At 36.3% G+C, this 57671-nt stretch carries 48 protein-coding genes and 1 other RNA gene (2 of these 49 running past the window's edge); 26 read left to right on the top strand and 23 right to left on the bottom strand.

Going from position 1 to position 57671, the window contains the following annotated elements:
• The 17 genes from QUH73_RS10710 to QUH73_RS10630 all read right to left on the bottom strand — a co-directional run.
• Positions 1-683: the 5' portion of a glycosyltransferase family 4 protein gene (locus tag QUH73_RS10710; RefSeq protein WP_289530434.1), read on the bottom strand. Its footprint begins 427 nt before the window's first position; only the first 683 of its 1110 coding nucleotides appear in the window; the start codon lies at positions 681-683; its stop codon lies beyond the left edge, outside the window.
• A 5-nt stretch (positions 684-688) separates the two neighbouring features.
• Complete coding sequence (gene wecB / locus QUH73_RS10705; protein WP_289530433.1) at positions 689-1837, bottom strand: non-hydrolyzing UDP-N-acetylglucosamine 2-epimerase; 1149 nt, start codon at positions 1835-1837, stop codon at positions 689-691.
• A 132-nt stretch (positions 1838-1969) separates the two neighbouring features.
• Positions 1970-3241 (bottom strand): hypothetical protein, encoded by a 1272-nt coding sequence (locus QUH73_RS10700; RefSeq protein ID WP_289530432.1) that lies wholly within the window; start codon positions 3239-3241, stop codon positions 1970-1972.
• A gap of 139 nt (positions 3242-3380) precedes the next feature.
• Positions 3381-4736, bottom strand: coding sequence for an oligosaccharide flippase family protein (locus QUH73_RS10695; protein ID WP_289530431.1), 1356 nt, complete (start codon positions 4734-4736; stop codon positions 3381-3383).
• Positions 4737-4889: 153 nt separating this feature from the next.
• Positions 4890-5762: a glucose-1-phosphate thymidylyltransferase RfbA gene (gene rfbA / locus QUH73_RS10690; RefSeq protein WP_289530430.1), complete on the bottom strand. Its 873-nt coding sequence runs from the start codon at positions 5760-5762 to the stop codon at positions 4890-4892.
• Between the two features lies 1 nt (position 5763).
• Positions 5764-6822: a dTDP-glucose 4,6-dehydratase gene (rfbB, locus tag QUH73_RS10685; RefSeq protein ID WP_289530429.1), complete on the bottom strand. Its 1059-nt coding sequence runs from the start codon at positions 6820-6822 to the stop codon at positions 5764-5766.
• A gap of 53 nt (positions 6823-6875) precedes the next feature.
• On the bottom strand, positions 6876-8012 hold the full coding sequence (locus QUH73_RS10680; protein ID WP_289530428.1) for a Wzz/FepE/Etk N-terminal domain-containing protein: 1137 nt from the start codon (positions 8010-8012) through the stop codon (positions 6876-6878).
• 268 nt (positions 8013-8280) lie between these two features.
• A complete protein-coding gene (locus QUH73_RS10675; RefSeq protein WP_289530427.1) occupies positions 8281-8553 on the bottom strand; it encodes a nucleotidyltransferase family protein in 273 nt (90 codons plus the stop codon).
• A gap of 145 nt (positions 8554-8698) precedes the next feature.
• Positions 8699-9100, bottom strand: coding sequence for a nucleotidyltransferase substrate binding protein (locus QUH73_RS10670; RefSeq protein WP_289530426.1), 402 nt, complete (start codon positions 9098-9100; stop codon positions 8699-8701).
• A gap of 178 nt (positions 9101-9278) precedes the next feature.
• The gene (locus QUH73_RS10665; protein WP_124994356.1) at positions 9279-9575 is read right to left on the bottom strand and encodes a GIY-YIG nuclease family protein; all 297 of its coding nucleotides are present in this window, start codon (positions 9573-9575) and stop codon (positions 9279-9281) included.
• Positions 9576-9916: 341 nt separating this feature from the next.
• Entirely contained in the window at positions 9917-12337 is a 2421-nt protein-coding gene (locus QUH73_RS10660; RefSeq protein WP_289530425.1) for an SLBB domain-containing protein, read from the bottom strand.
• Positions 12338-12653: 316 nt separating this feature from the next.
• Positions 12654-14606, bottom strand: a complete 1953-nt coding sequence (locus tag QUH73_RS10655; RefSeq protein WP_289530424.1) for a polysaccharide biosynthesis protein — start codon at positions 14604-14606, stop codon at positions 12654-12656.
• Positions 14607-15423: 817 nt separating this feature from the next.
• An RNA gene (gene rnpB, locus QUH73_RS10650) (RNase P RNA component class A) lies at positions 15424-15773 on the bottom strand.
• A 154-nt stretch (positions 15774-15927) separates the two neighbouring features.
• Positions 15928-16299: a four helix bundle protein gene (locus tag QUH73_RS10645; RefSeq protein ID WP_289530423.1), complete on the bottom strand. Its 372-nt coding sequence runs from the start codon at positions 16297-16299 to the stop codon at positions 15928-15930.
• Between the two features lie 107 nt (positions 16300-16406).
• Positions 16407-17561, bottom strand: coding sequence for an SPOR domain-containing protein (locus tag QUH73_RS10640; protein WP_289530422.1), 1155 nt, complete (start codon positions 17559-17561; stop codon positions 16407-16409).
• Positions 17562-18146: 585 nt separating this feature from the next.
• Positions 18147-20036, bottom strand: a complete 1890-nt coding sequence (locus QUH73_RS10635; RefSeq protein ID WP_289530421.1) for an OmpA family protein — start codon at positions 20034-20036, stop codon at positions 18147-18149.
• Positions 20037-20346: 310 nt separating this feature from the next.
• The gene (locus QUH73_RS10630) at positions 20347-21582 is read right to left on the bottom strand and encodes an S-adenosylmethionine:tRNA ribosyltransferase-isomerase (protein WP_289530420.1); all 1236 of its coding nucleotides are present in this window, start codon (positions 21580-21582) and stop codon (positions 20347-20349) included.
• A gap of 162 nt (positions 21583-21744) precedes the next feature.
• On the opposite strand from QUH73_RS10630, the gene QUH73_RS10625 reads away from it, so the two are divergent.
• The gene (locus QUH73_RS10625) at positions 21745-22773 is read left to right on the top strand and encodes a Smr/MutS family protein (RefSeq protein ID WP_289530419.1); all 1029 of its coding nucleotides are present in this window, start codon (positions 21745-21747) and stop codon (positions 22771-22773) included.
• Positions 22774-23018: 245 nt separating this feature from the next.
• Here the strand turns inward: QUH73_RS10625 and QUH73_RS10620 are convergent, their stop codons facing one another.
• The 3 genes from QUH73_RS10620 to QUH73_RS10610 form a co-directional block, all read right to left on the bottom strand.
• Positions 23019-23669 (bottom strand): LysE family translocator, encoded by a 651-nt coding sequence (locus QUH73_RS10620; RefSeq protein ID WP_197092799.1) that lies wholly within the window; start codon positions 23667-23669, stop codon positions 23019-23021.
• Positions 23670-23723: 54 nt separating this feature from the next.
• Entirely contained in the window at positions 23724-25529 is a 1806-nt protein-coding gene (locus QUH73_RS10615; RefSeq protein ID WP_289530418.1) for a lysophospholipid acyltransferase family protein, read from the bottom strand.
• Between the two features lie 267 nt (positions 25530-25796).
• Positions 25797-26636, bottom strand: a complete 840-nt coding sequence (locus tag QUH73_RS10610; RefSeq protein ID WP_289530417.1) for a histidinol-phosphatase — start codon at positions 26634-26636, stop codon at positions 25797-25799.
• 201 nt (positions 26637-26837) lie between these two features.
• Here QUH73_RS10610 and QUH73_RS10605 point away from each other — a divergent pair, with 201 nt between their 5' ends.
• The gene (locus QUH73_RS10605) at positions 26838-28673 is read left to right on the top strand and encodes a YgiQ family radical SAM protein (protein ID WP_289530416.1); all 1836 of its coding nucleotides are present in this window, start codon (positions 26838-26840) and stop codon (positions 28671-28673) included.
• Positions 28674-28774: 101 nt separating this feature from the next.
• Entirely contained in the window at positions 28775-29503 is a 729-nt protein-coding gene (locus QUH73_RS10600; RefSeq protein WP_289530415.1) for a tetratricopeptide repeat protein, read from the top strand.
• On the opposite strand, the gene QUH73_RS10595 is transcribed toward QUH73_RS10600, so the two are convergent.
• On the bottom strand, positions 29504-30457 hold the full coding sequence (locus QUH73_RS10595; protein WP_289530414.1) for a TIGR01212 family radical SAM protein: 954 nt from the start codon (positions 30455-30457) through the stop codon (positions 29504-29506).
• A gap of 309 nt (positions 30458-30766) precedes the next feature.
• Here QUH73_RS10595 and QUH73_RS10590 point away from each other — a divergent pair, with 309 nt between their 5' ends.
• From QUH73_RS10590 to QUH73_RS10540, 11 genes are all read left to right on the top strand, one after another.
• Complete coding sequence (locus QUH73_RS10590) at positions 30767-32323, top strand: DUF4301 family protein (protein ID WP_289530413.1); 1557 nt, start codon at positions 30767-30769, stop codon at positions 32321-32323.
• A 149-nt stretch (positions 32324-32472) separates the two neighbouring features.
• Positions 32473-33876 carry a tetratricopeptide repeat protein gene (locus QUH73_RS10585; protein ID WP_289530412.1) on the top strand — a complete coding sequence of 468 codons (1404 nt, stop codon included), beginning with the start codon at positions 32473-32475 and terminating at the stop codon, positions 33874-33876.
• Positions 33877-33918: 42 nt separating this feature from the next.
• Entirely contained in the window at positions 33919-34857 is a 939-nt protein-coding gene (locus QUH73_RS10580; protein WP_289530411.1) for a DUF368 domain-containing protein, read from the top strand.
• 1 nt (position 34858) lies between these two features.
• Complete coding sequence (locus QUH73_RS10575) at positions 34859-35599, top strand: shikimate dehydrogenase family protein (protein ID WP_289530410.1); 741 nt, start codon at positions 34859-34861, stop codon at positions 35597-35599.
• 251 nt (positions 35600-35850) lie between these two features.
• The gene (locus QUH73_RS10570) at positions 35851-38208 is read left to right on the top strand and encodes a DUF2339 domain-containing protein (protein WP_289530409.1); all 2358 of its coding nucleotides are present in this window, start codon (positions 35851-35853) and stop codon (positions 38206-38208) included.
• Between the two features lie 60 nt (positions 38209-38268).
• Positions 38269-39510: a DUF3999 family protein gene (locus tag QUH73_RS10565; RefSeq protein WP_289530408.1), complete on the top strand. Its 1242-nt coding sequence runs from the start codon at positions 38269-38271 to the stop codon at positions 39508-39510.
• 88 nt (positions 39511-39598) lie between these two features.
• Complete coding sequence (locus QUH73_RS10560) at positions 39599-40174, top strand: helix-turn-helix domain-containing protein (protein WP_289530407.1); 576 nt, start codon at positions 39599-39601, stop codon at positions 40172-40174.
• 87 nt (positions 40175-40261) lie between these two features.
• The gene (locus tag QUH73_RS10555) at positions 40262-41749 is read left to right on the top strand and encodes a class A beta-lactamase-related serine hydrolase (RefSeq protein ID WP_289530406.1); all 1488 of its coding nucleotides are present in this window, start codon (positions 40262-40264) and stop codon (positions 41747-41749) included.
• Between the two features lie 23 nt (positions 41750-41772).
• Complete coding sequence (locus QUH73_RS10550; RefSeq protein ID WP_289530405.1) at positions 41773-42273, top strand: nuclear transport factor 2 family protein; 501 nt, start codon at positions 41773-41775, stop codon at positions 42271-42273.
• 479 nt (positions 42274-42752) lie between these two features.
• Entirely contained in the window at positions 42753-43568 is an 816-nt protein-coding gene (locus QUH73_RS10545) for a helix-turn-helix domain-containing protein (RefSeq protein WP_289530404.1), read from the top strand.
• A 90-nt stretch (positions 43569-43658) separates the two neighbouring features.
• The gene (locus QUH73_RS10540; protein ID WP_289530403.1) at positions 43659-44555 is read left to right on the top strand and encodes an alpha/beta hydrolase; all 897 of its coding nucleotides are present in this window, start codon (positions 43659-43661) and stop codon (positions 44553-44555) included.
• Between the two features lie 225 nt (positions 44556-44780).
• Here the strand turns inward: QUH73_RS10540 and QUH73_RS10535 are convergent, their stop codons facing one another.
• Together QUH73_RS10535 and truA are read right to left on the bottom strand one after the other, a co-directional pair.
• Complete coding sequence (locus tag QUH73_RS10535) at positions 44781-45257, bottom strand: ribonuclease HI (protein ID WP_289530402.1); 477 nt, start codon at positions 45255-45257, stop codon at positions 44781-44783.
• Positions 45250-46053: a tRNA pseudouridine(38-40) synthase TruA gene (gene truA, locus QUH73_RS10530; protein WP_289530401.1), complete on the bottom strand. Its 804-nt coding sequence runs from the start codon at positions 46051-46053 to the stop codon at positions 45250-45252. Before truA ends, QUH73_RS10535 begins: the two co-directional genes overlap by 8 nt.
• Before the next feature lie 265 nt (positions 46054-46318).
• Here truA and QUH73_RS10525 point away from each other — a divergent pair, with 265 nt between their 5' ends.
• The 12 genes from QUH73_RS10525 to QUH73_RS10470 form a co-directional block, all read left to right on the top strand.
• Positions 46319-47314 (top strand): AAA family ATPase, encoded by a 996-nt coding sequence (locus QUH73_RS10525; protein WP_289530400.1) that lies wholly within the window; start codon positions 46319-46321, stop codon positions 47312-47314.
• A gap of 98 nt (positions 47315-47412) precedes the next feature.
• Positions 47413-48282: a DUF58 domain-containing protein gene (locus tag QUH73_RS10520; protein WP_289530399.1), complete on the top strand. Its 870-nt coding sequence runs from the start codon at positions 47413-47415 to the stop codon at positions 48280-48282.
• A gap of 19 nt (positions 48283-48301) precedes the next feature.
• Complete coding sequence (locus QUH73_RS10515) at positions 48302-49333, top strand: hypothetical protein (protein ID WP_289530398.1); 1032 nt, start codon at positions 48302-48304, stop codon at positions 49331-49333.
• A gap of 18 nt (positions 49334-49351) precedes the next feature.
• Positions 49352-50344, top strand: coding sequence for a vWA domain-containing protein (locus QUH73_RS10510; RefSeq protein WP_289530397.1), 993 nt, complete (start codon positions 49352-49354; stop codon positions 50342-50344).
• A 34-nt stretch (positions 50345-50378) separates the two neighbouring features.
• Complete coding sequence (locus QUH73_RS10505) at positions 50379-51416, top strand: vWA domain-containing protein (protein ID WP_289530396.1); 1038 nt, start codon at positions 50379-50381, stop codon at positions 51414-51416.
• 18 nt (positions 51417-51434) lie between these two features.
• A complete protein-coding gene (locus QUH73_RS10500) occupies positions 51435-52208 on the top strand; it encodes a tetratricopeptide repeat protein (RefSeq protein ID WP_289530395.1) in 774 nt (257 codons plus the stop codon).
• A 108-nt stretch (positions 52209-52316) separates the two neighbouring features.
• Positions 52317-54128: a BatD family protein gene (locus QUH73_RS10495; protein WP_289530394.1), complete on the top strand. Its 1812-nt coding sequence runs from the start codon at positions 52317-52319 to the stop codon at positions 54126-54128.
• A gap of 129 nt (positions 54129-54257) precedes the next feature.
• The gene (locus QUH73_RS10490) at positions 54258-55007 is read left to right on the top strand and encodes a tetratricopeptide repeat protein (RefSeq protein WP_289530393.1); all 750 of its coding nucleotides are present in this window, start codon (positions 54258-54260) and stop codon (positions 55005-55007) included.
• Positions 55008-55085: 78 nt separating this feature from the next.
• The gene (locus QUH73_RS10485; RefSeq protein WP_289530392.1) at positions 55086-55655 is read left to right on the top strand and encodes an aldose epimerase family protein; all 570 of its coding nucleotides are present in this window, start codon (positions 55086-55088) and stop codon (positions 55653-55655) included.
• On the top strand, positions 55603-55962 hold the full coding sequence (locus QUH73_RS10480; protein WP_289530391.1) for a hypothetical protein: 360 nt from the start codon (positions 55603-55605) through the stop codon (positions 55960-55962). The genes QUH73_RS10485 and QUH73_RS10480 overlap by 53 nt, the downstream gene beginning before the upstream one ends.
• Before the next feature lie 200 nt (positions 55963-56162).
• Positions 56163-57308, top strand: coding sequence for a trans-sulfuration enzyme family protein (locus QUH73_RS10475; RefSeq protein ID WP_289530390.1), 1146 nt, complete (start codon positions 56163-56165; stop codon positions 57306-57308).
• Positions 57309-57324: 16 nt separating this feature from the next.
• Positions 57325-57671: the 5' portion of a PLP-dependent transferase gene (locus QUH73_RS10470; protein ID WP_289530389.1), read on the top strand. Its footprint extends 1159 nt past the window's final position; only the first 347 of its 1506 coding nucleotides appear in the window; the start codon lies at positions 57325-57327; the stop codon falls past the right edge of the window.

Here is a 57671-nt window from a genome sequence, read left to right as displayed (position 1 = left end):
TCAATATAGGATTTATCGCCATGCCCAGCCAAATTAAATCGTACATCACCCAATTCAGCTAAGGATTGAACAATATTTTCAATTTTCCACATCCTTGAAAATAATCCTGCATAACATATTGAGGGTTGTCTATTTTCCTCAAACTTCGTGATATTTTCTGCTAAAATAGGAAAATTAAATACCAGTTCATTTTTTTTACACGCTTTTTCAAGTCGTTCCTGAGTCCAATGGTAACATGAAATTATTCCATCGAATTTCTTGCATTTATAGTATTCAAATGCAGAATAAATCTTTGATAGTAAATATAATATTGGATAAGGGATTGATTTTTTTTCAAAAAGTAATGAAGGATGATCTTCAAAACTATCAAAAATCACTTTTTTACCTTTACGCTTTAATTTTGTGCCATAATGTAAACATGCCGGATCATTAAAATGATAAACATCCGCATTAATGCTTACCGCCTTCTTATAAAGAAGCTTGGGTAAGCTAAAAATTCTATGGAATAACCCTTCCTTATCAAAGGGAAAACCAACTATATGAACTCCATTTCTTATTTCTTCTTTTGCATTGGGAGAAACTAAATAGACTTCATAACCAGCTTTCACCAAAGAAGTGCACTCTTTTTCAAATACACGTACATCTGTAGATGTCTTTGATGTAAAATAACATATTTTTATCATTAAAATTACATTAAAAAATTAATTATTCGACTACAAGCCAACCCATCACCATACGGATTAACGGCCTCACTCATAGAATCATAATACAACTTATCATCTAATAATTTTGAAACTTCTGTCTTAATTTTATCATAATCGGTTCCTACAAGTTTGACCGTTCCTGCTTCAAGTGCTTCAGGTCTTTCTGTCGTATCACGCATTACCAATACAGGTTTCCCTAATCCTGGCGCTTCTTCTTGAATACCCCCACTATCTGTTAAAATAATGTTAGACATTCCCATAAAAAAAACAAAATTTAAATAGTCCAACGGCTCAATAAAAAACATATTTGGGATTGCATTCTCTTTTCCAAATACCTCTGCGATCGGTTTCCTTACATTAGGATTTAAATGCATCGGATATACAAAGTCTACATCGGGATAATTTAAAGCTAAATCCTTTAATGCTTTACATATGTTTACAAATCCATCTCCAAAATTCTCTCTTCTGTGCCCAGTAATAAGAACAAGTTTTCTACAAGTATTAAGCCTATTAACATCGTAGCCCGAATCCAGAATGTTTATTTTTAGTTCTTTTTTTAAACTTTCACTATTTTTAATTTTGTCAAGAACCAAATAAAGACCATCTATAACAGTATTTCCCGTTACAATTATCTGATCATTTTTAATATTTTCTAACAGTAAATTTTTCTTACTTAAATCAGTGGGAGCGAAATGATATGTTGCCATCCTACCTGTTAACTGACGATTCATCTCTTCCGGCCAAGGACTGTATATATTATGCGTTCTTAATCCTGCCTCTATATGAGCAACTGGAATTTGTTGATAAAAAGATGCCAGCGCTGTAGCTGTTGATGTTGACGTATCTCCATGAACAAATACCAAATCAGGCATAGTTTCTTTCAAAACATCCCTCATCCCTAAAAGAACTCTTGCTGTCACATCATACAAATCTTGTCCATGTTGCATAATATTCAAATCATAATCTGGAGTTATCTCAAATATTTTCAGAACCTGATCCAGCATCTCTCTATGTTGGCCAGTCACGCATACTATAGTCTTGAAATCATTTGGGTATTTCAGAAATTCTTTAACAAGAGGTGCCATCTTTATTGCTTCTGGACGTGTTCCGAAAACAAGCATTACTTTTTTCATAAGTATTTTTTTTACAAATTCAATTGAACTAGGTTCTTAGATTTAAACTACATTAATCGGTAGGTTAAATAACTGTTAACAATACCTGTTTTTTTCACATAACGGAGTGGCTTTTTAAACCGCACTAATTAGTCACAACTTCTTTACTGATCGTATGATTAAAGCTAATATACAATGAGTTAGTAGTATAAAGAACACATTATACACTGCATTATATATAGCTCCCCTCGCAATAAGAGTGTATGTATAAGAATATGCAACGAACAAACTAATAAATATAATATTTTTTGATGTTGATATCGTCAATCGATCACCTACAAACACAAAAAATGCCCAAAAAATACCTAATAAAACCCCAAACCAACCAAGATTAGCATAACAGTCTCCATATAATGTAGGATGCATACTATTAACCCCCGCTGTAGAATTGATAGGATCATAAGCCATAGCCATATCCATTGCAAAATCTTGGGGTTTAATCCCAAGAGACATGAAAGATGGAATAGGCAACAGAAATAATCTTATATAACCTAAGCCTAAACCGAAATTTGCAAATTGATTATCATTTTCTAAATAAAAATAAAAAGCATTTCGCAGTCCTAATTCTCCATATTTGGAAAATAAAATACTATATAACATCTCTGAGAATTCATTTAGGGTGATTGAATTATAGAAATCACTTAACGATGCGAAAGCTTTTAATACACCAAGTCCGACTATTAAAATAATCGTAGTGAAAGAAATAATCAAAGTTTTAAATAAATTAAAAATATTTATTTTGAATTTATCACTCAGCAAGTAACTAACAACAAAAGGGATAGTTAACGGAATTAAAAAAGTCCTAATTCTGAACAAAAATATTATTATCAATAATATTATTAGTGTGCTGAAAAATACAAACTTCTTTTTATAAATGTGGGCTACAAAAGGCAATGGCGAACACATTGCAAACAGATAAGAAAACATATTATATGAGAACCCTCCTCTCTTGTCAAACATATCTATCCATGAAAAATTAAAAAACCCTCCAAATGTTGTAATTACAAAATACAGAAGGAATGTAAATGAAATTAATAGAAGTATAAAAAGAGTACTTATGTAGGAATTATTAAAGTTCTTTGACTTTGTTACATTTAAACTAAGTAAACATACATTCTTTGAATTCGTTAAAAATAAACGAGTTCCTAAATAGAAGATGTTAAATATAAACGCAAATAGAGAAGCCTTATTATAAGTTTCTATAGTGTACTGCGGTGGTCCAAGAAAAATGTCTACTGCATGAGGAAGTAAGAAAAAAACAGACAATCCACCCCATAATACTAGCGAAACTGATTTTAGTTTATACTCAATGGTCAAAATAAGCAAAAATGACACAGTTAATAATAATAAAAATAAATAAGTCATCACCAGTGGGTACTAAATTATAAACTAATTTCTTTGAAATTTTTCACACATCTTTGAAGCATTCTTTCGACAATAAATATTCCTACTATATTGTAACTAATCAAAAATACTACCAAATTTATGTGTGGAAATAATATTTTCATACGTTCTTAAGGTTTGGTTTAATCAAATATATTTTTGCATAAGTTAATTGTACTAAAGTATGCATCGTATAGGCTATTAGAAAACTATAAGCCAATCCCTTTGCACCATATCCCAAATTTAAATATATATATGCGCATATTAATAATATTATGCCCCAAATTAAATTAAATAAAAATCCTATCCACATTTTTCCTTTACTGGCAATAGCCTGACCAATAACATTATTAACTGATATAAAAATAGCAGAAATTGCAAGGATAATAAGAACAAACTTTCCTTCTTCAAAACCTTTTCCATAGCTTTTCATAATGAATGACGAAAGAAATGAAATTACAATTGTTATTAATGATGAAATAACAATATTAATAACTATATTAATTTTCATGATTCGGTCGAATTGATTATGGTTTTCAGAATCTGATAACAGCGGTAAGATTATCTGAGATAGAGCTACAGGTATAAATAGAATAGCACCCCTCCATTGATTTGCGACATCAAATATTGCCATTTCTCCGTAGCCATTAGGTTGATTAACCAATAATGCATTACATGCCCAAACAACCGGGCTTACCATTAAGCCAGAAAGAAGCGCAGGTAAGCTGAATTTATAAAGAATTGGCCATTCATTCAATGAATTTTTAAATTGAATATTTATGTCATATTTAGCAGTAACTTTCCGAACAGTTATAAAATTAAATGTCCATAATATTAAAAAATTTAACCCAAAGCCAATTACAGAACCTGGCAAACCTAATAGAAGAGTTAATCCAATTTGTAATGGAAAAGCTATGAGACCAGCAACAAGATTAATTTTTGCTATGGATTTGAAAGCTTGAAATCCGGCAAGTATACCAGTCATTGCGCCGTTTAATGCGCTAAAGAACAGTATCACTGCTCCCAAACGTATTTCGTTTACCAAATGAGGAGCATTAATCGTCTTTTCTGCTAAAACTGGCGCTGTAATAAGTATAGCAATAGCAATAATTAAACCTATTACTCCTGCAAAAATAGTTGTCAGGCCAATTATTTTTCCTGTTTTGTCAGGATCTTTAATCCGAAATTCAGCGATATATTTAGTCGCTGTTATTCCTAAACCAAAACCAGCAAAAACCACAAACATATTAACTGTAGAGCGAATCATTCCCAATTCACCATATTCCAATTTTCCTAAAATTCGCGCCACCACAATTGAAGCGAGTATCATCAAACCTTGCGACACCACAGATCCTGTTAAAGACCAAAAAGCGCCATTTGCAAAGCGACTACCAATATCTGAGTTCTCAACCTTGTTCCAAAATTGCTGTATAACTGTAGGAAGAATTAAATAAAGTTTATTAATTATATTTTTCAAAGTAGTATCAAGTAAAGTTCCAAATCAAATATTCTTTCTATATTCTATAATGAATGTCATGGATTCGCTTAGTTTTGTTAAATTTTACAATATGGATTCTATGAGGGTGTAATTTTATTATTTATTTAAATTTCAGCAAAATATCTGATGAGACTACTCTATAATATCCAAAAGGTACTGTCCGTACTCATTTTTCTTCATTGGTTCTGCTATTTCTCTTAATCGACCAGAAGATATCCATCCTTTTTCAAAGGCAATCTCCTCCAAACAAGCAACTTGTAAGCCTTGGCGTTTTTCTATAGTCTCGATAAAACTAGATGCTTGAGCCAAAGATTCGTGAGTACCTGTGTCTAACCATGCAAAACCACGACCTAATAATTTTACGTTTAAAGATCCTTCCTTAAGAAACATTTGATTAACTGTCGTGATTTCTAACTCTCCTCTATCTGACGGCTTTATATTCTTTGCAATTTCAGCAACCGTGTTAGGATAAAAATAGAGTCCGACTACAGCGTAATTAGACTTCGGCTCCTTTGGCTTTTCTTCAATACTTAAAACTTTACCATTTTCATCAAACTCAGCAACACCAAAACTTTCAGGATTATTCACCCGATATCCAAAAACAGTTGCTTTATTATCTTGCTCAGCCAATCGCACAGACTCTTTAAGTAGAGGCGTAAATCCCTGTCCGTAAAATATATTATCTCCTAAAACCATACATACAGCATCATCACCAATGAATTCTTCTCCAATAATAAAAGCCTGTGCCAATCCATCAGGAGATGCTTGTTCGGCATACGACAAATTAACTCCATAATCTGAACCATCACCTAAAAGACGTTTAAATCCTGGTAAATCTTGAGGTGTGGATATAATTAAAATCTCTCGAATACCAGCTAACATCAGGACTGATAAAGGATAATAAATCATTGGTTTATCGTAAATTGGCAATAACTGCTTCGATACTCCTTTTGTAATTGGATACAATCTGGTACCACTCCCTCCTGCTAATACAATTCCCTTCATCTTATTTAGCTTTATACATTTCCCTATAATAATCCTGATAATCTCCAGAAGTGATATCATCCAACCATTCTTGATTTTCAAGATACCATTTTACTGTTTTTTCAATTCCCTCTTCAAACTGTAGGGAAGGTTCCCAATCTAATTCTTCTTTCAATTTGGTAGAGTCAATCGCATAACGCAAATCGTGCCCGGCACGATCCGTCACATAGGTAATCAGTTTTTCGGAAGCTCCTTCTTCTCTATCCAAAAGTTTATCAACGGTTTTAATCATCACTTTTATCAAGTCGATGTTTTTCCATTCGTTAAAACCGCCAATGTTATAGGTATCTCCTATCTTTCCTTTATGAAAAATCACATCAATTGCATGAGCGTGATCCTCAACATACAACCAATCGCGAACATTCTCACCCTTGCCATAAACTGGTAGTGGCTTGTTATTACAAATATTGTTAATGAAAAGTGGTATTAATTTTTCTGGAAACTGATACGAACCATAGTTGTTCGAACAGTTAGAAATCACAGTTGGTAAGCCAAAAGTATCCTGAAAAGCACGTACAAAATGATCCGAAGATGCTTTTGATGCTGAATAAGGAGAATGTGGATTGTAAGCTGTCGTTTCTAAAAAGAAACCTTCTTCTCCTAAAGATCCATAAACTTCATCAGTAGAAACATGATAAAATAATTTATTTTCAAATTTCCCCTCCCAAGCGAACTTCGCAGCCTGTAACAAACTTAAAGTTCCCATCACATTGGTCTGTGCAAAGGAGAAAGGATCCTTAATGGATCGATCCACATGTGACTCTGCAGCAAAATGAATTACGCCATCAATGTGATCCTCCAGAAACACCTTCTGCACCTTTTCAAAATCACAAATATCACACTTTACAAATTTGTAATTAGGCTTATCCTCAATATCTTTTAGATTTGCCAAATTACCCGCATAGGTCAATACATCCATATTTACAATGCGATAGTTCGGGTATTTATTGACTAACAAACGAACCAAGTGTGATCCAATAAATCCTGCACCTCCAGTAACTAATATATTTTTATCAATCATTTATTTCTAATTTCATAACATACAACACTTGAACTATCTCGGTAGTAAAATTCTTACTTGGCACTCACATTCCATTGTTTCTTCATCGAAGTGAGAAATCCCTTCCCAAACACTATTCCCACTCCAACAATACCTCCTAAAAAAGTCCAGATCACGAGTATCATGGGGCGTTGGGGCTTCGATTTCTCCAAGGGAATGGTCACTGGCTGAATAATAGTGAAGACCGGAGTATCCTCCTTCACCTGTATTTTTTGGGTTTCCAACTGCTTGGCCAGTTCGGTGTACACCGATGAAGCCATGGAGAAGTCCGATTGCAGGCGTTCCAATTGGGTTTGAGCCACAGCGGTGCTCACATTCCTGTTCTGATCGCGAAAGTGAGCCAATTTATTCTGCACCTCATTAAACACGGCTTCCTTTTCGGCATAGCGTTCCTCAACAAAAACCAACTGGTCTTTTGCTTTTTGTATTTTAAAAGCCGTGATGGCTTGCTGCAAAAGCTCCTGAGCCTTTTTTGCCAGTTGAGCAGCAGCTTTGGCTTCGGGCATGCGGGCAGAAAGGGAAACGTAGCCGTCTTTGTCGTTTACTTCCAATGATAGTTGAGCAGAAAGGATTCTGATGAGCTTCTTTTCATCTTCAGTGATGGAGATCAAGTTACAAGTATCAAGACCCAAGTTCAAAGTAGAGGCTTCGCCTCTGATTGCCTTTATCATCAATCCTGGTAATCCGACTGTGTATTTTTTGATGGTTCCCAACAAACCAGGCTTTTTGATTTCCAGATAGTAGTCTGCAAATGTAATTTGTTTCTCCTGTCCTTCAATAGAAAGGAGAGTTTGCATCAATTCTTTTTGGAAGGGAATGCTGTTGATGATTTTAGGATACAATGTTGGTGGAATCGATGATCCTCCGCCCATGCTTCCCAAATTGATACCTGCCATGGCGGCCAGTCCGCCCAGGCTGCCCCCCAGTTTTGATCCGCCTTCGGAAGATTGAGGTACCATGGTGGTGGTAGCCGTGTATTCTTTTGCTGAAAAAATAGCGATGAACAAACCCAGTACCATAAAAATAAGAGTGGTACGGATGACGGTTCGGCGGCCTTCCCACAGGGTTTTGGCGAGAGCGATTAAGTCTATTTCGTCTTCGTGTTCAGCACGAGTCGTTTCTGTTTGATTGGGTTCCTGTATTGTGTTCATTATCTGTTTTTTCTTTTTTACTTCTTCTATTTTTAGATCCTTCGACCTATGTTCTATTTTGTTGAGATCCTTCGTCCCTCAGGATGACATGCAAAATAAAGCTGTCATTCTGAACGCAGTGAAGAATCTGTTCACTTACAGTTGAGATCCCTCGACAAGCTCGGGATGACAACTCTCAAAACTGTCATCCTGAACAGAGTGAAGGATCTCCTCCCTATCTCGTTGAGATCCCCCGGCATCCCGATAGCTATCGGGATCGGGATGACACTCAAAATAATCTCTTTCCCTCCTCATCAATATGCTTCCTTAATTCTTCATTTGTGATTTGCTCATAATGAACTACATCAAAAAAATAGGGCAATGAATACTCTTCCTCCAGCAATTCCCGCAAAGATAAAACGATTTGACTATTTATCTTCTCCCCTTTTATGCACAGATCCACATCAGAAGCTGTTTTATAATTTCCCATTGCACGGGAACCAAACAAAATTGTTTCTTGAATTTCGGGCAATTTCTTTATTGCTTCTTGAATCCATATCATATCCTGTTGTGTTAGTCCGTACATACAATTTATTTGCCAATTACATTTCACTTTAAATATCCTCTTCCGAACTTTCGGAAGGACAATCCGTTTTGTTGAGATCCCTCTCCCGATTCTCGGGATCGGGATGACATCTTCCAGTGAACTACAGCCACTCTTTCATTTTTACATACAAGCATTTAATGACCGGATAATAGTTGTTTTTTATTTTTAGTCCCATCTCCTTTGCAAAAGCCTCATCGTAAGTATGCACAGTTAAATTTCTATCTTTTAAAGCATCCATCCAAACATGACCATCCTCAACAAGCTTTACCTGAAAAGCATGTTTTATTGTTTCGCGGGGAGTCTTTGGGTCAAAACCTTCCGACTCCAAATAATCTTTCATCACCTTCCATGCCAATTCAAAACTCAATTCGAACGCCTGAATAACAGCCATAATTTCAATTTCAGAAGGAGAAATAATCTTCATGGTTTTATCCAGCACCGTATACGCTTTTTCAAAATTCTGAAAACGCTGCCTCCATCGTATGTCTTTTTCCTGATTCATGGTCAATTCTAATAAACTGTTACAACTATTTTTAACAACTCACTTTATTTTCATTTAAAGCTGTCATTCTGAACGAAGTGAAGAATCTGTTCACTTTTGTCCGGCTTCTTTTGAATGAGATCCCTCGACATCCCGATAGCTATCTGGATCGGGATGACGTTCAACTGTAAGGATCTGTTCAAACAAAGAACTCATCCTCTAAAAACTTCCATTCCGGATTGAATTCCGAAATTAAGATATTCTTTTTCTCTCGTCGCCATCCTTTTAGTTTCTTTTCTCTCCCGATCGCCAAATTCACATCATCGTGTTCTTCAAAATAGATCAAATGATGACAATTATATCGTTTTGTAAAAGCATTTATGTGGTCTGCATGACTCACATGCTCACTCAATCTTCTTTGTAAATTATTTGTAACACCCACATATAAAACAGTTTTGTTTTTATTTGTCAATATGTAAACGTAATATATTTTCACATTCTCTTTTTAATGTTTAGATCCCTCGACAAGCTCGGGATGACATGCAAAATAAAGCTGTCATTCTGAACGGAGTGAAGAATCTGTTCACTTATATAATTAGATCCTTCGACAAGCTCAGGATGACTACCCACACTCGGGATGACAATCCTCAAACTGTCATCCTGAACGAAGGAACGTAGTGAAGGATCTGTTCCTCTACGGTTGAGATCCCTCGACAAGCTCAGGATGACACTCCTTCTTTTAGTCATCCTGAACGGAGGAACGCAGTGAAGGATCTGTTCACTTATATAATTAGATCCTTCGCCAAGCTCAGGATGACATCCGTATAATCCCTCTTCCTAACGCGTAGCCACCGCAATGGCGGTAATTAATGTTGCAAAAGTAGATGCAATGGCCAACCATTTGCTTGCCTGTCCGGCTTTGTCAACCTCTGGTTTTTCAGGCACAATGATTTCACAACCCGGTTCTACCTTCGGAAAACGACGGCCAAACAATCCTCCTTTTGTTGCCTGAGTGGTTCCATTGGCATACAGAACATATACCTTTCCTTTTTTGGCCCGTTCGGCAAAACCACCGCTGCTGTACACGTAATCTTTTAATTTTTTCTTTTTTGTAAAAGTATGAGCCACAGGACTCAATACAGAACCAGATACCATTACTGTCTCTAATTTAGAAGGAACCAAAATCTGATCTCCTGCTTTTACCTGCAAATCTTCCATGCCACCAGGGTGACCTAAAATGGTTTGCAGATCAATTCCAACAATCTGATAGGCTACCTTTTCAATATCCGCTTCGGTCATGGTGGTATCCTGAGCCGCAATGGCCACTTTGGCCTGATATTCAGCCTCACTCAATTCTATTCTTCTTCTCAAGGAAGCCCCTCTCACATATGCCTCTGAAGTGATCCCCCCTGCTCTTCGGATGATATCTGATATTTTTTCGTTCTTATGAGTAATCCCATAATCCCCGGAATATTTAACTTCTCCCTGGATGTTGGCTGCTCCCTGAGGACGAAAACCCGGAGCGCGTCTTACATACACCTTATCGAAAGGTTTCAATAAAAAGGCTTCATCTTCCAAATTCAATTTTAAATTTCGGTCCAATGAAAACTGAAAGGTATGCAGCAACGATTTTGTCAATTCACTTGTCTCCTTATAATCCAACACGCGACTCACTTCCAATCCTGCCACTTCAGCATCCTCTTTGAAACCTCCTGCCTGAAAAATCAGATCTCCAATGCGTAAATTTTCTGCCCAGGCATAAGTTCCTTCAAACTGAACTTCTCCAACAATTTCAACCGTTCTGGCTTCGCGCATATCAAATATCGATGAAATCTGAATCCGGTCTTCTTTCTGAAGCTCAAAATCTATTTTTCCATTCACCACATCCCGAACCGAGAAGGAAATGGCTTTCAAACTCATATCATCCAACTTTCTTGTAATGACTGCCCGCTCCATAAATGCCTCTTCTTTGAGTCCTTCCGCTTTTTTAATCAATTGGGACAACTGCAGGCCTTCCGTCAATTCGTAATTGCCCGGACGGTACACCGCGCCATCTATGCTTACCCTGTTTTCGAAACGTTCGGTGAGCATTCCTGCCACCAATGAGTCCCCGTTCATCAATTGAACCTGATTGTACTGATCAGCAGAAACCCCTTTAAAACTTAAGGTTCTGGTATTGTTGCGGTACAGTTCCAATCGGTGAGTATAGGCCTTATCCGTAAAACCACCGGCAAAGCGCAGTAAATCAGCCACTGTTTCATCGGCCTGGGCCTCAAACAAACCAGTCCGTTTAAATTCACCCGCTACTTTCACTCTTTTTGCATAAGGACGAACCAAGACCACATCCTGATCTCTTAACTGTATGTTGTTTTGCGTATTTCCATCGATTAAATAAGCGTACACATCAATACTGCACACCAATTTCCCGTCACGCAAAATATCAATGCTTCGAAACGATCCGTTTTCATTGGGGCCTCCTGCCAAATACAAGGCATTAAATGCCGAAGCCGTTGCCGGCAAAGAATAGGTGCCCGGCAAATTCACTTCTCCAATCACATTCACCTTCACTCCTTTTAAGCTTCCCATACTTACATCAGCAAAGGTATTTGGCCGGTCGCCACCCATGCCGTTGTAAATGGAAAGCAATCTGCTTTTAATTTTTGCCTGTGCTTTGGTAAACGAAATGCCGTACACGTGAACCGGCCCTAAATCAGGAATGGTTATGGCTCCGCTTTTTTGAACCGTTAACTGATAATTTTGCTGAGAAGCTCCGTAAACAGATATATTTACTTCATCGCCTATTCCTAAAGAGTAAGATTCTGACACAGGTACATCCATTGCCGGCTCGAAACTCAAGTTTTTTGAATTGAAAAACTGAAAACCAAAAACCTGTTTGTTTTTTTCAGTGGCTTTAAACTCTGCTTTTTCCGAAAGCTTCACCTCCGGCACCATAGTCTCCTGAGAATCATTAGCCGGAGCTTTCACATTTCGCTTACCGCTTTTGTACTCGTTGATTTTTTTCACCATTTGATCGATCTGCAACTGAGAAGCTCCTCTGGCCCGTGCCAAGGCCATTGCCTCTTCCAGACTCATGCCGTTTTTTTCCATTTCGGAAATCAGCTTTTCAATCTGAGCATCACTCAATGCTTCCACATTTACACTCGCTGGATTGATATTTGTATTTTGAGCGTTTGCTGTCCCGATGAATAAAACCCCAAACAAACAAAGCAAAAACATTTTTTTTACCGACCAAATCATAATTTCAATAACATTTATAATAGTATGTACCTTTATTCCTATCCTCTATATCCGTTTTGTTGTGACAAAACCCTATTTCAATAAGACGAAAGATTTTTTTTTCGCAGCACAAAAATAAGGAACGAATACACAATTCCCTAATTTTTGAGCATTTTATCTTCCCTTATTTTATGAACATATTGCATACAGAACAGCAATTCCATGCAATAATACAATTTCTCAATCATTTATTTGCCTGTCAAACCTGCCAAATAAAAAAAACCGTGTCAATAAATTCGATACGGTTTTTATAATATCATTTTTAAACTCTTCCCAACTATCTTAACATTTCTTTGATTTCGGCCAAATCAATCAATCCAATCTGCTCTTTCCTGCGGATAATTTTTGCATCCAACTGTTCATAGATCGAATTCATTGATTTAAATTCAGGCACAATAGCCTTCATATGCGCAACAATCTTGAAATTATCATTTTCATCAAGCAATTCACAAAAATGGTTGATCAATAGTTCAACCTCTTCCCGCTCATAAGCCCGGACTTTTGCAATCATAATTCTGGGATGTTTGGTAGGTACTGTATTTTCTTTCACATTCAACAATTCCTCATACAATTTTTCACCCGGACGCAAACCGGTAAACTGAACATTCACATCAACACCTACCTTTAGTCCACTTAATTTGATCATTTTATAGGCCAAATCAATAATTTTCACAGAACGACCCATATCAAAAATGAAAATTTTTCCCCCTTTACCGATTGCACCAGCCTGCATCACCAACTGACAAGCTTCCGGAATCGTCATAAAATATCTGGTAATATCAGGATGAGTAACCGTAATAGGCCCGCCTTTCTCAATCTGAGACTTAAACCGAGGAATTACAGAGCCATTTGAGCCCAGAACATTCCCAAATCTTGTTGTAATAAAATGCGTTTGCCCACCCGGGAAATTCATACTTTGTGTATAAATCTCAGCAATTCTTTTCGATGCACCCATTACATTGGTTGGGTTCACAGCCTTATCGGTCGAAACCATTACAAAGCGCTCCACTCCATATTCCAATGATAAATCTGCAATATTCCTGGTTCCAAACACATTTGTTTTTATGGCCTCAGAAGGATTGTTCTCCATCATTGGCACATGCTTATAAGCTGCCGCATGATACACCAATTGCGGTTTGAAGATATCAAACATTTTACGTGTTCGTTCCAAATCACGCACATCTCCGATAACAATCTCAAAATCATAAAAATTGTACTCTTCCTTTAATGACAATTCAATATCATATAAGGGTGATTCTGCCTGATCGAACAAAATAATGCTCTTGGGGCGAAAACGTGCTACCTGACGCACCATTTCACTGCCAATAGATCCGGCAGCACCGGTTACCAAAACCGTTTTACCACTCACCTGACTGTCGATTTCATCCCAGTCTAATTTGATGGGTTCACGCTCCAACAAATCCTCAATTTTAATGGCCCGGATCTGCTTCACACTCAACTCGCCGTTCACCCAGCTTTCAAATTTAGGAACCTCCCAAACTTTCACATTTTTATTCAGGCATTTTTCAATAATATTCTGGCGTTCTTCAACACTTAAATCTTTTTTGGCAATAATTACCTTATCGATTTCCTGCTTTTCCAACAATTTCTCCAAATCATTGGGACTATATATCTTTATGTTCTCTAACTTACTTCCTACTTTCCTGTTGTTGTGATCTATAAATCCAACAATAGTACTATTCACCTCTTTACCGCTATCCAAGGCATGTTTTGCCATAATACCAAACTCATCACTACCATAAATCAGTATATTTTCCCGAATTTTAGAATAAGTTAAATACCTAAAATAAAGAGCCTTAAAAATAATACGACTGCTGGTCATCAAAAAAACCATTGATATGTATTCTATAATCAGAATAGAAAACGGAAGCAGGAAAACGCCGTTCAGAAAATAGTAGCTCAATCCGTTTGTAAGAACAAACAGTAAAGATCCCAGGGAGATCACCATAAAAATACGTTCGGCATCTTTAGCACTTGTGTACCGAACAATTCCTGCATAGGTTCCCCCAATCAGAAAACTAATGGCTCTCACCAACAAAACCAAAGGAATAACAAACTTTGCGGAACTCAGATTAACGCTTTCAATATTAAAGTTGAAACGTAATAAGTAAGCGGCAGAAATTGAAGCCAGCCCAATAAACAAATCAATTAGAAAAACAATCCAACGAGGTGTGTTGTGATCGAAGACACTAATTTTAGACAAATTCATAGATATTGGTTTTATATGTAGTAGTGTGTACAATAAATACAAAGTACAAAAATACCTCCTTATTTTACTAAAAGCAACTGTCAAAGTTGCCATTTTTACTTTTTATCGTTTTTTATGACCTATTCACATACAATTATAATCTTTTAATCCATAGGTCCTCAAAACTATATGATTACATAAAACGCAAAGGGTTGCGTAAAAGTTTCAAAAAAAAATACATTGTATTCATTTCGAGCAAGTTAATGCAATACACATTTCTTTTCCAAATCATGAGCTAAAGCCACATGGCAACTAAATCAGATTTCACTTTTTGGACTCTTCGACTTTCAAGACTCTTCCAGACTTTTCCAGACTTTCGATCCCACACACCCCTCTCCCTGTCGGGATCTCCCCTCAAAATGGGAGAATTGTTACAATTGACCTTTTTCTCACAACAGCTAAAGCAGTTGGCAATACATCGATTCACAAAACACATATCTTCACAAACCATGGACTAAAGCAACATGGCAACTAAATCAGATTTCACTCTTTGGACTCTTCGACCTTTCGACTTTTGGACTTTTCCAGACTCTTCCAGACTTTCGATCCCCAAACACCCCTCTTCTGGGAGAATTGTTACAATTGACCTTTTTCTCACAACAGCTAAAGCAGTTGGCAATACATCGATTCACAAAACCATAAAGCCACATGGCATTTAAATCAGATTTCACTCTTTGGACTCTTCAGCCTTTCGACTTTTTGACTTTTCGACTATTCAAGACTTTCACTGTATCACAAAAAAGACCAACTCAATCGCGAGTCAGTCCATTTATGTTTAAAAAAAGGCAAACCTGTAAGCCGGGTCCTGTATTCTCCGAAAAGAATTTCTATCATTTATCTAGAACATTTGTCACCAAATGTCTCGAGCAATCCACCCCCCGAACATCAGCCGAGTCAGCCTACATACGCCGGTGTACTTGATCTTGCAACACATAAGGTACACAGCCACCAATGTCACCATTAGTGCTGGTGAGCTCTTACCTCACCTTTTCACCCTTACCCGAAGGCGGTTCTTTTCTGTTCTACTACTAAAGCCTTTCGACCTTCTTCCCGTTAGGAAGTATGTTACTCTATGTTGCCCGGACTTTCCTCTCCTTTTTACAAAGCAGCGATAGAACGGTTTGCCGGCGCGAAGATAAGGAGAAAGGAGAAAGGATACAAGGAGAAAGTAACAAGTTTCAAGGAATAAGAAATAAGGAACAAAGAACAAAGTTTAAGTAAAACCAAAGAGCCCGTTTTAAGTAGAAAGGAAACAAGGAATAAGGACAAGGGGTAAGGAAAGTCAAGGGGCAGGTTTTAAGGATTTATCATTTTTCTTCGCAGTCTTGTTATAAATGGCGCCCAGTATTTTAATTAACTGATTAGATTCTTTTTCCAAGACAGCCCAATTCATTTTTTGATTATCAATGGCAATAATAATCCGGATCCAATAATTGGTTTCACGGATTTCTTTCAGAGAGATACCCACTTTATTGGCAAAGTCAGCTTTTGAGACAGCCCCTTGAGCTTCTTCATAATTTGCCCCAACAGAAGTTGCAGATTTAAGAATTTGATAGGATATTACCTGATATTCTTTTGAATTTGGAAGATTTCGTACTTCTTGAATTACATCAATTGAAAACTGAAAAAGACGTTTTTGTAAATTATTCTCCATCTTCTTTCTTTCTATTTTTTTTCCTTGCTGCCCAACACTTGTCACTCATTCCTTGTTCCTTATTACTTGTTCCTTGGCCCTTGCTCCTTGTTACTTCTTCCTTGTAGCTACAACTTTACAATAAACGCATCGTCGTAGCCTTTTTTGCGAATTTCGCGCAATTCCCGGCGACAAACCCAATAATTGTCGTAATTCCCATAAAAATAACGATACAACTCGTCCTGCGGATCAAATGTCCGTGTAAGATCTTTAATCGTTATCCGCTTAAGGTTCATTTCAGATTTACTTGCAAATACCTGAATGGTAAAATGAGCATCTGCAGAAAGACTTTCCTGAACAGCTGCTGACTTTAAACCCGATGGAGTTTTAATTCTTGCCTGAGTAAAACCAAGGTCTTTTAATTTTTGAACCGCCTCATTTGCAAGCTTTTTATCGTCATAATCTCCTATTTCAATAACGTAAAGCGGCTTTTCAGATATCTTTAAATGCCCCAACTCATAATAGTAGTCAACATATTCTTTTCCTCTCATTTTTCGCCCCATATTAAAGGATCCAGTCTGATTCGAGGCCATTTTCACATCGCTTTTCCTTTCTGCCTCTACTCTAACTTCCGCCAACTTACCTTTATTAATAACGGCAACGCTTGCATGGGGAAAACCTGCCTCCACTTTTTCCTGCAAATATTTCTTAGCATCACCCACATCCTCAAATCGACCCAATACATATTGAAACATTCCATCCGCTTCCAATACTTTCACTGAATTAAACGGAGAAAAACTTTCCGCATTTAGACTGTTTTTACTTTTCTGAAGAAGTATGGTATAGTAATACTCATTACCAATATTAGTCAGTTTACCAATTGCGGTTTCAGCGGCCTGATTCTTTTTAGCGGTTTGACTGGTGATTTTCTGCTTCTGAGTTTTATCCTGATCACCGTTTCCATTCGTAAGAACTGCTGAAATCTGCTCCGACGTGAACTCCTGATTTAAATCCAAAACCTTAGCATCGGCATATCCAAAAGACTTTATTTCTTCCACCCGAGTCTCGGCTTCACTCTTAGAATTGCTTAGACCGGATAAATAATGATACTCTCCATCTTTTCCACTCAACTCAACAACATCATTCAATTCTTCGAAATAATCGGTATATACCGGATATTTAAACTTTGCAATTTCTACACCGTAGGTTGAACCTCCCGCTGTAGAGCCGGCAAAGTTAATATCGAAAAAAGAAGAAAAGGAACCAATTGTCCCGGCGGTCAAGAAAAAACAGATTAAAAAGTAGATATTCCTCATAACAGATAGCAGAATAGAGTGTCAGATTAATTCTTAAAAATAACAAAAATTAACAGTAGTAAATACAAGAAACTGTTTAAAAATTTATCCTCTAGCTTTTTTATAAGCCAAGAACCTCATAATTGCGTTAAATTATCTTTAAATAGAACCTCTATTCGCATCAATTCTGAATCTTTTTTCTTCGATAAAAATTTCTAAAAATAGATTTAAACAGCTTCTAATAAAATCATTAATTAATGGAAACAAATATTACAAAAGACAATCCCTCTTCCCAAGCTACTCTTTATACACAAATATTCGCTTTCCCAGGCAATAGTTTAATCTATAAACCTAAGCACCCCTCTGTTCTTCGAACATCTTCCCCTCTTGAGGGTACCGTAACGCAGTGAAGATTGTGAACGCAATTTGAAAATAATATTGTGAACAAAGTGCCGACAAGCGAAAGGATGCTAATTCTTGATATGATCCTTTTTATACATCTTGTTGCTCTTGATTTTTTCAACCAACAAGATGCGTATAAAGAGTAGCTTCCCAAGACGAATAACAATTGATTTACAATACAAAAATTAATTCTATCCTTCGATTCTCATGATGCTCATTTTCAGAACATCCCGAATCATCAAAGCACCCATTCAAAATAAACTCCTCGCCCCACGCACCAACCTCTATATCTGATGCTTCCACACCTTTTTTTACTAAATATGTTTTTGCTTTTTCAGCTTTTTGAAGGGAGATATCCAAATTCATTTGCGCCAATCCTTTCGAGTCTGAATGGCCGTTTATCTTAATTCCCAATTCCGGAAATTCTTTCCAAAACCGGTACAAACGATCCAATATTTTTTTAGCTTCATCACTAAAATCATCCTCATTTTTATCGAAATAGATGTTTTTAAATGTAATCTTCTTCTTAGGATAAGCAATTGGCTCCAGTTCCGACACAAAAGAAAACTTAGGTTTTTCGCTGATTCGGCTCAAACTTACTTCAATATTCATTTTTTGAGAGGATGGGTAATATTCAATCACCCGATCGATATATCCTGATTTTTGAACAGTAATCTCGTATAATATTCCCCGATCCAATTCAGATTCCGGTATCTCAAAAGAAGTTTCTCCCTCACTCCCCCCCTTGCCTTCAATGGCGATCTCTTTGTTTTCCAGAGCTTTCAAAACTGCAAATTTCACATTTTTAATAATATCATTGGAATGTGCATCTTTCACAAAGATCTGAACGCATTTTTTGTCCTCTTTTTTCAATTCATAGATTCGGTCCCGCAAACCTCTATCTTCCCGGTCTGATACAAATAGCTGCATTCCTGTCTCAGGGATATCCTGAATTGAATACTCTGAAAATGCAGAATTATACGGTTCTCCCGGATTTATAACCGGAGCCCAACTGCCATCCTCATTTCTGGAAGTAAAAAACAGATCCAATTCTCCATAGCCTGCGTGTCCATCGGAAGAGAACCACAACTGATTATTCGACAGCACCCGTGGATAAATCTCGTTTTGTGCTGTATTGATTGATTTTCCTAAATTTTGAGGTTCTGTCCACTTCCCGCCATCTTGTTTGCTAACATACAAATCCATTCCTCCGTATCCACCCTTCATATCTGAAGAAAAATACATTGTTTTCCCATCAGGGGATAAAAATGGATAGCAACAGGAATACTTTCGACTGCAAAATGCCAGACTTTCCTTAGAACGCCATTCACCGTTTTTCTTTTCGGCAATGGCAATCTCCATTTGTTGTTTTCCCTTTCGAAGGTACCAGCGCGTGTAATACATTGTATTTCCATCTTGAGAAATGCAAATGGCTCCAATATCTGTTTTCGGTTCCAGTTTGCCGGCAAAAGATTTAGGTGCATCAAACACTGAATTTTCACTTGTGGCAAGCAGCAATTTGTAATTTTTATCTGATTTCAATTTGCCGGCACCAGCTTCTGAGTAAACAATTCCTTCGGGCAATAAAAAAATGCCCAAACACTTTCCTTGGGGCTGAACTTTAATCTTAGTGATTTTCAAATCTTGGTTTGCCTTTCGCACCTCGATCAATTTACGAACAGTGGCCAATCTCATTTGAACCTCATTTGGATCCGCACCTAATTCACCGGCTCTTTCAGCCAGCAATACAGCAGCTGTAAAGTTATCATTAGCAAGGTTTATTTGAGAGAGGTGAAGCAAATCTGCAGAATTCTTTTCTTTTTCCTGAATACTGTTATAAAAATTCTCGGATTGATCGTAGTTGCCCAAAACAAAATAGCATTCTGCAATCTTCCGGTTGACTTCAGCATTTTTATCCTTTATGTTCTTGAATTGAATAATGGCCTCCGGGTAATCTCCTTTCAGAATTGCTTTATCGCCTTTTTTCTCAAATTTACTTTGCCCGAAAAGTGCAGCAGAAAGCAGTAGGAATAAAACAAGCAGTTTTAGCTTATAAATCATATTCGAATGTATTTAGAATGAACATAAACTAAAATTAAGGGTTTTAAAGACAATAACAAACAGTGATTAATAAAAACTTAACTTTTCCAGACTTTCGATTTTTTCATTTTTGACCTTTGGACTCTTCCAGACTTTTCAAGACTTTTACACGCAACAGCTAAAGCCGTTGGCAATGCATAGATTCAAAAACACGACAGAAATCATCTGAAAATCGAAATCTGTCCGGATTACCTATTACTTTTTGACTCTTCGACCTTTGGACTTTTCGACTTTTCAAGACATTTGAGACTATTTGACTTTATAAACTCTTCTATCCTCTCATCAATAAGGAGCTGTCACCATAACTCAGGAAACGAAAATCATTATCCAGCGCGTATTGATATATTTCCTTCCATTTATCACCAACGAGTGCCGAAATTAAAAGAAGTAACGTACTTTGCGGTTGATGAAAGTTTGTCACCAAACCCGAAATAACTTTAAATTCATATCCCGGAGCGATAATAATCTGAGTCGCGACATTAAATAAAGTCAAATTATTCTCCTGCATATAGCTGCAAATTGCCTGATACGATTCCTGCCTGCTGTAATTAGCCGGTAACTGATATGCCTCCCACTGCTCCAACAAATGTGGATTTTCCTTTTGGGTCAGAATTTTAACACCCATCCAATACAAACTCTCCAAACTTCGCACAGATGTTGTGCCCACCGCAATAATTTGTCCGCTAATTTTTATTATATTCTGAAGACTCTCGAGGCTAACCTGAATATGCTCTGTGTGCATTTCATGATCGCCTATCTTCTCCGATTTTACAGGCTTAAACGTTCCGGCACCTACATGCAATGTTAATTCTTCCCGATTGATTTTTTTTTCTTCCAGGCGGGAAAACACATCCTCAGTAAAATGCAGTCCTGCTGTTGGCGCAGCCACCGACCCTTCATACTTTGAATAAACGGTCTGGTAACGAAGCAAATCTGTTATTTCCGTGTCACGATTTAAATAGGGAGGAATTGGAATTTTACCTGTTTGTTCCAATACCTCACTAAAACTTAGGTTCGGATGATTCCAGGAAAAAAAGATTTCCTGAGCTCCTTCCAATGCTTCCTGCTTCTCTGCTTTCAGAAAATACTCCTTATCATCGACATAGAAAGGCATTTTTAATTCACCGGATTTCCATTTTCGTGCATTTCCTACGATACATTTCCAGGATGAAGAACCACAAGCCTGGAAAGCCAAACTATAATCAGCTGGCCTCAAGGGCTCTAAGCAGAATATTTCAATTCGTGCTCCTGTTTCCTTATGAAATATCAATCGGGCCTGAATCACTTTGGTGTTATTAAATACCATCGTTGTTCCTGCAGCAATCTCTGCAGGTAAATTCTCGAATACAGATTCTGTAATCAATCCGTTTTTGTAAATCAGTAATTTTGACAAATCCCTGTTCGCTAAAGGATGTTTGGCAATTCTCTGATCGGGAAGATCGTAGGTAAAATCTGAAATTTGAATTTGCTTGGCGTCCAAACTATTTATATTGATATTACAATCCATCTATTTCTTAATTAATCAAGCTTTATTCCTAATAAAAAAGGGGCTTTACCTTTTGATCGGCAAAAATAGCTAACTTTGTCGGGAATAGAAAACCTGTTGACTATTTTAGATTTTTGAAGTCGAAACAAATACTAAAACAGCCAACCCAAATTAGATAATCCGATGCAAATAAATATAGGAGATAAAGTCCGGTTTTTAAATGAAATTGGCGGTGGCGTTGTCACCCGAATTATTGATGCCAAAACTGTTATGGTTTTAAATGACGAGGATGAATTTGAGATTCCAAGTCTGAAAACCAATTTGGTTGTGATTGAATCGGTAAATACAGGAACTTCCCCTCAATCCAAACAAAGTAATTCTTCAAGTTCAGGTTCCTCATTACCATCAACAAAACAAGCACTATTTGTTGAAAAGGAAGAAGTTTACGCAGCTTTTGCCCCCAAAGAATCGGCCACCCAATCGGAAAGTCCATTGGAATTATTTTTAATTAACGATACCAATCAAATTCTTTTGTACTCTTTCTGTGATGAAAAAAGAAATGGACCGGAAGGGATAACTGCAGGAACTCTTGATCCTAAATCAAAAATTATTTTATCAGAATACGAAATAAAAGACCTGAACGAATTGACCTGCTATCATTTTCAAGTCATTTTTTATCAGCAAGGAAAATGCACACCTAAAAAACCTTTGGATCGTACGCTCAAAATTCAGGCTGTAAAATTCCACAAATCTTCAAGCTATAAGGATACTGCATATTTTCATCAGGAAGTGATACTTTACAAACTTACAGGTGAAAATCTGGAACAAAAAATAGAAGAACTAAGCAATAAAGATTTCCAACAGGCAATTCGTGAAAAAGAAGATTCAGAGAAAGTAAAACCGACACCAAAAAACAATAATTCTGATGATAATTTAATCGAGGTTGATTTACATATTAATGCATTAATTGACTCTGTAACAGGATTATCAAATGCCGACATCCTTGAATTTCAACTCAATAAATTTCATGAGGTCTTGCGTCAGAACCAATATGAGAAAGGCAAAAAAATTGTATTTATTCATGGTATCGGCAATGGCACATTAAAGCAACGTGTTCATAATGAACTCAAAAGAAAATACAGAAAACACTATTCTCAAGATGCCTCTTTTAAAGAATATGGATGGGGAGCAACCATGGTTACAATACGGTAAAAGGATAAAAAGTCTTGAAAGGTCTGGAAAAATCTTGGAGGGTCGAAAGTCTTAAAGAATCCAAAATCTTATTGCAGTAATGATCTCATAATCAAATAATACAGAAGGTTAATTTGCCACTTGGCTTTAAGTGGATTAAAAGCAGGAGAATCCTAATGCCACAACAGTCAAAAAAAACAAAGAACTAAATAAAAAAAGACGCAAATGCGTCTTTTTTTTATATCCTAATATCGCCTTGAGCAATTTTATGTATGAATAAAGGATTTGATTGGCTCAAAACAGGCCAGAAAAGCAAGAAATCCTAATGCTGCAATTACAATTCCCGAAATTTTGTTGATCCAAAACAATTGTTTTAATCTGAATTTCTTGCGGAATATATTAATAATGGTCGACAAGGTATACCACCATAAAGCTCCTCCCAACAACACACCCAAAATCAAGAACAATTCAATTCTCAAAGTCGGATTGCTTCCAAAAATAGATGCTCCGGCAAAAACTGCAACAAAAACAAAAACTGCAATCGGATTCGATGCCGTAAGAAAAAATATAGAAACGAAGTCACCCAACATTCCCTTTTTACCCGTTTTCTTTGCTCCTCTAATCTGCTTTATAGGATTTGTAAGGAAGATTCGCAACCCTACATACACCAGAAAAATACTACCGATTAACTGCAGGTAGAATTCCTGTGTTTTAATAAAACTAAGCACCATTCCCAGACCAAAAGCGGCAACTGTAGCATAAAACATATCTGCAACAGCAGCACCCAGACCCGAAATAAAACCGGCCAAGCGACCTTTCTGAATGGTTTTTTGAATAATTAACACCCCTATCGGACCCAATGGTATCGAAACCATTAACCCCACAACTATTCCTTTAAATAAATATTGAAAATCCAACTACTAAATCTTTTTCAGTTAACAAAATTGCCTGCAAAGGTGGTAAAATATATGCTAAAATCTGACATCTTCCGATGAAAATCTTTTCATAATGGTATCATCATTGAATTCCTTCGACAATGATTCAATTACTTTAATAGGCACATCAAACAAATCAACTACGATTAAACCATCCAGACAATCATTAAAATTTGGGTCTATATTAAACCCCACAATTCTGGCATTCAGAGAAATATACTTTTTAAGAAGCACCGGCAACTTATCATTCGTTATCTCAAAATCGCCAATTAACTTATCTAGTTTATTGATATCATTCTTAGCCATTTCCAATAAAATATCCACATCCAGATCTTTTATTTTGACCTTGAACTTCTTTCTTGATTTAATGTACTGTCCTAAATCGTAATTGAAATAATTCCGCATAATAAATTTAATGATCAAATCTTTCGACAAATCAGAATACTTATTACTAATACTCACAGGTCCTATCAAATAACGCGACTGAGGATTCTTGAGTAAAAAATACAAAATCCCTTTCCAAAGCAAGAAGAGAGGCATTGGCTTTTTTTGATACTCCTTCACTATAAAAGAACGCCCCAGCTCCAATGATTCATGCAAAATAGGCTGGAAATTTTTGCTCATACGGAACAGACTCTGCAAATAAAAGCCTTTCAATCCATACTCCGAAAGAATTTCATTTCCCTTGCCAACACGATAAGCACCTACAATCTTTTTCAGTTCCTCATCCCAAATAAAAAGCTGATGATAATACAAATCATACTCATCAACATCAATTCCCAGGTTTGTTCCTTCACCAACTTCCCGAAAAGTTATTTCCCGCAATCGCCCAAGCTCTGTCAACACATGAGGCAATTTAGAAGACGGTGCACAATACACCGTAAAATTACTGCTTTTGAACAGCAAATATTCCGGAGGAAGACTTTCCACCTCACTTTGAATAATCTCCGGGTTTACAGGAGGTACAATATCTTCAACCTTTGCAATTTTTTCCTTGCGTTTGAATTGATAAAACTTTTTTACTTCAATTGGAGTTCCCAACATATAAGTCTTTGCACGCAAAAACCGACCATACTGGTTAATATCTGTGAATCCTTTCTGATCCTTTACCGAAATGGGATTTCCAATACGAATCCGAACCGTTTTATTCTTTTTATTTAATAATTCCGATGGTAATTTCACGGTTCGAAGAGTAGGATGAATCATTCCCAATAAATGGAAAATCAAACTATTACTTCCCTGAAAATAAATAGGCACAACAGGCACATCAGCTTTCTTAATAAACTTGAGAATAGATGGCTGCCATTGTTTATCGGTAATGTTATTTGTATGGGATTGATAAGACGACACCTCTCCTGCAGGAAATATTCCCAAGGGAAAACCGTCACTTAAATGACGTAAGCCTTCTTTAATACCTCCTGTACTGGAAGCTACCCCCTTTCTTTCCTCAAAAGGATTTACACCCAAAAAATAATCTTTGATGGGTTCAATCTTTTTCAGCAAGAAATTAGCCATTGCTTTAAACTCTGGGCGTACCATGCAGATCAGCTTGATCAGAATTAAGCCGTCAATCCCCCCAAACGGATGGTTTGATATTGTAATGAACGGACCTTCTTTGGGAATGCGCTTTAATTCTTCCTCATCAAATTCGAATTTAATTCCTAAATCGTCTAGTAAGGCATCAATAAAATCAATGCCATCCTTACCGCAATTTGCCGAATATAAATCATTCAATTTATTCAATCGAAGAATATACATCAACAATTTGGCAAAACTTTCCCCACCGAACCAGCTAAGGCTCTCATTTGCCTTTAATAAATCTTTTGGATCAACCAACTTCATATGTCAATACGTTCTAAAAAGGTTGTCCCGATTAATATCGGGAGTGACAAACTAAATCAATTAACATCTGTATTAAGACTGTATCATGAATTAGTATTTATCTATGTTTTTTTGTTTCAAAGTCATTACTATTTTCGAAAAAGCCCACATTATTCAGACCCACTAACCAAACCAAAAGTATCAGACCTTTTCAACCGGATAAAAATAGTATTATTTATCAATACTCCAGTCCAATATTCAATTAAAAAACTTAATAATTACTGTTAATTACAAAGTCTGATCGAACCAGCCCCCATTAACGAAAATACGAACTGACTCAAACCCAATATCTTTGAGCAGACTCACCGCTAAATCGAATCCTGAAACTAATTCATCCACATAATGAGCATCGGTACTGATTGTAACAGGTATCGCATACTTTTTACATTCTCTCAAAAAATACAAATCTGGAAAAAATGAATCAGACTTTTTCTTGTAAATCCCTCTGGTATTGACTTCAACGATAGTATCGGAATTCTTAATCACTTTAATGGTCTGATCCAATAAATCAATATACCATTTCTCATTTTCAGAAAAAAAACGGCCTTTATTGTTCATTTTCACCTTATCTACATGCCCAACAATATCCGGCTTTTGAGTTTCAATCATTTCAATTACCTGATTGTAATAGGCAGTAACTGCTTTTTGCACATTCCCGTCAAACAAAACTTCAATACCATGAATGTAATTTGAATCCGGGCCATCGAGAAACCAATATTCAGAATCAGATTTAGCTTTCACCAAATGAACCGAACCGATTGTATAATCTAAACCAGCCTCTTTTTTCAACTCCTTAAAAGATTTTGTCACTTCAGGAATATAGTCAATCTCCAGAGACAGGTAAATCTGTATTTCCGACCGGTACTTTTGCTTCAATCCCTCCACTTCAGTGGTATATTCCCTGAGTCTTTGCAAAGGCATACTCCATAGTTCATTTTGCCGCAAAGGTGCATGAGAAGAAAATCCAATTGCATTCAAGCCAAGATCTATAGCTCTTTCAACAAATTCTTCCGCTGTGTTTTTGCCATCGCAAAAGGTCGTGTGGGTATGGTATGAAAAATAATTCATCAGCCTGATTTTAGTAAGGCAAAGATACTCCAAGACACCAATATCACAAAATCATTTCCCAATATACATCAATTGTCCGGCTTTAATCAAACAACAAAAGAAGCTTTTTATTATCCGTTGAAAATTTATTATTTATTGGGATGAAAATCCTTCTTTAAAATCTTTATAAATAATACTATCTTTGCAATAATTTTAAGACATATGACTGAGAACAACAAATTACACATAGATAAATGGCTTCCTACATCGGCTAAGGAAGTAAAAGAAAGAGGTTGGGAAGAATTGGATGTAATTCTATTCAGCGGTGATGCCTATATTGATCATCCGTCGTTTGGAGCTTCTGTTATAGGAAGGGTTCTGGAAAACGAAGGCTTGAGAGTTGCCATCGTACCACAACCAAACTGGCGTGATGATTTGCGCGATTTTAAGAAGCTGGGACAGCCTAAATTATTCTTTGGAGTAACTGCGGGCAACATGGATTCGATGGTTAATCATTATACTGCCAACAGAAGATTACGGCATGATGATGCTTATACTCCCGATGGCAGACACGGCCAAAGACCTGATCGTCCCACAATTGTGTATTCTCAGATTCTGAAAAAACTATATCCTGACACCCCCATACTAATTGGAGGAATTGAAGCTTCATTAAGGAGAGTGACTCATTACGATTACTGGGATAATGAATTGAAACCAAGTATCCTTTGCGAAAGCAATGCCGATTTATTAGTGTATGGAATGGGCGAAAAACCATTAAAAGAAATTGTTCGCCTAACAAAAAAAGGAGTTCCGTTTTATTCTTTAACCAACATTCCTCAAACATCTTTTCTTGTGGCGCAAGATGAAGCTTATCCTACAAAAAAAACATGGCAGGATCAGAAACTCTATTCACATGAAGATTGCCTGAACGACAAGAAAAAATTCGCAAGTAACTTTCGGTACATTGAGATGGAATCGAATGCCATGATGGCAAAGAAACTTACTCAAGACTATAAAGATCAGACAATTGTTGTGAATCCTCCATACCCGGTTATGAATGAAAAGGAAATGGATGAAGTTTACGACCTTCCCTATACCCGATTGCCGCATCCGCGGTACAAAGACAAAAAGATTCCTGCTTTTGATATGATTAAATTCTCGGTAAACATGCACAGAGGATGTTTTGGAGGCTGTTCATTCTGTACCATATCTGCCCATCAGGGAAAATTTATTGCCAACCGATCCGAAAAATCGATATTGAAAGAGGTTGAGAACATTACAAAGATGCCCGATTTTAAAGGCTATCTTTCCGATTTAGGAGGCCCTTCGGCCAATATGTACCAGATGAAGGGGATTTTCGAATCTATTTGCAAAACCTGCAGAAGACCTTCGTGCATCCACCCGGATGTTTGTCCAAACCTAAACACGAATCATCAGGCAATGCTTGACATTTACAAAAAAGTTGATCAAGTTCCCGGAGTTAAGAAATCGTTCGTTGGCAGCGGAATTCGTTATGATCTTATTCTACATCAAACTAAAGATGATAAAATAAATAAATCGAACCGGGAATATGCCACCGAATTGATTAAAAATCATGTGTCGGGAAGATTAAAAGTTGCTCCGGAGCATACTTCCGATGATGTTTTGAATATGATGAGAAAACCTTCCTTTAATTTATTTTACAAACTGAAGGCTTTGTTCGATGACATCAATAAAAAAGAAGGCTTAAACCAACAATTAATTCCATACTTTATTTCAAGTCATCCGGGAAGTCAACCAACCGATATGGCCGACCTTGCTGTGAAAACAAAAGAACTTGATTTTAAACTGGAACAAGTTCAGGATTTCACTCCAACACCAATGACTGTTGCCACAGTTATCTACTACTCCGGCTATCATCCCTACACATTAAAGAAGGTATTTACGGCAAAGAGTGAAAAGGAGAAATTGTCGCAACGGAAATTTCTATTCTGGTACAAAAAAGAGTATCGGGAAGCGATAAAAACTGAATTGATAAAAATGGGCAAAAAAGATATGCTGACCAAACTTTTTAAATAGTTAAGCAACTAAAAATAACTGTTTACAACAAATATGAAGAGGTTTGAAAACCTCTTCTATTTATTTGCGTATATTGGAGGAACCAACTCGAACTACTTTGCATGACTAAATTTTACTTACGAACTACTGCTGTTGTCATACTGATCATTCTCGTTTTTGTTGTCTTCGGATGTAATAAAACCCGGGAAGACAGAGCTAATGAGAATGCCATTGAATTAATGGGAAAACAGAAATATACCGAAGCAATTACAGAATTTTCCACAATTGTTAAAGGAGATAAAAACTACCTTCCGGCCTATTATAACAGAGCTATTTGTTACTCTTTTCTTAATAAAAACAGAGAAGCGGTTAATGATTTGAATTTTGTTATCTCGAAACAAAAATTCGAAGAAGAGGCCTATTTAAACAGAGCAATTCTCTTTGAAAACCAGAAGAAATATGAGTCAGCGATTAAAGACTACACTCATCTACTCACCATAAATCCCAGAAACATTCAGGCATTACATTTTCGCGGCATTTGCAAATACTACATCAAAGACTACTCCGGAGCAATAACTGACTATAATCTAGCAATAAAATACGGGCTAAACTCTTCAGGTGTTTACTATAACAAAGCGGTTGCTCTAGATTGTCTGGAACAATATACTAAGGCAATAAAATACTACGACAAGGCAATAAAAATTGACACAAAATTGGAACGGGCCTACTTTGCCCGGGGAATTGCCAAGTTGAAAAACGGCAATAAAGAAGCTGCTATCACAGACATTAAACAATCAGAAAAATTAGGTTTTAAAAAAGCGGCTAACGTGCTCAAGGAAATTACCGGTTGATTATTTAATCTCCTTAAATAGTTTTCCCTGCCAAGAGTCTCTCTCCACCAATCTCTTATCTAGTTTATTTACAAACTCGAAATTTTTGACACCCCACTTCGGAGCGATCAACCATCCTTTTGGTGCCTGATTTATAAATCGTTCCAGACTCACTCTTGGGTTGATCCTCTCAATTACATCGACAACAAAATCCAAATACTCTTCCATTTCGAACAAGTAAAACTTCTCAGGTTCCACTTCATATTCTTTGGCCATTATTGTATTATTGAGAATTTGTAACTGATGCATTTTAAGCGTATCAATCGGTAAATTTGACAACTCCACAGCATGCTCAATCATCATCTGAGGTGTATCAAACGGAAGGCCGTTCACCAAATGGGCTCCAATATGAATTCCACGACCCGAAGTTCTCATGATAGTTTTTTCCGCCTCCTGATAAGAATGCCCACGATTTATAGCTTCCAAAGCACTGTTATTCAATGATTCTACACCATACTCAATACTGATATAATTATCTTTGGCCAATTCTTCCAAATAGTTTAAAAGAGAATCAGAAACGCAGTCGGGTCGGGTACCAATAACCAAACCAACTACTTTCTCGTGAGACAAAGCCTCCTCATAAATTTGCTTTAAATGATCAAGTGATCCGTAGGTATTTGAATAAGCCTGAAAATAAGCCAGATAATACTGAGCTTTGTATTTGGTGTTAAAGAAATCAATCCCCAATCGTATTTGCTCTGTAATTGTTTTTTTTGGACTACAATAAGCTGGATTAAAACTATTGTTGTTGCAATATGTACAACCGCCTACACCTTTGCTCCCATCGCGGTTGGGACAAGTAAAGCCGGCATCTATTGATATTTTTTGAATTCGTTCCGAAAACCGTCTTTTAAATGAACTTGGAAAATCATTATATCTCTTATTGTTTCCCCACTGAAATTGCTTATCTGTCATAGCTCTTCTAATTTACCGCAAAAATACAAAAGAAATTGATTCCAGTAAATTGATTGATATTAATTGGAATTCATCAAGATAAATTGCCAGCTGAAAAATCTAACAGAAGACAAAGTTAAAATACAGTTGTATAGGTTTTTTACAAATATTACTATAATATTGAAACAGTAAATCTCCCACTATATTTGTATTTTTACATGCAAAACTGCAAAGCATTGCATAAGTATTTTTTTTATTTAATAGAATGAGCGTTTCATTTATTGAAAGTATTCTTTATATTGCCTTTGACACTTTATTAAAACTTTAAACATGTTTTCAAAACAAGACCAATCTCAATTCAAGGCCAAAGCCATTGATATTAAAACCATTGAAGAACAACTAAATAACTTCAAGACTGGTTTTCCTAAAATGAAATTGAAGAAGCCTGCCACAATTGATGACGGAATAATGCAAATTGGTGATGATGAACAGGATATTTATCAAGAAGTATTTACAGCACATGCCAAAAGCCTTTCATTGCTAAAATTTGTTCCTGCTTCGGGCGCAGCTACAAGAATGTTTAAATCGCTATACGATTTTTTGAACACTTATCAGGACACAGAAGACGAATACCTAAAATTCCTTTGTACCAAAGGACCGGAGACCATGTTTAACTTCTTCGATAGAATTGAAGATTTTGCTTTCTATGGCGATCTTCGAAATATCGTTTCGGAAAACAATATGGATTTGGAAAAGATGATTGATAAAAATCAATTCAAACAAATCCTGGCCATGCTCCTAACACGAAAAGGGCTTAATTATGCCAGTCTTCCTAAGGGGCTTCTGAAATTCCACAGATACAAACATTTCTCCAGAACTGCTTTCGAGGAACATTTGGTTGAGACTCTAAATTACGCTAAAAACTCCAAAGGAGATGCCAAAATTCATCTTACGGTATCGGAAGATCACAAAGAACTATTTGTAGATCGTTTGGACAAAACCAAGGAAACTTTTGAAGAAAAATATAACGGCAAACTAAATGTAACTTACTCGGTTCAAAAATCATCAACCGACACCATTGCCGTTGATACAGACAATGAGCCATTCCGAAACGAAGATGGTACGATTTTATTCCGTCCGGGTGGACATGGTGCTTTGATTGAGAACTTAAATGAGCTGAATGCTGATATTGTTTTCATTAAAAACATTGATAATGTTGTTCCTGATCGTTTAAAGGAAATTACTTATAAATTCAAAAAAGTTTTAGCAGGCATTCTACTGGAACGCCAATCATTTATTTTTGACTATCTGAAACGTCTTGAAGAAGACAAAGACATTTCGCAAAATACTCTTGATGAAATGCTTGCCTTTTTAGAAGATAAACTTTGTACAAAAGCACCTGCAAGTCTCAAAATTGAAGATCCTGAAAAACTGAAGAAATACCTGTTTTCCAAATTCAACCGTCCTATTCGTGTCTGTGGTATGGTTAAGAATGAGGGTGAACCTGGTGGCGGACCTTTCTGGTCAAGAAATTCAGATGGGTCTGTATCTCTTCAAATTGTTGAAGGATCGCAAATTGACAAACAAGACGTTCGACAAACAAATATTTTTGAACGTTCTACGCACTTTAACCCGGTAGATTTGATTTGCGGTATTAAAGACTATAAAGGAAATAAATTTGATCTTCCTTTGTTTGTTGATAAGCAAACTGGTTTCATCTCTCAAAAATCACACAATGGCAGTGATCTGAAAGCAATGGAATTACCTGGTTTGTGGAATGGTGCCATGTCTGATTGGAATTCCGTATTTGTGGAAGTCCCAATTGCCACTTTTAATCCTGTGAAAACAGTATTTGACTTACTTAGAATTGAACATCGCAATTTATAATTAACAACGGCCTCCTTGCAAGAGGCCGTTTGTTTTGGGTAATATCCCGTAAAACAGAAATACGGATTAGATTTTGTTAATATCTTACATCTTGAATATTTTAAAATTAATCCTATTTTTGCAATGCAATAATCATTTTAATTTGATAGATGATAGAGAATACAGAAAACTATCTTGATGATGATGCGCTTACTTTGGTAGGCCGGTTCGAAGAAATGATTAAAGCTGAAACGCTTTACTATTTCGATGTTCATGAATTTGAAAGCATCATTGATCACTATATTGAGAAGGGCAATCTGTTGGAAGCTGTAAAAGTTTCTAACATTGCTAATAGACAGCACCCCGGTGCTATTTCTCTCCAAATTAAAAAAGCTCAGATTTTAGTTGATCGGGAACAGCATCTCGAAGCACTTTCCATTTTAAAGAATATACAGAGTATTGAATCTTCGAACAAGGAGATCCTTTTACTTAAGGGAAATATATACAACCAATTAGGTAAATATGAGCTTGCAAAAAAACAATTTAATAAAGCTCTGCAGGTCAGTTACGAGAATCGTGAAGATTTACTTTTCAGAATTGCACTTGCTTTCGAACAACTAAATCAGTTCGACCTGGCTATAGAATATCTGGAAGAAGCACTGGAATTAGACGAAGAAGATTCGGAAGTTCTTTTTGAATTGGGCTATTGTTATGAAAAAATGGGTGAAGACAATCAAAGCATCGTGGCTTATGAGCAATTTTTGGAGCTAAACCCTTTCTCAGACAACGCCTGGTACAATCTGGGAATTATTTTTAACCGAATGGGAAATTTCCCTAAAGCTGTTGAAGCCTACGAATTCACATTGGCGGTAAATGACCAACATGGCAAAGCCTATTATAACAAAGCCAATGCCTTGGCTAATCAGGGACTTTTCGAAGAAGCAATAAAATGCTACACCGAATATCTGGAGTTTGATGATGACCACGCTTCAACCTATTCGTATATTGGTGAATGTTTTGAGAAAATGGACGAATACGAACAAGCATTAATCAATTACGAAACAGCCATTAAAACGGATGAGAATTTAGCGGATCCCTGGTTTGGAATGGGACTAATTCTCATGTATCAGGATAAAATTGATGAGTGTTTGGTTTATCTTGAAAAAGCTAAAAATCTGGATGATACAAATTCAGACTATTGGTTTGCCTTGGGATCAGCTTACGCCAGAGCCAATTCGCCGCAAAAAGCAGTTCAGGCATTCAGAGAGGCTATTGATCTGGATCCTTTCGATACCACTTATCCAATAACTCTTGCTGAATATTATCATCAAAATGAAAATGAAGAAACAGCTATTGATGTATTGCTGGAAAGTCTTGCCCAAACCCCAAACTGTCCTCAATTACTAAGTAATTTAGCTGCCTATTATGCAATTACAGGTGATATCAAGTCCTCGGAACATTATATCAGACAAGCAATCGATATCGATTCTGAAAATATTAATGACATCTTTATTCAATTTCCTGAATTGAAGAAGAATAAAAACTTCACCAAACTAATCAAAGCAAATCAATAATTGCATTTGAATCCGGTAAAGTAACCACAACAAAATTATACTATGCCCAGAAAAATGAAAGACTACCTTCTTATTGCCTTTAAAGGAATGGGAATGGGAGCTGCAGATGTTGTCCCAGGAGTTTCCGGTGGCACAATAGCATTTATTACCGGTATTTACGAAGAATTAATTAACAGCATAAAATCCATTAACGGAAATGCAGTAAAACTTCTCTTTCAATTCAAATTCAAAGAATTCTGGCAGGCAATTAACGGAAACTTTCTATTGGCATTGATCTTCGGAATTTTCCTAAGCTTTTTGTCATTGGCTAAGCTGATTAAATATTTTCTCGCAGAACAGCCTATTTTAATCTGGTCTTTCTTCTTTGGGTTGATTGTTGCATCTGCAATTGTTATTGCCCGTAAAATAACGGAGTGGAAACTACGCACGATTATAGCAATGCTTATTGGCATCGGAATTGCCTACATGGTAACTGTTGTTACTCCGGCAGAAACCCCCACCTCCTACTGGTTTCTTTTTCTTTCGGGAGCATTGGCAATTTGTGCGATGATTTTACCTGGAATATCAGGCGCCTTTATATTGCTCCTTTTGGGAAAATATGAATACATCCTAAATGCCATCAGTTCTTTTAAATTGGATGTTGTTGCAGTGGTTGGTGCAGGAGCTGTGATAGGCCTCTTAAGTTTCTCAAATCTGCTAAGCTGGTTACTGAAAAAATACCACAACATGACTATCGGTTTGCTTTCCGGATTCATGATCGGATCTTTAAATAAAGTTTGGCCTTGGAAAAACACAATCTCCACCTTTATTGACCGGCACGGAGTTGAAAAACCATTGCTGCAGGAAAATATTCTGCCAAATACATTCGCAAATATTCTTGGACAAGATTCACAATTGATATTTGCAATTCTTTTGGCCATTGCCGGATTTCTATTAATTTGGATGATGGAAAAATTTTCTCCGGAATCAAAAACAGAATAATATGGATACATTCGGAATTCTTGGTTTCCCTTTGGGACATTCTTTTTCAAAAAAATACTTTACGGATAAATTTACGGAAGAAAACATCGATGCTTCTTTTTTAAATTTCGAAATTTCCAATATTCAAGATTTTCCTACTATATTGGAACAACATTCCGATTTAAAAGGATTCTGTGTTACCATTCCTTACAAACAGGATGTAATTCAATTCCTTGATGATATTGATCCTTTGGCAGAAAGAATTGGTGCCGTTAATTCTGTTCGGATTATCCGTAAAAACGAAAAGGTTAAATTAGTAGGATACAATACAGATATTCATGGTTTTACTGAATCACTGCATATTTTTCTCGATGGCACAAAACCAAAAGCCTTGATTTTAGGTACCGGTGGCGTTTCAAAAGCTGTAGCTACAGGACTGGAAGAAATGGGAATTGAATATCAATTTGTATCCAGAACAGCTTCGGATAAATGCATCAACTACGAGATGCTTTCTTCTGAGATTATCAGCAATTACCATTTGATCGTAAACTGCACTCCTTTGGGCACCTTCCCTAAAGATAATACCTGTCCGGATATCCCCTACGAACTTATCACCGAAGATCATTTTCTGTACGATGTAGTATACAACCCTGCAGAGACTCTTTTCATGAAAAAAGGAGCAGAACAAGGAGCAAAAACTCACAACGGATTAAAAATGCTTCACCTGCAGGCAGAAAGAAACTGGGAGATTTGGAATAGATAATTCAATGAATCTATCATTTCATTCCTTGGTATTGTAAATTCACAATACAATTCGTCATAATATTATTTGATCAAATGTAGGGTTTGTGTTGCAACTGCATTAAAACATACATTTTGTTTATGTAGAATGCTTTTCATAAATTCACGAGCTAAAGTAAACAATTCCTTAATCAGGAAAACTAAAGATTTCCAATTTTGGATATTTACAATTCAACAAGGAATTATATTTGCAATACTTAGTAAGTAGATCATATGTCAGACAATAAAGACAAAATAAATCAGCTTTTCGAGATACAAGAAAAGCTTCATGAAAAACAAGAGGCGCTATCGAATGAGATTAGTGAATTACGACATGAAATAATTCGTCTTAAGAACAGCGAAACCAAACCTCTTGCTGATAAAAAAGAGACGCAGATTTTGAATGAAGATCTTCTTAATGATCTGAAAAAAATAGCATCTCCAACAGAGCAGGAAAAACCCAAAATTGAAACCGCAAAAACAACTATCACTCCTCCTGCAACCAATAAACCTCCAAAATCGAAGTCCGATCTCGAGAAATTTATTGGTGAAAATCTGATTAATAAAATTGGGATTGCCATTACTATTATTGGTGTGGCGATAGGTGCCAAGTACTCCATCGACAATGATCTTATCAGCCCTTTAACCAGAATAATTCTGGCTTATTTAACGGGAATTGGATTGTTGGGTTTTGGAATAAAACTGAAAGCGAAATATGAAAATTACAGCGCAGTTCTGGTTAGTGGAGCCATAGCAATTCTATATTTCATTACCTATATGGCCTACAGTCTGTACGATCTGTTTCCGCAGGCATTTGCTTTTATTCTGATGTTGATTTTCACCGTATTCACAGTTGTTGCTGCGATCAATTACAACAAACAGGTAATTGCTCATATTGGTTTGGTGGGTGCATACGCAGTTCCCTTCCTGCTAAGCGACGGCTCAGGAAAAGTAGCTGTACTTTTTACTTACATGACCATTATTAACATTGGCATTCTTTTTATTGCGTTCAAGAAATACTGGAAAGCATTACAATATTCCTCCTTTTGCCTTACTTGGTTAATCTTTTTCTCATGGTTCATGGGAAAATACGAAACCAGTGAACACTTTGTACTGGGAAGCAGCTTTCTTATCGTATTTTTCGCGATCTTTTATTTACTCTTCCTTGCCTACAAATTGGTTCGAAAAGAGAAATTCAACAAAGGCAATTCTCTGCTTCTCGTATCCAACTCCCTTATCTTTTTTGGTCTGGGATATTCTATATTATCTCTTCACGAAACAGGACAACATTTATTAGGATTATTTACCCTTATCAATGCTGTTATTCACAGTATTGTCAGTGTAATTATCTACAAACAAAAGCTTGCCGACAAGAATATTTTCTATCTGATATCAGGTCTGGTTTTACTATTTATCACAATTGCCTTCCCTATTCAACTGGATGGAAACTGGGTAACTTTGCTGTGGGCCAGTGAAGCGGCGCTGCTCTTTTGGATTGGCCGAACTAAAAAAGTTTCCATTTACGAAGCAATGTCTTACCCTTTAATGATACTTGCCTTCTGTAGTATTTTGCAGGATTGGACCACCATGTATAACACCTACCTTGTGGATGATCCTGAAACCAAAATCGCACTTTTTTTGAATGTTAATTTTTTAAGTTCATTACTATTCATTTTTTCTTTTGGACTCATCAACAAATTGAACAGCAATATCAAATATCCGACTTTATTAGGCTCATGGCTGAAAATCACAAAACTATTGTCTTATGCCATTCCTGTTATTCTCGTGTTTACAGTTTACTATTCAATCCGATTGGAAATTGGCAATTACTGGAATCAACTAATTAAGGAATCGGCACTAAGCATTCAGGCAACCGGAGAGGAATATGCCAGCTACTATAACAACTACGATTTAAAAGAATTTAAAACGATCTGGATCATCAATTATTCCTTACTGTTTTTTTCAATTCTTTCTTTTGTGAATATCAGGAAATTAAAAAACAAAAATTTAGCTTATGCCGGTATTGGATTAACAACAATAACTTTGGTCGCATTTTTAACCCAAGGATTGTACTCCTTAAGTGAATTAAGAGAAAGTTATCTTACTCAAAGTTTATCTGAATATTATCACCGGGGAACATTCAATATCATTATCAGATACATCTCATTAGCCTTTGCCGCAATTGCACTGGCAGGTATATATCTTCATGTAAAGGAAGAATTGAATACAAAAAAGTACAGAATAGCATTCGAATACCTGCTTAGCACCTCCATTCTATGGATATTTAGCAGCGAACTGCTTAATTGGACGGACATAAGCGGATCAACTCAATCCTATAAACTTGGATTAAGCATACTTTGGGGTTCGTATTCCCTACTCCTGATTGCTTACGGCATCTGGAAAAACAAGAAACATCTGCGGATTGGTGCTATCGGATTGTTTGCACTTACATTGGTAAAGCTCTTCTTTTACGACATCTCGCAATTGAGTACAATCGCAAAAACCATCGCATTTGTTTTATTGGGAATACTTCTTTTGATTATTTCGTTCCTGTACAACAAATACAAGAGCAATATGACTGAGGAAGAATAAATTTAACACATCACTATATATTGGCTGGCTTCGGCGAGCCATACTATAAAACCAATTCTCATGAAAAACAAGGCCTGTTTCATACTATTGCTTTTTGCATTCTCCAATTCCTTTGGTCAGCAGAATAATTTCAACTACAAAAGAGAAATTATTGGGATCACAGATCAATGGCACAAACTGGAATTACCAAATGAAATTTTCGGGAAGGTTTCCCCAAACCTGAGCGATATCAGAATCATTGGCATCTCTGAGCAAAATGACACACTTGAAGCACCGTACATTATACATTCCACCGAAGATCAAATAAAAAATATAAATGTTGACTTTAAATTATTGAATCAATCGAGGGATAAAAACGGCTATTACTTCACCTTTAAAGTTCCTACCTCAAATTCAATAAATCAAATTCAGTTAAATTTCGAACAGGAAAATTTCGATTGGAAAACAACTCTTGAAGGAAGTCAGGATCAACAAAATTGGTATACTCTTGTTGAGGATTACAGAATACTATCCATTAACAATGCACACACCAATTATCAGTTTTCGAAACTTAATTTTCCAAATGCCAATTATGCTTTTTACAGAATAGGAATCAAAAGCGGAGAAAAACCTAAACTAGAAAGTGCGGCATTATCTCTTAAAGAGATTGTAAAAGGAAAGTCGCGCAATTACAAAATAAAGAAAACCAGCACCTTTGAAAATAAAAAGCTTCAACAGACTGAGGTGGAAATTGATCTGGAATCACCCGTTTTGATAAACGATCTTAAAATCAATATCCGCGAATCATTCGATTATTACAGACCGGTTCACATTCAGTATGTAACGGATAGTACCAAAACTGAACTGGGATGGAAATACAACTATCAAACCCTTGCTTCGGGCACGCTCAACTCCATCGAAAAAAATGAGTTCAAATTCAGCAATACCATTGCTCAGCACGTAAAAATCATCATCCGGAATTCGGACAATGAGGCGCTTACCATTAGTAATATTGAAATAGGAGGCTCCATTTATGAGTTACTGGTTCGATTTTCGAAACCTGCCAAATATTTCCTGAATTATGGGAACAGCTATGCACGAAAACCAAATTATGACATCTCCCGATTTTCAGACAACATCCCTAAATCGATCACACCACTTGCCCTTGGCGATGAAGAAATAATTACAAAATCAGAATCACCTAAAGCGGAACCACTTTTTGCCGATGAAAAATGGCTATGGGCGGTTATGGCTCTAATCATACTAATTCTGGGAGGTTTCACTCTAAAAATGATGAAAAAAACGGACGAAAGAGAAGTTTAAATTTCACATGACAGCTTACTAATAGAAGAAATTACAATTGAACGGAAAGAAAACCACCGTACACGCGAAACGTTTTTAAAACAACAGAATGTCCAAACTTAAAAGTATAAGAGAACAGCAAAATCTTACTCAAGAAGAATTATCGAAGAAATCCGGTATTTCAGTAAGGACAATTCAGAGAATTGAAGCAGGAACAGATCCAAAAGGATACACGCTTCGAGTTTTGGGAGAAGCATTAGGCGTCCAGGAAAAAGAATTGCGAAGCAAACAACCCGAAATTGAAAATAAAGACGATAGTAACGAAAAAACAACACCAAAAGAAGAAGACCATTTATTAAATTACTCATCAATAAAGCTAGTCAACCTTTCTTCCTTGCCATTCATAATTCTTCCTCCTTTAAATATTCTTATTCCGCTTATATTAATATTTGCAATGAAATTGAAGAACCCCATAACAAAACAAATTATATCATTACAAATAATGTGGACAATCATAGCCCCCATTGTGTTTATGTTAGGTATTTTCACAAAATCCGGACATAGCTTTACTTTAATACTTATGATACTTTTGATTCTTTCAAATGTTTATTTCGTTCTTAGAAATGCAATTGAAATAGACAAAAGAAAAAAGCTGTATTACAGCCTGCATTTCAATATGATATAAAATTGTCGGGTTTTTGACAGGTCATTGTCGGGGAGATTTTAATGGCAGAATAAATTTGCTTTTGATCTTTGTGATAAAAAAACAGACATGGCAAAATATATTTTATTAAGCTTCATTTTTACGATCACTTTCATTGTAAAAACACAGGCACAGGTTGCTAAAAATTCAGACCTATACAAAATCATCCTCTCAAAGGACAGTTTACTTTTTAATGTAGGCTTCAACACTTGCGACATTTCACAGTTTGAAAACCTGCTAAGTGAAAAGTTTGAATTCTTCCACGACAAAGACGGGATTTCAGATAAAAAGAAATTTCTCAATGATTTACAAAATGGATTGTGTGGAAATCCATCCAACTATCAGGCAAGAAGAGAACTCTTGCCCAAAAGCACTGAAATTTATGCTCTTTACAACAAAGGAAATCTTTATGGCGCAATTCAAGGGGGAGTTCATCAGTTCTTTGAAAAGCAATTAAATAAACCTGAGAAATTTGGGAGTTCAGCTAAGTTCACTCACGTTTGGTTTATAGAAAATGGCGAATGGAAACTCACAAAATCGTTGAGTTACGAACATCAAGTTAAACAGCTTTCTTCTTCAAAATCAATTTTTGATAATGACGAAGAAATTGAAAAATGTTTAGCGGAAAACAAAGTTCCTACCCTGGGGATCGGCGTAATTAAAGACGGAAAACTTCAACAGGTAAAAGTGTTTGGAGAACTCAAAAAAGGAACAACTGCACCATACAATACTATATTTAATGTGGCTTCACTGACCAAACCTATAACTGCAATGGTTACTTTAAAGTTAGTGAGTTTAGGCAAGTGGAATTTAGATGAACCGATTCATACATATTGGACTGACCCAGATGTTTCAAAAGACCCAAATAGCAAATTGCTTACTACCAGACATATTTTAAGCCACCAAACCGGTTTTACCAATTGGCGTGGAAATAACAAGGACGGAAAATTACATTTTGAATTTACACCTGGAACGAAATATCAATATTCAGGAGAAGGTTTTGAATATTTGAGAAAAGCGCTGGAAGCAAAATTCCATAAATCACTTAACCAATTAACAAGCGAATTAATTTTCGCCCCTTTACAAATGACCGACACCAAATATTTTTGGGACAATAAAACAGACAGTTTAAGATTTGCAACAGGTTATAACAATAAAGGAATTGCTTATGAAACAGAAAAAAATAAAACTGCAAATGGTGCAGACAATTTATTGACAACCATTGAAGATTATGGAAAGTTTTTGACCAGTGTAATGAATAGCGAAGGATTGACCCAAAAAGTTTTTGACGATATGACTACAAATCAAGTCGAAACCAAAAACGGCAAGCATTTTGGTTTGGGTTTTGAAATATATGATTTAGGAAATGGAGAATATGCTTTGTCTCACGGAGGTGCAGACAATGGCGTTCAAACTATTGTGTTTATCTTCCCTAAAACAAAACAAGGTCTTTTAATTTTTACAAATGTGGATGATGGCTATAAAATTTATGAAAAACTTTTAACTCACTATTTAGGTGAAACCGGACAAAAAATAATTGATATCGAAACAAAATAAAACTATAACAAACATAAAAAATAATGAAATACTCTAAGTCTATAATTATACCGCTGTTAACACTTATCACTCTGTTGGCAAGTTGTGGTACAACAAAAAACACAATGTATCGTTTGACAAAAAATTATAAGCCAGACAACCAACAACTATACGACACTATAGTTAAATTAGACAGTATATTTTTTGAGGCTTATAACACTTGCAATTTGAATCTTGACAAGTACGGTACTTTCTTTTCAGAAAATATTGAATTTTATCACGACCAAGGAGGAGTAATGACATCAAAACAAGACATAATTTCTGCAACTCAAAAAAATATTTGTGGAAAGGTAACAAGAGAATTAGTTAAAGGAAGCATAGAAGTTTATCCTATTAAAGACTTTGGAGCAATTGAAATAGGTTTGCAAAAATTTCATAATAATCAAGAACCAATTGGGACACCTTCAAAAGTTGGACGATTTTTAATTGTATGGGAAAACAAAAACAATGAATGGAAAATAAAGCGGGTTGTAAGCTTGCATTAGGTTTGGAAATGGAGAATATACTTTATCTCACGGAGATGCTGACAAAGGTTGTCAAACAAAACAGCACAGCACCCCGACATTCAAAAATTTATTGGCTCCTACAAATGAAGAGGACGATAAGGACAAAAATAATAATTCGTAATTATTAATTCTCACACAACGCATTTCCCGAAGCTCGATCCACCAATGCAAACAATTGATCAACCTGATCTTTCTGCCGGGAAACTTTCTGTCCTTCCGCCTTTACAAATTTGCTGAGCATGCTGTTGCCCCTTCTCTCCTTTTGGGATTTCAACAAACAACAAGCTCCTTCCCTAGCTGTTCATACAAAACACAACGGCTTACTCATTTTTTTTCTGAGAGCAAACTTTACTGCGGGTGTTATTTGTTAATCTGCTTGCTTTTCATAACTTCGTAAACGCTTTTGATTTACCCTTGCAGAGAATCAATATCTTCCCTAAAAAATTACTTTTAACAAAATGAAAGCCTTTCCAAAAGAAAAAATTTTAAAGAACGAAAACCTATTGTTCGCGAAATGGAAAACGAATACTGTTTCAACAAAACAAACAATTTTAATGCAGGAAAATGCATTCGTTTTTATTCTGAAAGGCAAAAAACTTATCATCCAAAACAACAATACGATCGAAGTCGATCAGCATCAATTATTGTTATTGAAAAAAGGCATTCATGAAATGACCGAATACATTCCTAAAAACGGAGAATTCGAGGCATTGGTCATTTATTTTAAGAACACTTTTATTAAATATCCCAAGGATATTTCGCTGGGGAAACATCCACAAATGCCCTTTGTGATCCTCAACAGGGATAAAATGATTGATGACTACATATTGCATTATCTTTCTTACATCAATGAAAATGAAAACAACTCTGCTTTAATGGAGCTAAAAATAAACGAATTGGTTATTCTACTTACCGAAAGATCAGTACAGGCAAAAGTTTTTTTCAACTCGCTATCGAACAATTACAACGATCTGAAACTGTTGATGGAAAAAACCTTCAAAAAAAAATATACGGTAGAGCAATTAGCAAGATTATCAAATAGAAGTGTTTCCAAATTCAAACGGGATTTCATGCTCTTATTCAAAAACACGCCCGCCAAATGGATGCTGCAAAAAAAACTGGATTGTGCCCGATTTCAACTTGTCAATTCAGACAAATACATATCAGATATTGCTTTTAACTGTGGCTTTGAAAGTGTTTCTCACTTCAACAAAGCTTTTAAGAAAAACTATAACATCACCCCTGCAGCCTTCAGAAAATTCAATATGGACTAAATGGACAATCAATAGAACTTACTGAACAATCCGGCTTTACACGTGAATACTACATTTGTCCTTTTAATTTAAAACGATGAAAGGAGAAATATGAAAAATTACAGTCTAACAAAAGTAAATTATTTAAGTGATGGTTTAAAAATCTGTGCATTGCAATACATTCCCCATAAAAACAGCAAATGTCCGGCTATTGTTATGGCGCATGGATTTGGCCTTCCCAAAGAAGCTTATATAAACAAGTTTGCCGAATTATTTGCAGAAAACGGCTTTGCTGTGATTCTGTTCGATTACAGAAATCTTGGCGAAAGCGAAGGAACACCAAGAGGAGAAATCAATCCCTTTATGCAAATAGATGATTACAAAAACAGCATTAGCTATGCTGCTTCATTAGAAAAAGTGGATGCCAATAGAATCGGAATATGGGGAACAAGTTATTCTGGTGGTCATGTTATTGTTACAGCAGCAACCGACAGGAGAGTTAAGTGTGTCGTATCTCAAGTTCCTACCATTAGTGGATCTCAAAGCAGCTCGAGAAGAATGCCTGCCCAAAAAGATGACGGGTATTGGAAACTAGTAAGTAAAGACCGAATAAACCGCCTCAAAGGAAAAGACCCAATGATGAAAAAATTGGTTGGCGAAGCTAATCTTAACCCGCTATATCCTATCGAAGAAGCCAGGGAATACTATACAAAAGCACAAGCATTATCAACATCAGCCAGTAATGAAGTTACCTTCCGAAGCACCGAATACGCCAGGATGTATGAACCAGGCGTTTATGCAAGCCTGGTAAGCCCTACTCCTATTTTATTTGTAGTCGCTTTAAAAGACATTGTTACCCCAACAGACCTTTGCCTAAAAAGCTATCAGGAAAGTCTGCCACCCAAAGAGTTAATCACCCTACCAGGCGGACATTTCACACCTTATATCGAACAGTTCGATATCGCGGCAAAAGCAGCATTAAATTGGTTCTTGAATCATTTGTATTAAAAACAAAAATGCCAGCAAATTCGAAAGAATAGCTGGCATTTTTTTATACAAACTCAATTATTGCTATCTGTTCCAATGCATCATGAAAAATACAATTACAGCTGCTATTTTACAGGTGATATACACAATTTCTGGCTGTCCTCCCAAAAGACTGGGCATTCGCCCGCCAATAAATACAGCTACCCCAATAAAAACACAGTCGATTTAATTAATAATTGCTAATTATTAATTCTCACGCAACGCAACTCTCGAAGCTCGATCCACCAATGTAAAAAATTGATCAACCTGATCTTTCTGACCCGAAACCTTGTGTCCTTTCACCTTTACAAATTCACATTGTAAAGTATCGGTCAGTCCGTAAAATTCCTGATACAATTGATGATTCGCAATGAGTTTTCCATTTTTGGAACAATAGCCGTTTTTTTCAAAACGCTCTCTCCTCGCAGGCAAACCAATAATATTCTGAGAATCGGTGTATACAATTACATGGTAATTGTCCGAATCAATTTCATTAAGAGCGAACAGTAAAACCTGTAGCTCCAGTTTTGTAGATGAAGTATTTTCGAAACAAATTACTTTTACAAGATGCCTGGCTTCGTCCAGCGAAATATGTAAAGAAGATAAAGTAAGAAAGGCTCCAAAACCAATTTTAGATTGCGGATTTACACTTCCATCGGTAAATAAAAACAGCGGCTTACACATCTTCCATTCTCAAATCATCCGGATACTCAATTTTAGCGAGAAACAAGCCATGGCCTGGCACCGAAGAACCCGCATTCGATCGATTCCTGCTTTCAATCACCTCACGAAAACCAGCCAAATCCATTTTTCCCCGTCCTACTTCAACCAAAGTCCCAACAATGGCACGAACCATATTGCGAAGAAACCGGTCGGCCGTAATTATAAATACCAATTCATCATCAGTTTCGGTCCATTCTGCTTTCGATATCCTGCAGTTATTGGTTTTTACATCAGTATGCAATTTACTAAAGCTTGTAAAATCGATGTATTCGAACAGAATTTTAGCCACCTCGTTCATCTTTGCAACATCCAGTTCATACTGATTTTTCCAGTGCGACTCCGTTCTAAACGGATTTTTATACTTGGTAATTTGATAATAATAAGTTCTGGAAATGGCATCGAAACGAGTATGTGCATCAGCTTTCACCCGAAACACTTCGCGAATGGCAATATCATGAGGCAAAAAGCGATTCAGCTTAAAAGCCAGTTTTTCACAATCGAACCGACAGTTTTCATCCACCTCGAAATGAGCCATAAAATCGCTGGCATGCACACCTGTATCCGTTCTTCCGCAGCCAACCACATTTATTGGCTGATTTAAAATAGTAGACAAGGCCTTATTTAACTCCTCCTGAACAGAACTTGCATTCGGCTGAATCTGCCAACCATGATAGTTTGTTCCTTTATAACTTAGGTGAATAAAATATCGTTTCTTCAATTCAAATAGTATTTTCTGATTCTCCTCAAAAGTAAACATTTTTACCAAGCCCGAAAATGAAAGAGTACACGAATACTTTCTACTTGATACTTTACACTTTCTACTTTCTACCTGTTCCTTGTTTCTTCCTTGCTTCCTTGTTCCTTGATACTTTCCACTTAATACTAGCAGCCTTCAAAAACCATTAACAATTTTTAACGGGCATGCATTTTCATAAAACGCTCAAAGGTTTATCTTTGTAAAGGTTTTCTTAAAAATCAGATTCTTTTTATGTAAATTTTTCAAGTAATTAAATATATTTCTAATGATCCAAACAGTTGATATCAAAGAACTAAATGAACGTATCCAAAGAGAAAGTTCCTTTGTGGATATGATTTCTATGGAAATGAACAAAGTTATTGTTGGTCAAAAGCACCTTGTTGAAAGCTTATTGATAGGATTACTTTCGAATGGTCATATATTATTAGAAGGGGTTCCCGGACTGGCAAAAACACTTGCAATCAGCACGCTTGCAACTACCATAGAAGCTGAATTTAGTCGTATTCAGTTTACTCCTGACTTGTTACCTGCCGATTTGTTGGGTACCATGATTTACAGTCAGAAAAAAGAAGAATTTGTAGTAAAAAAAGGACCTCTTTTCGCCAACTTTATTCTTGCTGATGAGATTAACCGTGCTCCGGCAAAAGTACAGGCTGCTTTATTGGAAGCCATGCAGGAGCGACAAATCACCATTGGTGACACCACCTATAAATTAGAAGAGCCGTTTTTGGTAATGGCCACTCAAAATCCGATTGAGCAGGAAGGAACTTATCCACTGCCGGAAGCACAGGTTGACCGTTTTATGCTGAAAGTGGTGATCAATTACCCTAAAAAAGATGAAGAGCAGCTAATTATGCGTCAGAATCTTTTGAAGGTATTTCCAAAAGCAGCTCAAATCTTAAAACCGGAAGACATTAACAAAGCACGTGATGTGGTGAAAGATGTTTACATGGATGAAAAGATTGAAAAATATATTGTCGACATCATTTTTGCAACCCGTTTCCCTGCCGATTACGGATTGGAGCAATTCAAGGATATGATCGCATTTGGCGGATCGCCCCGTGCCAGCATTAGTTTGGCATCAGCAGCCAAAGCTTTTGCTTTTATTAAACGAAGAGGTTATGTAATTCCTGAAGATATCCGTGCCGTTTGTCATGACGTACTGCGTCACAGAATTGGACTGACTTACGAAGCTGAAGCAAACAATATCACTAGTGAGAACATTATTAGTGAAATCCTGAATACAGTTGAAGTACCGTAACAATTATGAATTATGAATTACAAATTAGGTTCTTAATTTGTAATTCATGATTACAGCGATTTAATTATTAATTCGTAATTATCAATTCGTAATTAGCTATGGAGACTAGTGAATTATTAAAACGTGTCAGGCAAATAGAGATCAAAACCAGAGGTCTTTCCCGAAATATTTTTGCCGGGGAATATCATTCTGCGTTCAAAGGACGTGGTATGACCTTCAGCGAAGTTCGGGAATACCAATATGGTGATGACATCAGAAATATTGACTGGAATGTTACCGCCCGCTACAATCAACCTTACGTAAAACTTTTCGAAGAAGAACGTGAGTTGACCGTAATGCTGCTGATTGATGTGAGTGGTTCCCGTGAATTTGGAACCATCTCTAAACTAAAGAAAAATCAGATTACGGAGATTGCCGCCGTACTGGCCTTTTCAGCCATTCAAAACAACGATAAAATTGGGGTGATCTTCTTTTCTGATAAAATTGAAAAGTTTATTCCTCCTAAAAAGGGGAAATCACATATTCTGCAAATTATTCGTGAACTAATTAATTTTAAACCGGAACATCGGAATACTGATATTGGCAATGCTTTACGTTACCTTACACAGGTTATTAAAAAACGTTGCACCACTTTCGTGATATCAGATTTTATTGATGATGGTTTTGAAAATGCATTGACGATTGCCAACAAAAAGCATGATCTTGTTGCTCTTAAAATATTCGATAAACGCGAACAGGAAATTCCTTCAATTGGTTTGATTAAAATTAAGGATGCGGAAACAGGCGAATACAGTTGGATAGACACTTCGAATAAAAAGGTAAGAAAAAACTACGCCAAATGGTGGAGTGATAAAGACAATCAGCTTACCGAAACATTCAAAAAGTCAGGTGTAGATGTGGCAAATATTCGAACCGATCAGGATTATGTGAGATCATTAATTGCCTTATTCAAACGAAGAGGACACTAATTTTAAGAAGCAGACGACTATGACAAATAGAATTATCATCCCAAATAAACTATTCGCAAAAGCACTTGTCGCATTTGCAATTGTATTGGGAGCTACTTTTTCCTCCTTCTCGTCTTATGCTCAAGAAGAAGAAAAAGGAATTAACTACAGCGCGCAACTCGATACCAATGTTATTGTTATTGGCGATCAAATAAACCTTTTACTTTCCATAGAACAGCCAAAAGGTCTTCGGGTTGAGTTTCCGGTATTTATAGACAGCATTGGTTCTGGAGTAGAGATCATAAAACAATCTCCTCAGGATACTACTTCGTTAGAGAATGGAAATATTAAAGTGAATAAAAACTTTTTGATTACCTCTTTTAATGATGGTGTTCACAAAATGAATCCTTTTGAATTCAAGATTCATGACGAAAATCTGATGAATATCATTCGAACGGACACAATGCTATTGGGCGTAAAAACCTTCGATATTGATACCAGTAAGGCTAATTTTGACATTATAATGCCAATACATACACCAATTGCTTTTGCGGAAATTGCTCCCTGGGTATTTGGTGGATTGATTGTTGCAGCATTAATTGTATTATTGCTTTTATATCTGCGCAAGCGGAAGAAAAACCAACCTTTGTTCGTTAAAGCAAAGCCAACCGAGCCGGCTCATATCATAGCCTTGCGCAAGTTGGATGAGATCAAAAAACAAAAGCTTTGGGAAACCGGAAAGGTGAAACAGTTTCATTCTGACCTTACGGATACAATCCGATATTATTTGGATGAACGTTTCCAACTATCAACTCAGGAATCGACTACTGATGAGATATTAAAAGCAGTAAATGCAGTGGAGGTAAATTCAGACTGGCACGCTAAACTGAAGGACATTCTTGAACGCGCCGATTTAGCCAAATTCGCTAAATTCACTCCTCTTCAGGATGAAAATGAACTAAGTCTGAAATTTGCCTACAAAATTATTGAGACCACCATTGTAGAAGAAGCTTCTGCTAAAGAAGAAAAAGAATCTATTGCAGTGGAAGAGACAAAAACGGAAGAAAAGTAAACTTTGAAAATACAAAGTATGAGTTCTATAGAATTTGCAAATCCTGAATATTTTTACTTGCTGATCCTTTTGATACCATTAATTGCATGGTACATCTTAAAGGACAAGAATGCGCATGCAAGTATTCAGGTGTCAACATCGAAAAGCTTTCATTCAAGTACCAAAACCTACAAATACTACTTGCGGCATGCTTTATTTGTATTTCGGGTTTTAGCAATAGTATTTTTAGTACTTGCTATTGCCCGCCCGCAATCGAGCAATAGCCAAAGAGATGTAACTACTGAAGGAATTGACATCGTTATGTCGCTTGATATTTCAAGCAGCATGCTTGCCCGCGATTTTGAACCGGACAGACTGGAAGCGGCAAAGGAAGTGGCTGTGAACTTTATTACCGGGCGCGAAGATGATAAAATTGGATTGGTAATTTTTAGCGGCGAGAGTTTTACTCAATGTCCATTAACAACCGACCATGCTGTTTTAATCAACCTTTTCAACGACATTCAAAGTGGAATGATTGAAGATGGTACTGCAATCGGGCTTGGATTAGCCAATGCGGTGAATCGTTTAAAGGACAGCAAATCGAAATCGAAAGTTGTCATTCTCTTAACCGACGGAGTAAACAATCAGGGAGAGATTGCTCCTATTACGGCAGCAGAATTGGCAAAAACCTTTGGAATAAGAGTTTATACAGTTGGTATCGGAACTATGGGAATGGCTCCCTACCCTATTCAAACGGCTTTTGGTATTAGTATGAGAAACATGCCTGTAAAAATTGACGAAGAAGTGTTGCAGCAAATTGCTGATATGACAGGTGGTCAATACTTTCGGGCAACTGACAATAACAAGTTAAAAGCAATTTACGAACAAATCGACAAGTTGGAGAAAAGTAAAATTGAGGTGAAACAATACATTACAAAAAGCGAGGAATACTTAATTTTTGCATTGTTGGCCGCTCTATTTTTACTTCTTGAAATTGCTTTGCGTAATTCAATATTACGGAACATTCCGTAATTGATATTAATTGAACACAGAAAATCATTGAACAATGAATCAATTTCGACTTGATCATCCGGATCTTCTATACTTATTTCTGATACTTCCAATTCTTGTAATTATATATTGGATCAGTTATTCAAGGAAAAAGAAAGCTCTTGAAGAGTTTGGTGAGATGAATATTATCTCGCAACTAATGCCATATGCTTCCTTTACCCGACCGTTTTATAAGTTCGGTATTCTTTTGCTGGCGCTAAGTTTTATTATTTTTGGTCTTGCAGGCCCTCAATTTGGTTCAAAACTGCAAACCATTAAACGAAAAGGCGTCGAAATTATCATTGCGTTGGATGTTTCAAACTCGATGATGGCTCAAGACATTCAACCCAATAGATTGGAACGGGCAAAACGAGCCGTTTCCAAAATGGTTGACAAATTGAATAATGATAAAATCGGTTTGGTCGTTTTTGCAGGTGAGGCGTATACCCAATTACCAATTACAACAGATTATGCATCTGCAAAATTGTTTTTGTCCTCCATTAATACTGATATTGTTCCCATACAAGGAACTGCAATTGGAGCTGCAATCAACTTATCGGCCAGAAGCTTTACTCCTGATAGTGAGGCCAGCAAGGCTATAATTGTAATTACTGATGGTGAAAATCATGAGGATGACGCAATTTCGGCGGCAAAAGCAGCATTCGATCAAGGAATTATAGTACATACCATTGCCATGGGATTGCCGGAAGGAGCCCCAATTCCTGTAAGTCCCGGATCCCGGGATTTCAGGCGGGATGAAAAGGGTAATGTTGTAATATCAAAATTGGATCAGCAAATGATCGAGCAAATTGCAACAGCCGGAGGAGGAAAACCGGTGATAGCTAACAATACTACAACTGGTTTAAATGCCCTTTTTAATGAAATAAATAAAATGAACAAAACGGAATTAGAGCAGAGAGTATATGCTGCTTACGATGAAAAATTTCAATTGTTTATTGCCATAGGATTGTTGTTGCTCTTTCTGGAATTTTTAGTTCTGGAACGTAAAAACCGCCATTTAAAAGATATCAATTTGTTTAAACCATCGAAATAGAACTCAATTCTGATTATTATGAACAAATATATAGCATTATTTATCGGTCTGCTTTGCCTCTTTAGTTTGGATGTATTGGCGCAAAAAGAGCGAAAATTTATCCGCAAGGGCAATGGACTGTTTGAGGGGAATGAATATGAAAACTCGGAAGTAGAATATCGAAAAGCACTTGATAAAAAAATCAATTCGTACGAAGCCGGCTTTAATTTGGGAGATGCCTTGTACAAGCAAAAGAAGTATGATGAAGCATTAAAGCAATACCAGGTGCTAACGGCCACTGAAAAGGATCCTAAAAAACTCGGGGAAATTTACCACAACATTGGAAATACTCTTCTGATGAACCGGAAAATTGATGAAAGTATTGAGGCTTACAAAGAATCCCTTCGTAACTTTCCAAATTCGAAAGAAACCAAATACAATTTGGAATATGCAAAAAAAATGAAACAGAAAGAGGAAGAAAAGAAAAAGAATCAGGATCAAAATAAAGACCAAAACAAGAATCAGGATAAAAAAGACCAGAATAAGGATCAAGACAAAAAAGATCAAAACAAGGATCAGGACAAGAAGGATCAGGATAAAAAAGACAAGGGCAAAGATCAAAAAAATAAACCTGAAGATCAGGATAAAAAGAAAGGTGATCCTGAGGAGCAGCAAAATAAGATATCAGAACAGGATGCCAACCGCTTGTTAGAAGCTCTTGAAAATGATGAAAAAAAGGTTCAGGAAAAGGTTCAGAAAGCAAAAGCAGCAGCTCAAAAAGCAAAAAGAACGAAAATCAAAAAGGATTGGTAATTGATCTTCCCAAATTGGTCATTCCTACTCGATTAATCAGTAAATTTGCGAATCTATTAACAGATTATTTAATTGAATTTATAACATCTGAAACACAATATGATACAGATGAAGAAAATACTTCTCTCATTAGTAACAGTCATTTTAATTACAACATCGGTATTTGCCGATGAAATTAAATTTACTGCTTCGGCACCCAATGTGGTGGAACTTGGCGAACAATTTCGTTTAACCTATTCCGTTAACAACAAGGGTAAAAACATTCAAATTCCTACTCTTGACGGGTTTCGGGTTCTCATGGGGCCTTCTACTTCAAGCAGTATGAGTACGCAAATAATTAATGGAAAAGTTACTTCTAACTCTTCCTACTCGTACACTTATGTTCTTTTAGCTGAAAAGGAAGGTAAATTTGAGATCAAACCCGCAGCAATTACTGTTGATGGTGAGAAAAAAACATCAAATTCACTTACTATTGAAGTAGTTAAGGTGAATAAAACACGGCAGGATAGTGATTCAAAAGAATCACAAAACTCTGCATCAGGTCAAAAAATCACAGAGGACAATTTATTTGTTAAGGTAAAATTAGATCGGAATAATGTTTATATGGGTGAGCACGTTGTTGCAACCATTAAAGTTTACACACGACTTACCATTGCTGGATTTGGCGATTCAAAGTTCCCTTCGTTTGACGGATTTTTAAGTCAGGAAGTACCAACCCCCGGACAAATTTCTTTAGAAAGAGAAAACATCAATGGCACGATTTACAATACCGGAATCATTCGGAAATTAATTCTTTTCCCACAACACACAGGCGAAATTACAATTGAACCTTTTGAATTAGAGGTTATTATCCGTCAGCACCAGGCAAACAAACGAAGTGGTTTCTTTGATGATTTCTTTGATAATTATCAAGACATTAGAGTGCCCCGTAAAAGCAAGCCTATAAAAATTCAGGTGAAGGACTTTCCATCGAATAAACCAGCAAGTTTTGAAGGTGCCGTTGGAAATTTCACTTTGACTACAACTATCGATAAAGATTCAGTTAAAGCAAATGATGCGATTACCATGCGGGTAAAAGTTGAAGGTAACGGAAACTTGAAGTTGATTAAACCTTTGGAATTTAACTTTCCTGCCGATTTTGAAGTTTACGACCCAAAAACGTCGCAGAATTTAAAAAGCTCAGAAGCAGGAATGAGTGGTTCAACCACATTTGAATATTTAATTATTCCACGTCATGGTGGAGAATATGAAATTCCATCGGTTGATTTTAGCTTCTTCGATCCAAAAGCAAAAATATTCAGAACTCGTTCCACCAAAAAATTTACCATTAAAGTTGCTAAAGGCGAAGGAGATAATTCGGGGACTATCATTAGCTCCTTCTCTAAAGAAAAAGTGAAATTTCTGGGAAAAGATATCCGCTATATTAAAACCAACGATTTCAGCCCTCAATTAAAAGGTGAGGTTTTCTTTGGAACCACAAATTTCTATTTGGCGTATATCATTCCTTTCTTGCTGTTTGTTTTAGCATTTGTATTCAACAGAAAACGAATAAAAGAAAATGCCGACACCGCTAAATTAAAAAACAAACGTGCGAACCGAGTTGCTATGAAAAGATTAAAAATGGCTTCGGCAAGTCTAAAAGCAAAACAGAAGGATCAATTTTACGATGAAATTCTAAAAGCAATTTGGGGATATACTTCTGATAAGCTGAATTTACCATTGGAGAATCTGAATAAAGAAAATATTAGTGAAATTTTGCTGAGTAAAGGAGTTGATCCAGAACTTAAGGATGAATTTTTAAGCATACTGGACACCTGCGAATTTGCTAGGTACTCTCCATCGGCCGGTTCTTCGGAAATGGATGAACTGTATCAAAAAAGCATGGATACAATCACCAAATTGGAGAAAAATATCAAATAGATTAGTTGGTTGTGTAATATCAAATCAGACTTGAAACGTCTATGATTAAATAATTATTAATTCATACATGAGCATGATTATTTAATCAAGGTAAGTTCCATCTGACAATTGCATAAAAATTATAAACAGATGAAAAAAGCATTACAATTTATACTCGCCCTATTTCTAAGCACTCAGGTTTGGGCTCAAGTCAACCCTATTTCTGAGGCCAATGAGATGTATAAAAACGGAGAATATGAGAAAGCAATTCAAGCCTATGAATTTGTGTTGGATACCCATTTAGAAGCTCCCGAAATTTATTTTAATCTGGGGAATGCTTACTATAAAACAGGAGAAATCTCTTCTTCCATTTTAAACTATGAGCGAGCTTTATTATTCTCTCCTAACGACAAGGATATTCAGTACAATTTGGACTTAGCGCGTAAACACGTTTTAGATAAGTTTGAAGTTTTGCCTGAAATATTTATAAAAAGATGGTTTTCTGGAATTAGAAATAGTTTTTCGGCCAATATTTGGTCCTACTTCTCAATTCTGTTTTTCTTATTGATGCTTACTTTTGCCTGTTTTTATCTGTACAGCAATAAGTCAGGGCTTAAAAAACTAGGTTTCTTTCTGGCATTTTTTGCCTTTGGCATTTCAATAATGACTTATTCTTTTGCTTCGAAAAAAACGGATGAAATCAATATTCGTGAGCATGCAATTATTGTTAGTCCTAGTGTTACTATTAAAGGTTCTCCGGATAAAAGCGGCACTGAATTGTTCTTACTGCACGAAGGTACAAAAGTTAAAGTAATTGGAGAGCTTCAGGATTGGCGAAACATTCTGCTTAGCGATGGCAATGAAGGTTGGCTGAAAAAAGAAGACATTGAAATGATATAATACAATCCAATAATATCAAAGGATTTCGGTTTCGAAATCCTTTTTTAATATTATAAACGTACAAAACAGAATAGCTAAATGAAATACTGCATACAAAACGAATTCTTTAAAATTGAAGTAATTGAAAAGGGAGCTGAACTTTGCAGCATCAAATCTATTCCTACAAATCAGGAATATCTATGGCAAGCCGATCCTGAAATTTGGGGAAGCCATGCTCCTAACCTATTCCCGGTTATTGGTTGCCTAAAAGAGGATGGATTCATTCATGAAGGCAAAGAGTATCCAATGTCCAAACATGGATTCATTCGCAACAATAAAGATATTCAATTACACAGCAAATCAGATAATGAGCTTTGTTTTGTATTAAAATCAAACGAAAACACACGTAAAATCTACCCATTCGAATTTGAATTCTACATTCATTATATATTGGATGGTAAGAAATTACATGTAAAACATGATGTTGTAAACACTAGCCCGAAGGATATGCTTTTCTGTCTGGGTGGACACCCGGCTTTTGCATGTCCGTTAAAGGAAGGTGAAAAGTACTCAGATTATTATCTGGAATTTGAGCAAAAAGAAACTGCACACCTGGATGATTATCGACAATGGACTTATTGGCCAGGAAGGAAAATTGATTTTAGATGAAAATGATCGAATTGAACTTGCACCAGATCTTTTCGCAAAGGATGCTCTTATTTTTAAGAATCTAAAATCCTCATTCGTACAATTAAAAAGTAAGAATTCTAATTTCTCGTTAAAAGTCAGTCTTGATGATTTCCCGTATCTTGGACTTTGGGCAAAACCAAATGCACCTTATGTTTGCATAGAACCTTGGATTGGAATCGCCGACAGCTATGATTCAAGCCGGGAATTTTCGGAAAAAGAAATCATTCAATCTCTTGATTCGGGTAAAACATTGAGTGCTGCATATTCGATAGAAATTACAGAATAAAATAGAAGAGTCTTAAAGGCTCTTTTTTCATCTCTTATCAAAATTAAAGACCAACACATCTTTTTTTTATTTTCAGACGCAATTCTTCATCCGAAAAGTTAAATTTGTAATCAGCTTTTAAATTTTCTGCTATAACCACAGTAAAACGAGCAAGTTAATTTGAATAAAAAGCTGATAATTATTTAATCAATTTTTTGCGAATGCATATCGAAACTTTACTTGCTCATTTGGCTGAGGAAGGTGGCGTATACGATCCATACGGAGCGTCGCACCTGCCCATTTATCAAACAGCTACCTTTGATCTGAAAAAACAATCAGGATCTAAAATATACGATTATACCCGCTCCGATAATCCAACCAGAGATGCTTTGGAAACAGTTTTTGCTAAAGCCGAAAATGGAGCATCTTGTTCGTGCACTCACACTGGAATTGGAGCAATTGCCTTGCTTTTCGAAACTGTGTTGAGAGCAAATAGTAAAATTTTGGTGGAAAAAGACTGTTATGGTGGTACATACCGCCTTTTACAAGTGTATAAAGACAAATACAATGTAGAAGTTTTTTTTGCTGATTTTACTGATCTTTTGGTAATTAAAAACTTATTGGAAACTGAAAATTTTGATTTGGTTCTTTGCGAATCACCCACCAATCCGGGAATGAAAATTATTGACTTAAGAGAATTGGCAAGGCTTGCCCAAAGCAACGGGAGCAAATTCGCCGTTGATAACAGTCTCGCAACATTTGCTTCCCAGAAACCGCTTGACCTGGGAGCTGATTTTTCTATTTTTAGCGCTACAAAATACATTTCAGGACACGGAAGTACTGTAGCTGGTGCATTGGTCTCTAAATCGGAAGAAGATGGCGAAAAGGTGGCCTATTTTGCCAATGCTGAAGGTCGTTCACAAAATCCCTTTGACGTATTTTTAATCTCTTTGGGAATTCCAACTCTCCCCTTGAGGCTAAAGCATCATGAACAAAGTGCAATTCAGGTTGCTGAATATTTGGAGAAACATTCAAGAGTAAAAAAACTAGTCTATCCAGGATCCAAGAATCATCCACAACATGAATTGGCAAAATCTCAAATGAAAATTTTCCCCGGTGTACTTACTGTTCACATGCAGGATGTTGAAACGGCTGAAAAATTGGTCGCTTCCACTCGTTGGTTTGGAGAAAAAGCATCCTTCGGAACTTCAGATTCCCGCATTGAAATTCCGGCTAAAATTAGTCACGCGTCCTTTTCTAATGAAGATCTGCAGGCGATTGGGATCTTCCCATCCACAGTTCGGTTATCCATTGGTTTGGAACACATCAACGATCTGCTTGAAGATTTAGAAAATGCGCTTAACTAATTCTTTCTGAAAAAATATGACCAAAAACCCATACCGAAACATAGCTTGCGGAAAATCGATTCCACCGAACAATGTTCACGCAATTTCTGTTAGTCTTCCTAGCATTCAGGATGTGTATTCCTATGAAGAAAATCAGAATAACTGGCGAAATTGCATGGAAACAGGCTATCCCCGCTTTTTCTGTCATCCTTACGAAACAAAGGTTATTGAATATTTTAAGGCTCATTTTTCAATTAACGAAGAGAAACATGTTTTCCTGTTTCCTTCAAAATCTTCCTGCCAACTTGTGAGCCATTTTTTTGAACCTGATTTCAAAAAATATGAATTAAACGGAATCTTCGCTATTTCTGTTGATTCAAAATA

Origin of the sequence: Labilibaculum sp. K2S (genome assembly GCF_030372765.1) — a bacterium.
Classification (GTDB): Bacteria; Bacteroidota; Bacteroidia; order Bacteroidales; family Marinifilaceae; genus Labilibaculum.
The sequence above is the reverse complement of the archived record's forward strand: the minus strand, read 5'-3'. Positions and strand labels throughout refer to the sequence as shown.

Coding starts and splice junctions, on each gene's coding strand:
- wecB (WP_289530433.1), bottom strand. CDS start 1,837: ATGAAAAAAGTAATGCTTGTTTTCGGAACACGTCCAGAAGCAATAAAG.
- QUH73_RS10700 (WP_289530432.1), bottom strand. CDS start 3,241: ATGACTTATTTATTTTTATTATTATTAACTGTGTCATTTTTGCTTATT.
- rfbA (WP_289530430.1), bottom strand. CDS start 5,762: ATGAAGGGAATTGTATTAGCAGGAGGGAGTGGTACCAGATTGTATCCA.
- rfbB (WP_289530429.1), bottom strand. CDS start 6,822: ATGATTGATAAAAATATATTAGTTACTGGAGGTGCAGGATTTATTGGA.
- QUH73_RS10680 (WP_289530428.1), bottom strand. CDS start 8,012: ATGAACACAATACAGGAACCCAATCAAACAGAAACGACTCGTGCTGAA.
- QUH73_RS10675 (WP_289530427.1), bottom strand. CDS start 8,553: ATGATATGGATTCAAGAAGCAATAAAGAAATTGCCCGAAATTCAAGAA.
- QUH73_RS10670 (WP_289530426.1), bottom strand. CDS start 9,100: ATGAATCAGGAAAAAGACATACGATGGAGGCAGCGTTTTCAGAATTTT.
- QUH73_RS10660 (WP_289530425.1), bottom strand. CDS start 12,337: ATGATTTGGTCGGTAAAAAAAATGTTTTTGCTTTGTTTGTTTGGGGTT.
- QUH73_RS10655 (WP_289530424.1), bottom strand. CDS start 14,606: ATGAATTTGTCTAAAATTAGTGTCTTCGATCACAACACACCTCGTTGG.
- QUH73_RS10645 (WP_289530423.1), bottom strand. CDS start 16,299: ATGGAGAATAATTTACAAAAACGTCTTTTTCAGTTTTCAATTGATGTA.
- QUH73_RS10635 (WP_289530421.1), bottom strand. CDS start 20,036: ATGATTTATAAGCTAAAACTGCTTGTTTTATTCCTACTGCTTTCTGCT.
- QUH73_RS10630 (WP_289530420.1), bottom strand. CDS start 21,582: ATGGATTGTAATATCAATATAAATAGTTTGGACGCCAAGCAAATTCAA.
- QUH73_RS10625 (WP_289530419.1), top strand. CDS start 21,745: ATGCAAATAAATATAGGAGATAAAGTCCGGTTTTTAAATGAAATTGGC.
- QUH73_RS10615 (WP_289530418.1), bottom strand. CDS start 25,529: ATGAAGTTGGTTGATCCAAAAGATTTATTAAAGGCAAATGAGAGCCTT.
- QUH73_RS10610 (WP_289530417.1), bottom strand. CDS start 26,636: ATGAATTATTTTTCATACCATACCCACACGACCTTTTGCGATGGCAAA.
- QUH73_RS10605 (WP_289530416.1), top strand. CDS start 26,838: ATGACTGAGAACAACAAATTACACATAGATAAATGGCTTCCTACATCG.
- QUH73_RS10600 (WP_289530415.1), top strand. CDS start 28,775: ATGACTAAATTTTACTTACGAACTACTGCTGTTGTCATACTGATCATT.
- QUH73_RS10595 (WP_289530414.1), bottom strand. CDS start 30,457: ATGACAGATAAGCAATTTCAGTGGGGAAACAATAAGAGATATAATGAT.
- QUH73_RS10590 (WP_289530413.1), top strand. CDS start 30,767: ATGTTTTCAAAACAAGACCAATCTCAATTCAAGGCCAAAGCCATTGAT.
- QUH73_RS10585 (WP_289530412.1), top strand. CDS start 32,473: ATGATAGAGAATACAGAAAACTATCTTGATGATGATGCGCTTACTTTG.
- QUH73_RS10580 (WP_289530411.1), top strand. CDS start 33,919: ATGCCCAGAAAAATGAAAGACTACCTTCTTATTGCCTTTAAAGGAATG.
- QUH73_RS10575 (WP_289530410.1), top strand. CDS start 34,859: ATGGATACATTCGGAATTCTTGGTTTCCCTTTGGGACATTCTTTTTCA.
- QUH73_RS10570 (WP_289530409.1), top strand. CDS start 35,851: ATGTCAGACAATAAAGACAAAATAAATCAGCTTTTCGAGATACAAGAA.
- QUH73_RS10565 (WP_289530408.1), top strand. CDS start 38,269: ATGAAAAACAAGGCCTGTTTCATACTATTGCTTTTTGCATTCTCCAAT.
- QUH73_RS10560 (WP_289530407.1), top strand. CDS start 39,599: ATGTCCAAACTTAAAAGTATAAGAGAACAGCAAAATCTTACTCAAGAA.
- QUH73_RS10555 (WP_289530406.1), top strand. CDS start 40,262: ATGGCAAAATATATTTTATTAAGCTTCATTTTTACGATCACTTTCATT.
- QUH73_RS10550 (WP_289530405.1), top strand. CDS start 41,773: ATGAAATACTCTAAGTCTATAATTATACCGCTGTTAACACTTATCACT.
- QUH73_RS10545 (WP_289530404.1), top strand. CDS start 42,753: ATGAAAGCCTTTCCAAAAGAAAAAATTTTAAAGAACGAAAACCTATTG.
- QUH73_RS10540 (WP_289530403.1), top strand. CDS start 43,659: ATGAAAAATTACAGTCTAACAAAAGTAAATTATTTAAGTGATGGTTTA.
- QUH73_RS10535 (WP_289530402.1), bottom strand. CDS start 45,257: ATGTGTAAGCCGCTGTTTTTATTTACCGATGGAAGTGTAAATCCGCAA.
- truA (WP_289530401.1), bottom strand. CDS start 46,053: ATGTTTACTTTTGAGGAGAATCAGAAAATACTATTTGAATTGAAGAAA.
- QUH73_RS10525 (WP_289530400.1), top strand. CDS start 46,319: ATGATCCAAACAGTTGATATCAAAGAACTAAATGAACGTATCCAAAGA.
- QUH73_RS10520 (WP_289530399.1), top strand. CDS start 47,413: ATGGAGACTAGTGAATTATTAAAACGTGTCAGGCAAATAGAGATCAAA.
- QUH73_RS10515 (WP_289530398.1), top strand. CDS start 48,302: ATGACAAATAGAATTATCATCCCAAATAAACTATTCGCAAAAGCACTT.
- QUH73_RS10510 (WP_289530397.1), top strand. CDS start 49,352: ATGAGTTCTATAGAATTTGCAAATCCTGAATATTTTTACTTGCTGATC.
- QUH73_RS10505 (WP_289530396.1), top strand. CDS start 50,379: ATGAATCAATTTCGACTTGATCATCCGGATCTTCTATACTTATTTCTG.
- QUH73_RS10500 (WP_289530395.1), top strand. CDS start 51,435: ATGAACAAATATATAGCATTATTTATCGGTCTGCTTTGCCTCTTTAGT.
- QUH73_RS10495 (WP_289530394.1), top strand. CDS start 52,317: ATGAAGAAAATACTTCTCTCATTAGTAACAGTCATTTTAATTACAACA.
- QUH73_RS10490 (WP_289530393.1), top strand. CDS start 54,258: ATGAAAAAAGCATTACAATTTATACTCGCCCTATTTCTAAGCACTCAG.
- QUH73_RS10485 (WP_289530392.1), top strand. CDS start 55,086: ATGAAATACTGCATACAAAACGAATTCTTTAAAATTGAAGTAATTGAA.
- QUH73_RS10480 (WP_289530391.1), top strand. CDS start 55,603: ATGATTATCGACAATGGACTTATTGGCCAGGAAGGAAAATTGATTTTA.
- QUH73_RS10475 (WP_289530390.1), top strand. CDS start 56,163: ATGCATATCGAAACTTTACTTGCTCATTTGGCTGAGGAAGGTGGCGTA.